Genomic DNA, 56838 nt, shown 5'->3' on the forward strand with positions numbered 1-56838 from the left:
TCATGCCCAAAGGTTACCGGTAGCAGGGGCGGAGGTTGGTCGGCAAAAAAATTGGTGGCGTTGGTCACGCAGTCTACATAGGGTACATAAGGTTTGATATCCAGCACCGGTGTACCGTCAATCATGTCGATGCCGGACAGCTCCAGCCAGCAGCGGTCGCCTTCGCAGTGAACCGCCTCCAGCTTTACCACCGATAAGCCGATTGGCGATGGACGAACCGGCGAGCGGGTGGCAAAAACCCCCATGCTGCGATTACCGCCCAAGCGCGGAGGACGCACTTTGGCGGACCAGGTTTTGCGCTGGTTGGCATGAAATACAAATTGCACCCAGATATGGCTGCAGGTTTCCAGTCCTTCCAGTGCTTCCGGCTGATTGTAAGGCGGCAAAAATTCCAATCGTGCGGTGGCATGCGCGGCCAGGCCCGGTTGCCGCGGGGTAGCAAATTTTTCATTGAAACAGCTGCGCAGAATGCCTATGGCGGGAAAACTGAATTCCATAAAACCGGGGCCCAAAAAGTGTAAAAAAGCACTTTTATACTGTTAAATTTATCGACACTAACGGCTTATCCTAAAAAATTGAAAAAGAGAATAGTTTTAGTGCGGGAATGTCGCTAAAATCATCAAAAGAGTGCGAAATGCGGCGGATTCAAAAACAATCGAACTGCTGTTTTTTTGTTCGACGCCTACTGTTATGTCGGCCAGATTTACATTAAAATGTGATCTGCTTCTCATGCGGTTTGTTAAGTGCATGGCCTAAAAGGAAAATTCGGCGCAGGTACAGTATTTGCTTTACTACAAGCGAATGAGCCGATTTTACGGCTCTCAAGGCTTTATTTCTACAGGAATGCCACTTATATGCGTATGCATGCAATCGCAAGAAATTTGAAAGTGTTAACGGGTGTTGTTTTGTTGGGTTTGACCAGCGTTGTATCCGCTACGCCGTTAAGTAACTACAACCTGATTGTGTTGGGCGATGTTAACGCCAACAGTCTCCATGTTTATGACCAGGCGTTTATCGGTGGCGACCTTAAAGGTGGCTGGTCCGAGTTTGGCAGTCGTATGGATAAATCTTCACGCGAGAACAGCGTTGAAGTAGCCGGTAAAATTACCTCCAATGGCGTTACCGTTCAGGCCGGTTATCTGGCGGCGGGCACTGCTTACAATGGCGGTATTAACTGTAATGGTAACGGCCTGAATCAGAACAAGGCTTGTAACACTACTGACAATACCCTGGCGGGCAAAACCCAGGCGTTGGCAAAAGAGTTGTATGCCGATAGCACGTTTTTCTCTTCCTTGCCGAGCAATGGCGATCTGTTTACTGCTGACCACAACAACAAGCGTTTCAGCTACACCGGTAGCGACAGTGTTGCGGTGTTCAATCTGGATGGCAGCCAACTGTTTGCTCAGAACAGCAACTGGTCATTGAATGCCGGTTCTGCTTCTACCGTTATTATTAACGTGGGTGGCAAGTCCATCTCCAATAATGGCGGTGTGAACTTTAACAATGGCTTCCAGGCATGGGCCAACAGCAACAATATTGGTGCCAGCAATATTCTCTGGAACTTCTATGAAGCGACCAGCATTAACTTTGGCTCAAGCCGCATCAATGGTTCGGTGTTGGCTCCTTATGCTGATGTAACCATGTGGAATGATTTTGACGGTGCTTTGGCTGCCAAGTCTTACTCAGGTTCAGGCCAGGTGCATAACCATTTGTTCAACTGGACGGCTGCACCGGTAAGTGAAGTTCCGGAGCCATCTGCGATGTTGTTGATGCTGATGGGCCTGGGTTTGTTAGGTCTTGCGCGGTTGCGTCGCAACTGAGTTTGCTTAAAGGTTTACACGTTTCATCATGTTGTTAAGGCGAGCCTGGCTCGCCTTTTTTATGGCCATAATTAACGGCCCGCCGTTAAAGCGATTGGGTCGTATCGTCTGCTTTCTGATGCAGAATTTTTTCAGCTTCTTCCTGTTGCTCGCTGTTGGCAGCATGTACTGCCACCACGAATTTACCTTCCTTTAATGCCTGGCGGGCATTCATCAAATACGCCTCATGATCCGGCCGCAAGGTTAATAGACCACCCAGCATCATGCCGCCTACCGCACCGAAAACCAGCAAAATAAGCGCGCTGGTGTAGGCATTGTTGGTGATAAATGCAATGCCGATTGCCATCAGCAGCGCAAACAGTAACAGCCCGGCTACTGCGCCGGCGGCACCCAACCAGATATGTGAGCGCACCAGGGTTTTCCAAATGCCTTTGTCTTCCGGCTCCAGGCCTTTGCCGGTATGAGGATCGTGCGGGTTGAGAATAAAGATCTGGGCATCGCGAACGCGGGTGTTTTGCCGCAACCGCTCGGCTGCATCCAGGGCTTCACTCTCGCTGGTAAAAACGGCTGCGATTTTATGATCGAAGCTTTCGCCACTGACAATATTGGCTGACATCATTCATCCTCCCGGATTATTGCTTTTATACAAGCCTGGCTTATTGCCACCGAAACCGTCATCCGGATTGCCAGTAGTGTGACCAATGCAACAGACCTGAGAGGCATAACCGGCAAGCAGGCGTTGCCGGGTTTTTATAAAACGCCCCCGGTTGCCGGGCATGTTGTTGAGCGAACACTGCTGGTAGTATCCGCGTTTACCTTTGCTGATGATGGATGCGCCTCTTGTCTTTATTTCGCTGGCCCTTTGCCACGGCACCTTCTGCCGTTGCACTTTCAATTCGCCTGACGCCACTTACGGCGCTGGCTGCCTTCGTGCTGGGCATTGTGATGGCGGCGGCCGGGCTGGCTTATTCTGCCGAGGGGCGCATCAACGTAATTTATGTGTGGTTATTGTGGGCCGGGCTGCCTTTACTGGGTTCGTTGCTTGCGGTGATTCCGGCCTTGACCGGGCGCCGTCGCCCCTGGCTGTTCCGCTGGCGTCAGCAACATGCACAATGGCACCCCTCCCTTGCAGAGCGCTTGTCGATGGCGTTGTTGTTGCAAGTCTGGTGGCTTATCGCTGCTCTGGGGCTGTTGTGCGGCTTCGGCTTTTTACTGCTATTTTCCGACCTGGCATTTGGCTGGCGCTCCACTTTGTTGCAGGGCCCCGAGCCGCTTTATCACCTGGCTCGCGGCCTTGCTCTTCCCTGGCGGGAACTCTGGCCTGCCGCCTTGCCCTCTATGGAGCTGGTAGAGGCAACCCGCTTTTACCGCATTCAGCCAGCGCCGGTTGATCCGCAATTAGCCGGTGGCTGGTGGTCATTTTTATTAGCCAGCATGCTGGTTTACAACCTGCTGCCACGGTCTCTGTTGGCGGGCATTCTAATATTGCGATTACAGTTGCTGAAGAGAAAAGTACCGGTGGTTAGCGGTAGTACGGCGGTAGTGGATCGTGGTGCCGAGCCGGTATTGCAAGCGCGTTCGTTACAGGATTGGCAGCAGGTGCCGGTGATCACCTGGGAGCTGGCGGATGCCGGTGTAGAGGCCGCGGCGTTGCGCCTGGGTAATAACGATTGGCAGCGTGACGAACAGCAATTTCGTGATTGGCTGAAAAGTCCGCAAGAACATCTGGTCTGGCAGGTTAATGCAGAGCGCTCGCCGGTGGCGGAATTGGCTGATCTCATCACCATGGCGCGCAGCGATGGCATTCGCCATCAGGCGTTGCGCGTTGTCAGCGGACCGCAAACAGATCCGCAGCGTCACATCGCCAGTTGGCAAATGTTTGCTGCCCGGCAGGGGCTGGTTTGGCTGGAGCAAGTAAGTTGATGGATAAAATCCCGCATTTGAGCGTGGTCGGTCACCCTAACAAAGGGAAATCATCGCTGGTGGCGACGCTGACGGAAAATGATAGCGTGCGCATCAGTGTTGAATCCGGCACGACCATTCAGGCTGACAGTTTCGAGTTTCAGGTAGAGGGCGCGGTGTATTTGCGCCTTACGGATACGCCCGGTTTTCAACGCTCCCGTCAGGTGCTGGCCTGGTTGCAATCCGCGCCGGACGCCGATGCCGATCGCCCGGCGCGGGTCAGAGCCTTTCTTGCCGAACCCGGCCATGCCGAGCGCTTCCCCGATGAAGTTGCCTTGCTCGCGCCTATCATGGCTGGCAGTGGCATCTTGTATGTAGTGGATGCCAGCCAGCCGGTCACCGCGGCCGATGAAGCAGAAATGACTATTCTGCAATGGACCGGACAACCGCGTATGGCGGTGATGAACCCGATGGGGGTGGCAACGCTGCAAAGTGTCTGGCAGCCACTGTTGAGTGGTTTTTTTCAGCAGGTTTTGTTGTTCAACCCGTTAACAGCAACACCGGCGCAGCGATTGGCTTTGTTGCGCTCGCTGGGCGATCTGGCGCCTGGCTGGCAAAAGCCGGTTGCTGCTTTATGCGAACGTCTGGTATTGCGCGATCACCAGCGCCTTGAAGCCATGGCGCACAGTCTGGCGCGTTACTGGATTGAACAAATGGCGCGTCGCGAGCCGCTGACATTGCTGGATCAGCAGGGCTTTAACCGTGCGGGCGACAAGTTGCGCCAGAAGCTGGACGATGCCGAAACCGCATTTTGTCGCGAACTGCTGGCATTGTGGGGGCATCGTCAGGCATCACTGGCGCGTGAGGTCGAATGGGAGTTGGGCGATGACAAACTCATGAATACCGAAACCTGGTATTTATGGGGGTTAAAGCAAAAGCAATTGGTGCTGGTAAGTGGTGCAGCCGGTGCCGCTACCGGGCTGGTGGTAGATTTGGGGGTGGGTGGCACATCCATGATGTTAGGCGCGGTATCCGGTGGTGTGCTGGGTTCGCTGGGTGGCTGGTGGGCATCGCAACAACTACCCGGCAAACGGCTTGGCTGGCTACCACTCACCCGGCAAAAGCAATTTGCCGGGCCGGTGCAGCACCCCAATTTTCCGTTGGTGGTGATGGCCCGGGCGCTGGCGTTTGCACGGCAATTGCAATGGCGAAGCCATGCCAGACGCGAACAGCTGGCGTTGCAATCCAGTGCCGCGCACTGGCGTCAATCCGAGCAGGTGAATTTGTTGCAATGGGCGGGGGCTATCCGCAAGGACCGGTGGAAACCGGCCCAACAGGATGCGCTGTCAGGCTGGATTGTCGAGAAGTTATCGGCCGCCGATGACAACAGCGGCGCCAACAATCAGGACTGATATTTCGGATAAAGCATTCTTACACCGTCGGCGGTGCCCAATAACAGCACATCGGCACCGCGGCGGGCGAACAGACCGTTGGTTACCACACCGGTAATCTGGTTGATGGCGGTTTCCAGCGCTTTCGGATCGATAATCGACATGTTGTGCACATCGAGAATCACGTTGCCGTTATCGGTAATCACGCCTTCGCGGTACACCGGATCACCGCCCAGCTTCACCAGTTCGCGGGCAACGTAAGAGCGTGCCATGGGAATCACTTCAACCGGCAGCGGGAACTGGCCGAGCACATCAACCCACTTGCTCTCGTCAGCAATACAAACAAACTCTTTTGCTGCGGCGACGACAATTTTTTCGCGGGTCAGCGCCGCGCCACCGCCTTTGATCAATTCAAGATGGTGGTTGCTCTCATCAGCACCATCCACATACACCACCAGTTGATCCACGCTATTCAGATCAAACACTTCAATACCGTGTTCTCTCAAACGGTCGGCAGAGGCGTCCGAGCTGGCTACCGCACCACCAAAAGACTCTTTGATATTGGCCAGGTAATCAATAAAAAAGTTGGCGGTTGAGCCGGTGCCTACGCCGATAATATCGTCGCCGTGCAGCTTGGGTTTGATGTATTCCACGGCCGCACGGGCAACCGCCTGTTTCAGTTCATCCTGGGTCATGTCGCATCTCCGCGGGGCAGCTGTAAATTGCGCGCATTATACGTTTTTTCCTTACGATGGATGCGGCCAGCCGGCAAATTGTTTACCATGTAAGCCAACTCAATGGAAATCCCCGGTTGCGCCGGAAAAGAGATCCGTCCGGATTATCTGCCCGGTCCAGCCTTCGGCTTTATCCTCCCCGTCCCCTGACCCGATGTTGCCGGTGCAAGCGGTGAGTTGCCTTTTCCTGTTTTTCGTCGATCTGACCAACAAGGTCCTGTATGCCAGAGTCTTATATCAAACGTATTCTCAATGCCCGTATCTATGATCTCGCGGTAGAAACGCCGCTGGATGATGCCCGCTCGCTATCGCAGCGGCTGGATAATCGGGTGCTGCTCAAACGTGAAGATTTGCAGCCGGTTTTCTCCTTCAAAATTCGCGGCGCTTACAACAAGCTGCAGCAACTGTCGGAAGAAGAGCGTGCCAAAGGCGTGATTGCGGCATCGGCAGGAAATCATGCGCAGGGTCTTGCGCTGGGGGCAAAACACCTCGGCATCAAAGCGACTATCGTCATGCCGCGCACCACGCCCAACATTAAAGTGGACGCGGTAAAAGCGCGCGGCGGCAAAGTTGTGTTGCACGGCGACAGCTATGACGAAGCCGCCGCCCACGCGCAAAAACTGGTGGAAGAAAAAGGGCTTACCTATATTCATCCGTTTGATGACCCGGATGTGATTGCCGGCCAGGGCACCATCGCGCTGGAAATTTTGCGTCAGTTTCCCGGCCACATTGATGCCATTTTTGTGCCGGTTGGCGGCGGTGGCATTTGTGCCGGTATCTCCGCTTACGTGAAATACGTGCGCCCGGAGATCAAGGTGATCGCGGTAGAGTCTGACGAGTCGGCCTGCCTTAAAGCCGCCATGGATAAAAACCGTCGCGTTACTCTGCCGCACGTGGGCATCTTTGCTGACGGCATTGCCGTGGCGCAAATCGGCCAGGAAACCTTCCGTGTCATTCGCAACAGCATTGACGATGTGCTGACCGTGAACACCGACGAAATCTGTGCGGCCATCAAGGATATCTTTGACGATACCCGTTCTATTGCCGAACCTGCCGGGGCTACGGCGCTGGCCGGTTTGAAAAAATACGTGGCGCAAACCGGTTGCAAAGGGCAAACCCTGATTGCGATCGACAGTGGTGCCAACACCAATTTTGATCGCCTGCGTTACATTTCCGAGCGCACCGAATTCGGCGAACAGCGCGAGGCTATTCTGGCGGTAACCATTCCGGAGCGTCCGGGTGCTTACAAGGAGTTCTGTCAGGCGCTCGGCAAACGCAATATCACCGAGTTCAACTACCGTTATGCCGATCAGCGCGCCGCCAAAATTTTTGTCGGTGTGCAAGTGGGTGTTGGTGGTGCTGATCGCCAGGAATTGCTCACCGACCTGCAGGAGAAAGGCTACGAAGTGGTCGACATGACCGAAAACGAGCTGGCCAAATTGCACATCCGTCATATGGTGGGCGGTCATGCACACAACGTTGAAGACGAAGTGGTTTATCGCTTTGAGTTCCCCGAGCGGCCAGGCGCCCTCTACACCTTTCTGACCCGTTTGGCGGGGCGCTGGAATATCTCCATGTTCCATTACCGCAATCACGGCTCTGCCGCCGGACGTGTTTTTGTCGGCATGCAGGTGCCCAAAGCGGAGCGCGCCCAAGTCAAACAATTCCTTGATGAGCTGGGTTACCCCTACAAAAACGAAACCGATAACGAAGCCTACCAATTCTTCCTCGGCTGATTCGGTTCTTCGGTAAAAACCCCCTGCTGCCGGGCGCGGCAGGGGATCTCTTTTCTGTTTTACCTTTCTTTACCCCCGTCATCTTCGCCGCATTTTGTTTGCCAAATCGTTTTGATACATAGCTTTTACGACCTTGCGTGGGTATTTCACGGGCGTCTGATGATGGCCGCCGCTGCAAAATAGCCATTTCAGGGGTTTGTTTTCCTGGAATCTCGTGTAAGCTGGACAACGTTGTCTTTGTTGTTGGCCTGCTCGTTGCGAATTTCGCTGTCGGGGGCCAGTATTGAGTTCATCCTATAAAAAGCGGGAGCATAAAAATGAAGTGGTCAGGCTTACCAGCAATCCTGATACTGGCACTGGCGGGCACAGCCCAGGCCATGAACCAGCAACAACTGGCTGCCTTCGCCAGCGAAGCCGAATTACGCTTTGGCATTGAGCAAAATTTTGGTGATGGCGGCGTTAAAGCCAAACTGATGTTAAACAACGCCTCCAATATCGCCTTGCCCGCCGGTGCTGCCGACTGGGCGGTATATTTTCACTCGGTGAGAAAGATCGCCAGTGATGAAGGCCAAAGCAAAGGTTTGCAGTTCCGCCATATTCAGGGCGACTTGTACTCGGTAACACCCACGGCACAATTTGCCGGTTTGAAAGCCGGTGAGCAACTCGAGGTGGTTTATTCCCCGTCCTCTGCCATGGTGAATTACAACGATTTTATGCCACGGGCATTTATTCGTTACGAAAAATTACAGCCTGCCATTTTTGCCAATACCGACACTGAGAACATCCGTGACTTTGTTGAGCCATTGGTGCGTACCAATCAGGTATTGCGCCACGACGAGCCGGATTTATTTACGCTGGCCACCTCGGCATCGCGCTACGAAGACAATCTCGATATCAACCGCATTGCGCGGTCATTAAATGACACCGCTGCGCCGATTATTCCTACCCCCAAACAAGTGACCTATCAAAAGTCACAAACCCGTATTGATGGCCAATGGAAAATTCATTTTGCCGGGCGGGTAAAAAACGAAGCGGAATATTTACAGCAACGTTTAACCGATGTGCTGGGGCAGTCACTCGCCTTGCAGGCCGGTGTGGTCGAGCGCAAGGCACGTAGTATTCAGGTGAGTGTGGGAAAACAACTGGGAAAAAACAAAGTCCCTGAAACGCCGGAAAGTTATGCGCTGGAAATTACGGCTGATCAGATAACGATTGTCGGTTCTGATAATGCCGGTGCTTTTTACGGTATTCAAAGTTTGCTCAGTTTATTGCCTGCCGAACCGGCCGGCAGCGTATCGGTGCCGCAGTTGTTAGCACTGGATAGCCCGCGTGCCGAATGGCGCGGCATGCACTATGACATGGGCAGAAATTTTCATGGCAAGGACGTTACCTTGCGTTTGATTGAGCAAATGTCGCGTTACAAATTGAACAAGTTGCACCTGCATTTAACAGAAGATGAAGGCTGGCGTTTGGAAATTCCGGGCTTGCCGGAATTGACTGATATAGGCGCTTTCCGCTGTTTTGATTTGAGTGAGCAACATTGTTTGTTGACGCAGCTCGGCACCGGCCCGTCCCGTGAGGGCTCAGGTAACGGCTTTTATTCGGTGGATGATTTCATCGAGATTCTGAAATTTGCCGCTGCACGTCATATCGAAGTTGTGCCCGAAATTGATATGCCAGGGCATGCGCGTGCCGCCGTAAAAGCGATGGAAGCTCGTTACAACCGCCTGATGAAAGAGGGCAAAAAAGCGGAAGCAGAACAATTTTTATTGTCAGACCCGGAAGACAAATCGGTTTATATGACGGTGCAAAATTACACCGATAATTCCATGAACGTCTGTATGGAATCTTCTTATGCGTTTGTTGATAAAGTGGTTTATGAGCTCCAGCAAATGTACCGCAAGGCGGGGCTCAAACTGAACATTTTTCATATGGGTGGCGACGAAGTTGGTGTGGGTTCATGGGAAAAATCACCGGCCTGTCAGCAATTTATTGCCAAAACTGATGGCATCAGTGGCGTTGCCGATCTCAAGCCCTGGTTTGTCAGTCGTGTTTCTGCACTGGCCAGCAAACGCGAATTGGCTCTCGCCGGTTGGGAAGATGGTTTGATGTATGATGCCAACAATACATTCAACCGCTCCCAATTTGCCAACGACCGGGTGCTGGCCAATGCCTGGGATAATATTTGGGAATGGGATGTGGCCGACCGTGCTTATCGTCTGGCAAACGCCGGTTACGAAGTTATTCTTTCCCATGCTACACATTTGTATTTTGATCACCCTTACGAAGTGAATCCGGAAGAGCGCGGTTATTATTGGGCGGCGCGTTTTACCGATGCGCAAAAAGTTTTCAATTACATGCCCGATCATGTGTATGCCAATGCGGATAAAACCCGCTCCGGTGCCGATATTGATAATCTCGAAAACTATCTGGGGCGCGAGTTGGTACCGCTGGAAAAACCGGAAAATATTCTCGGTATTCAAGGGCAGGTATGGACAGAAACCATCCGCACCTCTGAACAGTTGGAAGAAATGATTTACCCGCGTTTGATTCCACTCGGTGAGCGTGCCTGGCATAAAGCAGCCTGGGAATCGGACAAGCCGGATGCGGATGCGCGTCAACGGGAGTGGAGCCGTTTCGCCGCTGTACTGGCAGCTCGTGAATTGCCGCGCATGGTGCGTGCCGGTGTGCAAATTTACTTGCCGCCACCCGGTGCCATTCGTGATAACGGCAAATTACTGGCGAACACCGCTTTCCCCGGTATGGCGATCGAATACAGTGTGGATCAGGGTAAAACCTGGCGCGAGTGGCAGGAGACCAGCGTCGTTGAAGCCGGTGAAGTGCTGTTACGCTCCCGCGCTGGTAATCTTGTCAGCCGCCCCACCGCCAGCGAGTAACGCAGCATAAAAAGCCCGGCAGACGATAAAGGTCTGCCGGGCTTTTTTTATTTTTGCATCAGGAAAAATTGCGAATGCTTTTTTCTGATGAGAAATTTTTGTTTATCGGGCGGGGGTAATCAATTCTTTATCGGTCGCAATGGCGGAGAGAGGTACATCCCACTCTTCAACGCCCAGGGCATCCACTTCCTGGCAGTGATGCGCAAGGCCAATCAGATGAGGCTTGCGTACCGGCTGGTTAAGCTTGAAGGCAAAGGTGGTGTCATAAAATCCGCCGCCCATGCCCAGCCGATTACCCTGACGATCAAAACCGACCAGCGGCAGCAAGGCGATATCGAGCAGGTTGGCTGGCAGTTTGTGATTCTGAAAGGGATCAGGTTCGCCAATGCCGTAGCGGTTGGTTTTCAGTGGCGTATTTTCTGAAAAATGTACAAACCACATTTCGCGCGGGCGCGTCGGGTGCAGTACCGGTAAATAGCACTGCTTGTTCATCTTCCACAATTTGCTGGCAATGACGGCCGGGTTCAGCTCTGCATCGCCGGCAAGATAAATAGCAATGTGCTGGCTGCGCAGGAAAGATGGAAATTTCATCAGCTGGCGCAATACCGCAGCAGATGCCTGATGTTGTTCCGCTGGCGTCAGCGCTTTACGACGCTGGCGAAGTTGCTGGCGCAAATCATTGCGAGACAAGTCAGATGCTGGAAGTATCGCCGTCATGAAGGATTCGGAAAGAAGTGGGAAAAATAAAGAAGAGAAAAAATGCCCCGATGATGCCGCTGCCAAGCGGGCCTTGAACCGACAGGCTCAAGGTGGCGATACCAGTGGTTCTTCAGGCTTTCCGTCAGGCGGACATGCACACCAAACTCAACGAGGTATTGCCGGTTACACATTTATCGGCTCAAGGACTTTGTCGGCTGGCAAACATCCCAGGGCTGAACACAGTATAGCGCTATTTGGCGCAGGGTTCTCAATTAAAAATTTATCAAAGCCGAAAGAAACGTTATAAAAAAATATAAAACCGGTTGGAACTTGTGCATTCCGTTTAAAAACCGCCCGGAATGAAAATGAATTAATCAGCGGCTTTTAAAGCCTGCTCAAGTTTTTCATGCAGGCGGCGCAATTCATTTTCGTTGCTGGCCGCGGTGCTGCCCGTTTTGGCTTGCAGCAACTCGTGGCTCAAATTCAGCGCCGCCATTACCGCGATGCGCTCAAGGCCGATAACTGCACCGGTGTTCCGAATCGCTTTCATCCGCTCATCCAGAAGCTGGGCAGATTGTTGCAACGCCTGGCGCTCTTCGCGTGGGCAGGCTACCTGATATTCCTTGTCGAGGATTTTTACAAAAACGGTTTCATTGCTCATAGGTGCAGGGTTCCGGCTTACTCGGTATCGAGATTCTTCAGGTGCGAGATCATGGCCTCAACGCGACTGCGCGCCAGTTCATTTTTTTCAATCAGGCGTGTGCGTTCCTGTTGCCATTCGCCTTCGCGGGCTTTCAGTTCAGCATTTTCCTGTTGCAACTGGTGACAACGATGGATCAATTGGTCCATTTTGTTTTCAAGTGCGCGTAAAAGATCGTCAGACATGAGATTTATAGCCATGTGATAGAGCAGGGAGTACTATATTGTGACCTCCGCAGGGGGTCAATGTTTGTGCAAAATTATTCAGGTTGTTTCGAGAAAAACGTATCTATCTACTGGCTGTAAAAGCAGTTTTTATAATGTGGCTACAGACGAAAAGTTTCCAACCGGTGTTGCTGCGGTAATCGTGATAGCATTGCCGCAAACATTTTGTGAGGTTTCCATGCCCGATCAACCCCTTCCTTCTGTTTCCTTTGACGAATTATCCAACACCTTGTTGCCGCTCGGCACAGTGAACAGCCCTTCCGAGCTGCAAGGTCTGCTGTGCGGCAAGTTATGTGGCGGCGCCAACCTGACCGAAGTCAGCTGGCTGTTGGAAGCGGTTGAGTTTCTGGATTTTACCAGTGCACCGGATGAAAAAGTGCGCCATTTGCTGACCCGTTTGTTTCATGCAACACGGCTGCAGCTGCACAGCGAGTTCGGCTTGCGTTTGATGTTGCCTGATGATGAAAGCGACATGGTCGAGCGCATTGCTGCACTGGGGCAATGGTGTCACGGTTTTCTTACCGGCTTTGGTACTACCGGTGCGCGCAACGAACTGTCGGAAGACGCGCGGGATACCTTGCAGGATCTGGCCGCTATCGTGCATATCACCGCCGATGACGAAGAGGAAGACGAGCACGATTATATGGAGGTTACCGAATACGTCCGTATGGCGGCCACCTCACTGTTTTACGAATTCTCCCCCGAGCCGCTCCCGCCTCCTGCACAAAATTTGAACCCGCCGGTGCTTCATTAAGTTGATTTGACGGATTAGCCATGACCATTACCCGACAGGAATTTGCCCGCCGTCGCAAGACACTGATGTCCCAGATGGAGCCGAACAGTATCGCGATCATTCCGGCATCGGCCGAAAAAGTGCGCAGCCGCGATACCGATTACCCCTACCGTCAGGATAGCGATCTCTACTATCTGTCCGGTTTTACCGAGCCGCGTACGGTGCTGGTGCTGATTCCCGGACGGGAGCATGGCGAGTTCGTGATGTTTGTGCGCGACCGCGATCGCGAGCGGGAGATCTGGGATGGTTACCGCGCCGGGCCGGAAGGCGCCTGTGCCGAATACGAAGCCGACGACGCTTTTCCTATTGATGATATCGACGATATTTTGCCGGGCCTGATTGAAGGTCGCGAGCGCGTCTATTATGCCATGGGTAAAGACAACGAATTTGATCGCCAGGTGATGGATTGGGTTAATACCATCCGCGCCAAGGTACGCTCCGGTGCCACGCCGCCGGGCGAGTTTCTTGATCTCAATCATCTTTTACACGATATGCGCCTGTTTAAAAGCGCCGCCGAGTTGCGCGTAATGCGTGAGGCTGGAAATATCACCGCCCGTGCCCATGTGCGAGCCATGCAACTGTGCAAGCCCGGTTTAATGGAATATCAGCTCGAGGCAGAAATCATGCATGAATTCGGCATGAACGGTGCGCGAGCGCCTGCCTACAACACCATTGTGGGCGGTGGACGCAACGGCTGTATTCTTCATTATGTGGAAAACAATGCGGCCTTGAAAAACGGTGATCTGGTATTGATTGATGCCGGCTGCGAACTGGATTATTACGCCTCGGATATCACCCGCACCTTCCCGGTAAATGGCAAATTCAGCATCGAACAAAAAGCGCTCTATGAGCTGGTGCTGGCCGCTCAGGAAGCGGCAATTGCTGCGGTGAAACCCGGTAATCACTGGAACGATCCGCACAATGCGACGGTACAGGTTATCACTGCCGGGCTGGTATCGCTGGGCTTGTTAAGCGGTGATGTTAATGAATTGATCGCCAGGGAAGCCTATCGCGATTTCTACATGCACCGCGCCGGGCATTGGCTGGGCATGGATGTGCATGATGTTGGCGACTATAAAGTCGGCGGCGTCTGGCGGGTGCTGGAACCGGGCATGGTGCTGACCATTGAACCGGGTATTTATGTCTCGCCGGATAACGATAAGGTGGCCAAAAAATGGCGCGGTATCGGTATTCGTATTGAAGATAATGTGGTTGTCACCAAAGACGGCCACGAAGTGATTACCAGCGGCGTTCCCAAAACCGTTGCAGATATTGAAGCCGTAATGGCGCCCGCCTGAATGCTGTCGGCGGTTTGTGGTGGATGAATCTATGACACAAGCGCAGCTGGATGTTGATATCGCCATTGTTGGAGGCGGTCATGTCGGTGGCACCTTGGCCGCATTGCTGGCTGCCAGCCGTTGCGGTTGGCGGGTTGCCCTGATTGAAGCCGGTTCTCTCTGGCAGCAGGCGCAGCAGACCACAACGGATTCGGCTGCCGGAGGCGATGCCCGCTCTACCGCGCTGTCGTTCGGCACGGTAGATATTCTGCGGCAACTGCAACTCTGGCATTTGCTGGAATCTCACGCGACACCTATCCGCACCATTCACGTTTCTGACCGGGGTCGTTTTCCCGGCACTCGTTTAAGTGCCGAGGATCATCAGGTCGAGGCGCTGGGTTATGTGATCGAGAACCACACGCTCGGGCGTGTGCTGGCCGGTTTTCTGCTGGCGCAAACCCATATCACTCTGTTTGACGCTACCCGTGTGGCATCGGTAACGCCGGTTGCCGGCGGTATGTGCCTGCAACTTCAACAGCAGGAAAAAACCATCACCCTCACGGCGGCGTTAGCAGTGGTGGCGGATGGTGGTGACTCGCCGTTGCGGCGCTCGCTGGGCATTCAGGTGCAGCAGCAGGATTACGCGCAAACCGCCATTATTGCCAACGTCACCTTTACGCATCCGCATCAGGGCGTTGCCTGGGAGCGCTTTACCGACTTTGGTCCTATGGCGCTGTTGCCGTTGGACGGCGCGCGTGGCAAGCGGGCAGCGCTTATCTGGACGTTGCCAGCAGCGGATGCCGAGCTCTGGTTGAATGCGCCGGATGCAGATTTTCTGACGGCGTTACAACAACGTTTTGGTACCCGGGCCGGACGCTTTACTCACGTTGGTCGGCGGGTGGCCTTTCCTTTGCAATTGCGGATTGCTCAGGAGCAAATTCGCCAGGGGTTGGTGCTGGTCGGTAACGCCGCCCACTTTTTGCACCCGGTTGCCGGCCAGGGATTGAACCTGGCAGTACGCGACTGTGTGATGTTGACCGAGGTGTTGAAAGAAGCGCGGGAACGCCAGCAATCACCGGGCGATCTGGCGGTGCTCAGGCACTATTTGCAACGTCAGCAACAGGATCAGTCGATCACTATTGATGCCAGCGACAAACTGGTGAAATGGTTTTCTACCCGGCATCCCCTTTACGTTACCTTGCGGCATCTCGGCTTTTTAAGTTTGGCGGGTGTGCCGGGCCTTGAACAATATTTTGCTGCCCGGGCAATGGGTACCGCAGGGCGCGCACCGCGCTGGCAACGCATGGCAATACAGGAGGCAGCTGATGCAACCGACCTATGATGTGATCATTGCCGGTGCCGGTATGAACGGCGCCGCCATGGCTTGTGCGATTGCCAGGTTACCGGAAGCGGCATCGCTGCGTATTGCCGTTATTGACGCAGCGCCTGCGGCAGCCGATTACCAGGGCGATGTGTTTGATCCGCGAGTGGTTGCGCTCACGCCCCGCTCCGATCAACTGCTGAGCCTGCTTGATTGCTGGGACAATATTCTCAATGAGCGTGCCTGCGTATACACCGATATGGCGGTCTGGGATGGCGAAGGTAACGCCGGTATTCAGTTTGCTTGTGATGAAGTCCGCTTGCCTTACCTGGGGCATATTGTTGAAAACTCTGTGGTTGTGCGAGCGTTACATGCACAGATGCAGGCCTGCAGTAATATTGAATTTTTGCATCCGGTGCGTCTTGTTAGCCTGCAAAAAAGTGACCCGACCCGTGGTGAAGCATTTACTCGTATAACCTTGGATGATGGTCGTGAACTGGTTACCCGTTTGTTGATTGCCGCCGATGGTGCGCAATCCGGTGTGCGCGACATGGCCGGTTTTGCTACCCGCGAATGGGACTATCAACAGCAGGCCATTGTGACTACCGTTGCGGTCAGTCAATCGCATCAGTTCACCGCCTGGCAGCGTTTTACCAGTCGCGGTCCGCTGGCTTTTTTACCCTTGCGCAATGGCAATAACAGCCGCTACTGTTCCATTGTCTGGTCTGCTGACAGCGATTTGGCGACGGACCTGATGGCGCTTTCGGATGACGCTTTTTGCGCAGCACTGGGGCGTGCTTTTGAATACCGTTTGGGCGAGGTGCAATCGGTAGTCGAGCGTTATTGCATTCCACTGCGTCAGCGTCACGCGCAGCAATATTTTCAACCGGGCATCGTACTGATTGGCGATGCGGCACACAGTATTCACCCGCTGGCCGGGCAGGGCGTCAATCTCGGTTTTCAGGATGTGGTTGCGCTTGCCGCTGAAATTGAGCGCGCGCTGCAACGCGGTATTCCCCTGCAGGATCTTTCCATCTTGCGTCGTTATCAGCGGCAACGCCTTGCAGACAATCTCACCATGATGACAGCGATGGAAGGTTTCAAACGTTTGTTTGGTCAAAAATCACCGGGCGTTACCTGGTTGCGCAATACCGGTTTACGGATGTTCGCCACCGTGCCTTTGTTGAAAAAATTTATCGTGCGTCAGGTAACCGGTTAAGCGGGCCGACAGGAGCGTTGCGTGATTCTCAATGACGTGTTGCGGATCTACCCTTTTGAATGGCATTCAGTGGGTGTGGCATTGTTGTGTGGTTTTATTATCGGTTTTGAGCGGCAATTGCGCGGCAAACCGGTGGGCATTCGTACGGCATCACTAATTACGCTGGGAACCTATTTCTTTATCGCTACGTCAATGCATTTGCAAAATGACGTAACCGATCCTTCGCGAATTATCGGACAGGTTATTACCGGTATCGGTTTTCTCGGCGCCGGTGTGATGTTGTCCCGCGATGGTGTGGTGCTGGGTGTAACTTCGGCAGCCACCATCTGGGTGCTGGCGGCGATTGGTGTTTGTATCGCCACCGGGTTTCCGGCAACCGCCGTTAAAATTTCGCTGGTGATCGTGTTTGTACTTTTTGGTGTCGACTTGCTGGAAGATTATTCGCAAGCACTGACACGCGGTGTGCATCGCAAATATCAGGGATGGAAAGGGCGTGGTGGCAGTAACGGATCGGATGCCTGAAACCGGTGCACAAAGTTGCGCCTGATACTGATTGTTTTCTGTCGCTAGCGCGGGCGTCAACTTTTACAAAGCAGTGTCGATTTTTTTATCAATGACATCATCCGCAGGGTGTGTAAATAAGTAACATATTGTTGGAATAATATTATGGCTGGCTGGGTTCGCTTTCTGGAAATTTTTTTACTGCTGATACTGACGGTTTCTCTGACCGGCTTTTTGTCATTTGTAAATTTGTACGGCTTTTTTCTGGCGCTGGTAACGGCGGCAATTATTTATGGTGTCTATCGTCGGCAGCGTTGGGGATACTTCAGTGCAGCCGCCTGGGGGCTGGCGTGTTACCAGTTGGCGAAGCAAGGTTATGAGTTTGCCGAGGTGAAGCGTCAGGTCATGGTCAGCGGTATTCTGGTGATTATTATTGCTATTATTTTGCACGAAAAAATAGCCCGTAAATCACCTGAACACCCCAACAGCAACAGCGATAATCCCTGAAGCAGATAACTGCTCGCCATTCTGTTGAATAAAAGCAAAGATTATTTCCAAATTAGTCTGAATGCGCTTGAACTCGCCATGCCGAAGTGCTTTAATTTTGAACTGCTACAGTTTGAGTTCCGGCCAAAGATCAGGCTTGTAAAAGGATTACTCCATTTGCTTCTATCCTTGGTTCGCTGCCCTGAACTTAGCAATAGCTTTATTAATAAGCTATTCCACTCTGGCTTTTAATAAAGTCGGTTTTTAAGTTTGGTCAGCTCCGCTGACGTTTTTGATGCAAGTCGAGGAAAGTATGTCAGATCTGGTCTCCGGTGTTGTTAAATGGTTTAACGACGACAAGGGTTATGGTTTCATTGAGCGTGAAGGCGGTGCCGACGTGTTCGTTCACTTCCGCGCAATTAACGGCTCTGGCCGTAAAACCCTGAAAGAAGGTCAAAAAGTGACTTTCGAAGTTACTCAAGGTCAAAAAGGTCCGCAAGCGGAGAACGTAACCGCTCTGTAATAGAGTTGTTACCGAGACAGAAGAGGGGCTGATTGCCTTCTTCTGTTCCTTAGCCGTTTCGCGCAGTTGATTTTTTCATCTGCGCTATTTTATTTTTGCTCAATTTTGGGCACATCCTTTCAAATTTCTTCATGCCGGATCTGACAAGCCTCTTTTGGCTCTTTCTGCTTTTCTTTGTGGGCTTCTATATACGCCGGGCACTTATGGCCAGGGAAAGTGCGTTTATAGCCGCTCGTCGCCATTGCGAAACCATGGGCGTTCAACTGCTGGATCAAAGTGTCTATTTGCGACGCATCTGGTTCAAGCGTAATGACGCCGGGCGTTTGTGCTTATGGCGCGCCTTTTATTTTGACTTTACGGTTCGCGGCGATGACCGCTATTTGGGGCGAGTTATTCTGCTGGGCAAACAGGTAACGGCAGTACAGCTCGACCCGCACAAATTTCATTGAAAAGCGCACCTTGATGGTGCGTTTTTTTATGGGTCATAATTGGCGCTTTTTCGCCGACATCAGGCTATCGCCGCACACGTCATTCAGGCGTTGGGAGTTTTATGACAAATGAGATAAAGGGTTGGCGCACCCGCTCTTCAAATACCGTTTACGACAATCCGTGGATTCGCCTCACACACAATGAGGTGATCACTCCCGCAGGCACTGACGGCATCTACGGGGTTGTGCATTTTAAAAACACCGCCATCGGTGTATTGCCGCTCGATCAGGATAATTACACCTGGCTGGTAAAACAAAGCCGTTACTCGCTGGGCGTTTCTACCTGGGAAATTCCCGAGGGGGGTTGCCCGACCGGAGAAGAACCTCTGGCCGCGGCGCGGCGTGAACTGGAAGAAGAAACCGGTTGGCAAGCGCGTCAGTGGCAGGAGTTGCTGACCTTGCACTTGTCCAACTCGGTAACCGACGAAAAGGCCATCGTGTTTATTGCCCGCGATTTATATGCGGGTGAGCAGGCGCTTGAACCCACCGAAGATATCGAAGTAAAACGTTTGCCTTTCAGTGAAGCGCTGGCGATGGTGCTGTCCGGTGAAATTACCGATGCGATATCCGTGGCTGCTATTTTGCGCGCTGCTCTTGATCCGGATATCAATCCTGCCGGCCGGGTTTGATCAGGCTGCGCAACCAGTTCAGCCAGCCATTGTTGCCCAGCAGGTAGCGATCCAGCTCCTGCTGCTGATGAAAATAATGCTCGGCGTGTTCAAACAGTTTTTCCCGTTTCAGCATGCGGCGGTTCGGGTTGATGGCTTTGATCACTCGCGCCGGATTGCCTGCCGCGATCACATTGGCGGGGATATCCCGGGTGACGACCGCTCCGGCGCCAATCACGCTGTTCTCGCCAATACGCACGCCTTTAGTCACAATAACCCGCTCGCCCAGCCAGACGTTGTTTTCCAATACCACCGGTTTGCTGCAACGGAAAGGTCGTATCCGGTTGTAAATGCCATGCCAGTCGCTATCGCTGATGGAAACATTGGCCGCCAGCATGACGTTATCGCCAATATGAATGGCGCGGTTGGATGAGATGCGAACCCCGGGCGAGATCAGACAAAAATCACCGATACGTATTTCGCCGCTATGCTGTTTGTCGGGCCAGGTGGTGAGGCGAACCGCATTGTCCGGCGCGCAAATAATGTGTGCATATTTCCCCAGGTGAATATGTCGGCCAAAAATAACCAGATGGCGGGGATGGGCAACCTCCGGCGTTGAGCCGAGACTGTCGAATTGCGTCGCAACAAAGCGTTTTACATACCAGCGGGTCATGGCATCGCGCCAGCGTTTTACCCGATATGGCGTATTATTGCGCCGCATAGATTGGCTCCGTTGTGCAGTCGTTTATCGCAAAAGTGATTATTGTAGTCGTATGTTGATAACCGGCGTGCGGCTATTGCGCTAATCAGGACGTGGTTTTAAAAGAGGAAACACAGATAACAATGTTGCCCCTGGATATAGAATCGGTAAAAGGTTTTCTGGATAAAGAAGAAGGTGAGCGTCTCTATCAACATGCGTTGGAGGCGGCCTTGTTGGGGCCGGTGGTAGAAATCGGCAGTTATTGTGGCAAGTCTACTGTCTGGCTGGGCGCTGCCTGCCAGCAGCGCGATCAACTGCTTTACGCGATCGATCATCACCGCGGTTCGGAAGAGCACCAGCCGGGCGAAGAATGGCATGATGCGGCTTTGTATGATGCCGAGCTGGCGCGCATGGATTCTTTTCCGGCGTTTCGTAAAACCCTGTTTCGCGCCGGGCTTGAACAAACCGTGGTGCCGGTGGTGGCCTCATCTGCCCAGGCGGCGCGTCATTGGCAGGCGCCCGTTGGCATGGTGTTTATTGACGGCGGCCACAGCGCGCAAGCAGCCCTGACCGATTACCGTTGTTGGGCGGGTCATATCGCCAAAGGCGGGTTGCTGGCTATTCACGATGTGTTTCCTGACCCGGCCGAGGGCGGCAGGCCGCCTTTTGATATCTGGCAATTGGCGCAGGTGTCCGGTTTGTTCCGCCCTTTACCGCTGTTTAAAACCCTGGGTGTTTTGGTGCGGTTGTAGTCTGATTGTTTGAAACCGGTTACATTTTGCGGCATTATGTCGCCCGTTTTTTGTGCTGCCAGCGTTGCCATATGTCCATGCCGGACGGCTGGTAGTAATCGTCATTTTATTTGCGAGTTTTGCTATGTCCCAATCTCTTCAGGCTGCAGCGCAGCGGCTGGAACGCTGGATCAAAGAAGATGCCATTCCCCTGTGGCTGGAACGCGGTATTGATACGGAAACCGGCGTTAATATCGAGCGCCTGGATGTTACCGGTGCGGTTGATCGCGAAGCTGATATTCGGGTGCGCGTACAGGCGCGTCAGGCTTTCTTTTTCGCTCAGGCCTATGACCGGGGCTGGTGCCCGCAAGGTAAGGACGTCGCGCAAAAGATGTTGCAGTTTGTGCAGCAACACGCGGCTCACCCGACCGCTGGCGGTGGTTACACCCATTTAATGAATCCGCATTACGAAGTCATTGATAGCAAGCAGGATCTTTATGATCACGCGTTTTTTCTGCTGGCTAACGCCTGGAGTTACCGCGCTTTTGGCGATGCAGCGGCGCTGGCCGAAGCTGACCGCTTGATCGCTCACCTGGATAAAAAATTCGGCGCGGCCAATGGCGGCTGGCTGGAAGGTGACTACGCTTACGCCTGCCGTCGACAGAACCCGCACATGCATTTGTTCGAGGCATTCCTGGCGCTCTACGACGCTACCGGCAATGCCAAATACCTTGCGCGTACTGCCGAACTGTTTGCGCTTTTTCAAACCCGCTTCTTCGACGAAAGCAACGGCCTGTTGTTTGAATTTTTCAATGATGACTGGACTCGCCTTGCCGACGCGCGCGGCAGTTGGGTTGAGCCAGGCCACATGATGGAATGGGTATGGTTGCTGGATTGGTACAGCCGTCGCAGCGGTCGTCCGGTGCAGGCGTATCTGGATGCCTTGTATGCGCGGGGTCTTGCTATTGGCCAGGCGCCATCAGGGTTGTTGTATGACGTGGTGGCAGAAAATGGCGATGTGGTTGACACCGGCAAGCGTTGCTGGGGTATTACCGAGCTGATCAAAGCCAGCCTGGTGCAGATCCGCTCCGGCCATCCGCAGGCTGAGGCAATCGCCATCAAGGCGGTGGATGACCTGTTCACTTACTACCTGAGCGCATCTACCGCAGGTTCCTACGTGGATCGTCGTGGTGCTGACGATGAAGTGATTGTGGATGTAGCACCTGCCAGTACGCTCTATCATTTGATCGTGGTGGCGGTCGAGCTGCTGGATCATTGCGAAGGACGTGTGCAAGCACGCTAGTGTGTGGTGAAGTCAGGGATGAATCTGACAAGTTGATCCCCAAGGGGTGGCGTGGCATTATCTGGCGCCACTCCTGCTTCGGTGCACGAGTATAACGATAAACATCTGGCCTATCGGCGGCCACTCACCGAGTGTTCTTTATATGCAAAAATCTACTCACAAACTTTCCCTGGGGGAAAAACTGGGCTACGGCATGGGGGACGCAGCGGCAAACTTTGTTTGGCGAAGCCTGTTTTTCCTGCCGCTGTTTTATACCGATACCTTCGGGCTGGCTGCTACCCACGCAGCAATCCTGATTCTGGTGGTTCGTTTATCTGATGGTGTAACCGATATTATCGCCGGCTCCATTGCCGACCGAACCAATACCAAAGCCGGTAAATTTCGCCCCTGGATACTCTGGTCATCGCCCTTTTTAGGCTTGCTGCTGGTGTTGATTTATTACACGCCGGATCTCGGTTACACCGGCAAGCTGATTTATGCCTACGTCATCTATATCGCCCTCACCATTGCCTACACCGCCAACAACGTTCCTTATGGCGCGTTGATGGGCGTGATGACCGACAGCGTTAGCGAGCGGGCCAGTTTGTCCAGCTTCCGTTTTATCGGTGCTTTTAGTGGTGGCTTGTTGGTCATGACGACCATGCCATGGCTGGTCGGCTATTTTGGTCAGGGCAACCAGGCGCTGGGTTATCAATACACCATGCCTATTTTTGCGGTGCTGTTGGTGATTCTGATGGTCATCACTTACGCCACCACCAAAGAGCGCATCAAACCGCCTGTGACGAGTGATAAAACCTTCTGGCAGGAAACCAAAGAGCTTTGCTACAGCATGCCGGTGATTTTGATTCCGGTGGTGGGCGTGAGCCTGTTTGTGATCAGTCTGGCGCAAACAGAATGGCCGGTTCATTACAAATATCTGTGTGCCGCTGCCGCGCTGGCAAGTTTTGCTTTGACCGTATGGCTGCGCTCCCGGTTGATCAAGCGCCCGCGCGAACTGATGAACAGTGGCCAGAAAGACCTGTCTGACCTGCTCACCAACAAGCCCTGGTTGATCCTGCTGACGGTGGGCATCATGTTCGGTTTGTTCACCGTTATTCGCCCCAGTGCTGCCGGTTATTACTTCAAATATTTCCTCGGGCGTGATGACCTGCTGGGTTATTACTTCCTGATTACTTTGCTGGCATCGCTGGCGGCTGCCATTGCCACCAACTGGTTGTCGCAGCGTTTCAACAAGCGCACGCTGATGATTTGTGCGTTTATCTTTGGTGGTATTTTCAGCGGCGCTATCTATTTTGTGCAGCCCGAGCAGGTCACGCTGATGTTGGTGCTGGCGGCTATCGGTGAGTTTTTCGCCGGTATGATGCCGGTGCTTTTCTTCAGTATGCTGGGTGATACCGTTGATTACTCCGAGTGGAAAAACAACCGCCGTGCGACCGGGTTGATGTATTCATCAGGTACTTTTATCAACAAAACCGGCCATGGTTTTGCCGGTGCATTGGTGTTGGTGATTCTGGCTATGTACGGCTACGACCCAAAAATCGAAGCCACGGTAACCGCTTCCATTAGCGGTATGGTGTTGCTGATGAGCCTGATTCCGGTGGGTATTTGTGCGCTGGGTGCGCTCTTCTCCTTCTGGTATCCGCTGAACGACAAGCAGATGAAGCAGATTGAAAGTGATTTGATTCAGCGTCGTGGTGGAAGTCTTGAGTAAGTTCGGTTGAATAAACAAAAACGCCCGCAATTGCGGGCGTTTTTGTTGGTGTACTGACAACTTGAATAAAGTTACTTCTGATAAGGCGCCGGGCCGGTGCTTTTGCGGATAATAAACTCGGTAGGCAGTACGCACTCGGTCTGGCTCAAGGGCTCGCCCTCAATAATCCGTAACAACATATCCATCGCCATCTTGCCCATCTCCTCCGCCGGCTGGGAAATAGTCGTCAGACTCGGGTCGCAATACTTGGCGTAGGCAATATCGTCGAAACCGGTAACAGACATATCTTCCGGAACGCGAATCCCCTGGGACTTCAGCGTTTGCATCGCGCCAATCGCCATCTCATCGTTCATCGAAAAAATTGCCGTAGGGCGATTCTTCATATTGCAGAACTGAAACGCGCTATTAAGGCCAGACCACATGGTGAAGTCACCCTCGGCAATCAGGTCTTTGTCATAAGCAATACCGGCGCTGGCCAGTGCTTCTTTGTAACCTTCCAGCCGATCAATGGTGTGCGGGTTGTCTTTCAGGCCGGAAATCACGCCGATGCGGCGATGTCCCAACGAAATCAGATAATCCACCATGGTGCGGGCGGCAGCGCGGTTATCAATACGGATAGAGGGGCCGGTGGTCAGCTCGCAACCACAGGCATTGACGCAGGCAATGCCTGCCGGAATGGTGTTCTGGCTTTTTTCCGAGCTGGGACGCAGCTGAATAATGCCGTCTGCCAGGCGGGTTTCTACCCGGCGAATATACTCCTGCTCGCGCTCCGAGGTGCCCCGGGTATCGCCCAATAACACGGCGTAACCTTTTTGCTGGGCGCGGTCTTCCAGAGCACGAATAAACAAGGAATAGAACGGGTTGGCGATGTCCGGTACCAGCACAACAACGGCGTAGGAGCGGGTAGAGCGGAAATTTCGCGCCAGCATATTCGGGCGATAACCCACCTGTGCGATAGCGTCCTGCACTTTGCTGAGGCTTTCTTCAGAAACTTTTTCGGGGGCGCTCAGGGCACGGGAGACGGTGGCAACGGATACTCCGGCCAGCCGCGCAACATCTCGAATGTTGGACATAGGGTTACTCTGAATAACAGCTGCGTAGTAAACCCCTGGGATCGTCGGGTGGGCCGCAATGGCTATATCTGATGTCGAGTCAGCAGGGCCGATGGTGCGGCAGGGTGCCCGAGGGTAAAGCGATCACAGGAAACCAGGTATTCATCGGCGTATTTATAACGTTAATTTCGCCGTAGGGGGCAAAATCTACTACATGCGGCTATTTCTGACTAGCAAAAAAAGTTGTAACCGATTACATTATGCCGCCAGTCCAAATCCGGATGGTAGCCGCGTGGATGTTTGATGGCCGGGGATAGCCAATCACAAAAGTCGTATCAGCGCGGGAAATACATGGGTTCAGGCCTGCAGGCCTATCACTTAATAGCCCGTTCTATCTAATAACCGAGAATGTGAAGCTTTCCATGCAACTTTCGATCATCGATATTCTTATCGTTCTTGCCTATGTTGTGGGCACTCTGGGGCTGGGTTTTTGGGTTTCCAAAAAAGCCTCTAAAAATATGCGCAGCTACTTTCTGGGCGGTAATACCCTGTCCTGGCGCATGCTGGGCTTGTCCAACGCCTCCGGCATGTTCGACATCAGCGGTACCATGTGGCTGGTGTATCTGCTGTTTGTGTACGGGTTGAGCAGTATTTATATCCCCTGGCTGTGGCCGGTATTCAACCAGATTTTCATGATGGTATTCCTCTCTGCCTGGTTGCGCCGTTCCGGCGTGCTTACCGGTGCCGAGTTTATTACCTTCCGTTTTGGTAACAGTACCGGTGCCAAACTCTCCCACCTGGTGGTCGTGGTATTTGCCCTGATTAACGTGGTGGCATTTATCGCTTACGGCTTTATTGGTATCGGTAAATTTGCGGCGGTTTTCCTGCCCTGGCAGTTCTCTGCCGACCCCTACTGGAACGATGTTGCCTACGCGCTCATCATCACTGCCATCACCACCTTGTATGTGGTGAAGGGCGGCATGATGTCGGTGGTGTTTACCGAGGTATTCCAGTTTGTGGTGATGACGCTGGCTTCGATTGCGGTGGGCGTCATCGCCATGCAACAGGTATCGCCAGAGTTGCTGGCTCGCATCCTGCCTGATGGCTGGACCAGCGTTGCCATCAATTGGCAGCTGAATATTGATTGGGCAGAGCGCCTGCCTGCCGCCAACGAAAAAATTCTGCAAGATGGTTACAACATGTTCACCATCTTCTTCATGCTGGTGTTACTGAAAGGCGTACTGGTGTCGCTGGCTGGCCCGGCGCCCAACTACGACATGCAGCGTGTGCTTTCCACCAAGTCGCCGTCTGAAGCGTCGAAAATGAGCTGGTTTGTGAACGTGGTGTTGTTTATTCCGCGTTACATGATGATTGCTGGTTTAACCATTCTGGCGATCGCTTTCTTTACCGATGAATTGCGTGCGATGGGCCCGGCGGTAGACTTTGAACAAGTACTGCCGATGGCATTGAAGGAATTTATTCCGGTGGGGTTGAAAGGTTTGCTGATCGCCGGTTTGCTGGCAGCTTTTATGGGTACCTTTGCCGCTACCGTGAATGCGGCGCCCGCCTATGTGGTTAACGATATTTACAAGCGCTATATCAACCCCAATGCCGAACCGAAAAAATATGTACAACTGAGCTATTTGTTCTCGGTTATTTTTGTGATTCTCGGTGTGCTGGTTGGCTTGTTCATCCCCTCACTCAACAACGCTATCCAATGGATTGTGGCCGCCCTTTATGGTGGTTACACCGCCTCCAACATGTTGAAGTGGTTGTGGTGGCGTTTTAATGGCATGGGATATTTCTGGGGCATGGTAGTTGGTATTGTCCTGGCGATCGCCTTGGCGTTTACCGATTACAACCCGCTGTACTCGTTCCCGTTCCTGTTCCTCGCTTGCTTTACTACCTGCGTGACCGTGTCCCTGCTGACCAAAGCCGACGATATGGAAGTGCTGAAAGCGTTTTACATTAAGGTTCGTCCGTGGGGATGGTGGGCGCCGGTGCGCGAAGCCGCACAGCAGCAGTACCCGCAAGTACAAAAGAACCCGCATTTTGCCCGCGATATGTTTAACGTGGCGGTAGGTATTGTGTGGCAGACCAGCATGGTCGCTATCCCGATTTTCCTGGTGATCAAACACTGGCAGGAAATGTTTGTGGGTATTGCGGTGCTGGCGGTTACCAGCCTGCTGTTATGGAAATTCTGGTGGAAAAATCTTGAAGATTACCAGGCCGATACACCCAGTGAGTTTTTACCGAAGCCGATAAGCGCCGCGGAAAAATCCTGAGCAAAGCGGGCACCCTGACCGGTGCCCCAATACCGCCGTGGTGCGGTATTTTTTTAGCGTGATGTGTAACCGATTGCACCAGCGGCGGTTATACAGATAAGAGAAACAAGCTGCGTACACATGCCTTTAAGTGGTGCATAGGTTTCGCGAATATGACAAACAGAGGACTTTATGAGCTCTTTTAACGATAAGGTGAAGGCACTGCTGGCTGATCACGAAACACTGATCACCAAAGCCAATACACCACAAACCATCGGCAATGGTATTTACACAGTTTACGAAAACCCCATCCTGACCGCAGCGCATGCTCCTATTTTCTGGCGCTATGACCTGAATGAAAAAACCAATCCGTTTTTGCAGGAGCGTCTGGGTGTTAATGCGGCATTCAACTCCGGCGCCCTCTACTGGCAGGGTAAATACCTGCTGGCAGTACGCGTTGAAGGTGTCGATCGCAAATCCTTCTTCGCCATCGCAGAAAGTGCCAACGGTATTGATAACTTCCGCTTCTGGGATTTCCCGATCACCCTGCCGGAAACCGAACGTCCGGACACCAACGTGTACGACATGCGTTTAACCGCGCACGAAGATGGTTACATCTACGGTTTGTTCTGCACCGAGCGTAAAGACGAAACCTCCACGGATATTTCTGCGGCAGAAGCCCAGTGCGGTATTGCCCGCACCAAAGATCTGATCACCTGGGAGCGCTTGCCGGATTTGATTACTCACTCCGGTCAACAGCGTAACGTGGTATTGCACCCGGAATTTATTGACGGCAAATACGGTTTGTTCACTCGTCCGCAAGATGGCTTCATCAGCGTTGGTGCTGGTGGTGGTATTGGCTGGGGTCTGGTCGATGACATGACCAACGCCGAAGTGAAATCCGAAGTGATTGTTGATGGCAAGGTTTACCACACCATCAAAGAAGTGAAAAATGGTCAGGGCCCGGCGCCTATCAAAACTGAAAAAGGCTGGCTGAACCTGGCGCACGGTGTGCGTAATACCGCCGCCGGTTTGCGTTATGTGTTGTACATGTTCATGACCGAGCTGGAGCGTCCGTGGGTTGTTTCACACCGCCCGGGTGGTCACTTCATTGCACCGCACGGTGCCGAGCGTGTCGGTGACGTTTCCAACGTAGCTTTCTCCAACGGCTGGATTGTTAACGAGAAAAACGAAGTGTTTGTTTATTACGCTTCTTCCGATACCCGTATGCATGTAGCCACCTCTACCGTTGATCAATTGGTAGATTACTGCATCAATACACCGGAAGACGGTTTGCGTTCTGCTGCATCGGTTGAAACCCGTAACAAGTTGATTGCTGCCAACCTCGACGTTCTGAAAAATCTCGCGTAAGGGTGATGACTGTGACCAATTTTTCTCTCGAAAAATTTTCCCGGGAGTGCGACCAGGAATTGGTCGCCATCGCTGACTGGTGGGTTGCCAATTCCCAGGATCTGCTGAATGGCGGGTTCTGGGGTGAAGTGGGCGAAGACAATGTGCCGGTACCGGAAGCCACCAAAGGCATCGTACTGAATACCCGTATTCTGTGGTTCTTCAGTGAAGTTGCCCGTGTAGTTCCGAACCCCTTGTATCGTCAGCTGGCGGATCGCTCTTATCAGTACCTGACCGATTATTTTTTCGACAAGGAACACGGCGGTGTTTTTTGGGAGCTGGATGCCAAAGGCAGACCGCTGAATACCAAAAAGCAGGTGTACGCCCAGGCGTTTGCCATCTATGCGCTGGTGGCTTATTACCAACTCACCGATAACTCGGCGGCCTTGCAACAAGCGCTGTCCTGTTTCGAGTTGCTGGAGCGCAATACCATTGATCGCGAGCGCGAAGGTTATTTTGAAGCCTTCACCCGCGAGTGGGGCAAAATTGAAGACGTTCGCCTGAGCGATAAAGATCTCAACTACCCCAAAAGCATGAATACCCATTTGCACGTACTGGAAGCCTACACCTCGTTAAACAAGGTGCATCCGGTCGCCGCGGTATCAGCAGCCTTGCGTTACAACATTCACTGTTTTGATAAATACATTATCAACCGTGAAAATTACCACATGCGTATGTTCCTCGATGTGGACTGGAAAGATTTCTCTCCGGCCTTCACCTACGGGCACGATATTGAGACCGCATGGTTATTGGTAAAAGCGCTGGATTCATTGAATGACAAGGCGGTAACAGAACGTTTATTACCGGATGTGATTCGCATTGCCGAAACCTGTCTGGATGAAGCTATCGGCGAGCATGGCCAGGTTATTGATGCCTATGATTTTGCCACGGCCCAACAACTGCCCGAAATTATCTGGTGGGTGCAGGCTGAAGCCATGGTCGGGTTTTTGAAAACCGCACAGCTGTCGGGTGATCAACGTTTCACCGAAGCCGCGCTGAAGGTTTGGGAGTTTATTAAAAAATACCAGATCGATCATGAGCAAGGCGAATGGCTGTGGGCTTCACGGCTGGATGATTTGCACGGTGAGCGTCATTACAAAATGGGCTTCTGGAAAGGACCCTACCATAATGGCCGAGCCATGATGGAAGTGAAAGCGATCCTGCAAAAAATGCAGTAGTACCCTATTTAAAACCCCACCGCTGGATGCTGGCGATGGGGTTTTAATGTTGTTCGTACCATACATAAAATAACATCGGATTCTACGCAGTTTGTGAATCAATCAAGGCGGGATGCGATTCCTGTCTCATAAGTCCGGTTGTGTTATAAAGAGCCCCGACCACCCGGTCAGCAGATTTTTTTAACCTACTGATGCCTGCGAGTATCACCAAATAAGTGAGAAAACTATGAAACCAACCTTCGGATTGCCCTGGATTATGGCGGCGCTTTTGCTCGCCCTGGGCGGTTGTGGAAAATCTTCTGCGCCCGCTACTGCACCGGAAGAAAAACCTGCTGACGTTGTTCAGGTCGCTGAAGCAGTCAACGAATTTGTAACCGTTGATGGCAGAACCTTTTCCCGTCAGGGTAAAACCTATTATGTCGTCGGAACCAATATGTGGTTCGGCGGTTACCTTGGCTCTGAAGGCGCGGTAGGTGATCGCGAGCGTTTGATTCGTGAACTGGATTTATTGCAGCGCACCGGCATTAATAATTTGCGGGTACTGGCCGCATCGGAACAAAGTGAATTGATGCGCGCTGTGCGCCCGGCCATTGTGACCGCGCCCGGCGAGTACAGTGAAGAGTTATGGGCAGGTCTGGATTTCCTGCTCGACGAAATGGCAAAACGTGATATGACCGCCGTTTTGTATTTCAACAACTTCTGGCAGTGGTCAGGCGGTATGTCGCAGTACGTATCCTGGTTTGAAGGCACGCCGGTATTTGATCCGGACGTAACCAACGAGTGGAATGCGTTCATGCAGAACTCTGCAAAATTCTACCGTATGGAAGAAGCGCAAACCTTGTACCGCGATATCATCAAACGTGTAGTAACGCGTAAGAACACCATCAATGGCAAGTTGTACAACGAAGACCCGACCATTATGTCCTGGCAGTTGGCCAATGAGCCGCGCCCGGGTAGCGATGAAGATGGCCGTATCAACTTCCCGGCTTTTAAAGAGTGGGTTCACGAAACGTCAAAATACATTCGCGAGCTGGCACCGAAGCAATTGATCAGCACCGGTAACGAAGGCTCCATGGGCACCATCCGCGACATGGCTTTGTTTATTGAATCGCATCAAAGCGAGTATGTGGATTACCTGACTTTCCATATGTGGTTGAAAAACTGGGGCTGGTTCGATGCAACCAAACCGGAAGAAACCTATGAGTCGGCACTGCAACAGGCGAAAAAATACATCAATGAACACGTTGATGTTGCCAACCAGATGAACAAGCCGATTGTACTGGAAGAGTTTGGTGCAGAGCGTGATGGCGGTTCTTTTGAGGTGAGCGCTACCACCGTGTACCGCGATCGTTTTTACGAAGAATTTTTTGATTTGATTCATTCGCATTCTGCATCAGGTGATGCGTTGGCCGGTTCCAACTTCTGGGCGTGGGGCGGTTTTGGTCGCACCCAAAATGCTGACTTTATGTGGCAGGAAGGCGATGACTTTGTGGGTGACCCACCACAGGAACCACAAGGTTTGAATGCGGTATTCGATACCGATGCGTCAACCCTGGATGTGATTAAAAAGCACGCTGACAAAATGTCGCAGCTGGTTAAGTAAGTCCTGTGTAAAAAACCGTAACTTTTGTTGCGGTTTTTTTTCAGAAAAAATAATTTATCAGATTATTCATATATTTAAACCACAATAACTAACCACTAACGATCGAGGACATCTGATTATGCGTTTCGCATTCATTAAAACTGCACTGGGTGTTGCAGCTGTTGGCGGCATACTTGCCGCAGCAACGCCAGCATTGGCTCAATTTAAAACCGTTTCGGAAATGCCACCGAAAAAAGAATTGTCATTAACCCCGGCGCTCGGCTGGAACAGCTGGAACACCTTTGGTTGTGATGTTAGCGACAGTCTTATCCGTGAAATGGCCGATGCGATGGTTTCTTCCGGTATGAAAGATGCCGGTTATGAATACGTTAATATCGACGATTGCTGGCACGGCGGTCGTGATGAGCAGGGCAATATTCAGGTTGACCCGCAAAAATTTCCGCATGGCATGAAAGCGCTGGCGGACTATGTTCACTCCAAAGGCTTGAAAATCGGCATTTACTCCGATGCCGGTAATAAAACCTGCGCCGGTTATCCGGGCAGCCGCGGTTATGAATATCAGGATGCGTTGCAGTATCAGGCGTGGGGTATTGATTACCTGAAATACGACTGGTGTAACACCGAAAACTTAAATCCGATTGGTGCTTACACCACCATGGGCGAGGCGCTGGCGCAATTGGATCGTCCAATTCTGTTCAGTTTGTGTGAGTGGGGCGACAACCAGCCGTGGGAATGGGGAAAGGAGATTGGTCACTCCTGGCGCACCACTGGCGACATTTATAACTGTTGGGATTGCGAGCACAACCACGGTTCCTGGTCGTCACTGGGTGTGTTGCCGATTCTCGACAAACAAATGAAGCTGCGTAAATATGCCGGTCCAGGTCATTGGAACGATATGGATATGATGGAAATTGGTAACGGTATGACCGAAGCCCAGGACCGTTCGCATTTCACCTTGTGGGCCGTGCTGAATTCACCGCTGATTGCCGGTAACGATTTGCGCACCATGTCCAAAACGACCCGTGACATTCTGACCAACCGTGAAATTATTGCGGTCAACCAGGACAAGCTGGGCATTCAGGCAATGCGCATGCTGGCCACCGAACGCTTGAACGTATTCGCCAAGCCGCTGGAAAATGGTGAGTGGGCGTTTGTGTTCCTCAACCGTAGTCACAGCACGCTGGATCTGAATCACGATTGGGAATATTACCCGCTGAAAGACGACGAGTTTGGCAAGCGTATCGACTTTGATCAGGAAAAGTTTACCTGGCGCGATCTGTGGAAAGGTAACAAAGGCGATACTCTGAACCCGTTGAAGGTGAAAATTCCACCGCACGATGTTGTAGTACTGCGTTTGACCCCGAAAGCATAATGTTTTGTTGAGAACGAAAAATCCGGTGTGCTGACGCACGCCGGATTTTTTTTGCTTTTAATGGGATAGCAAGTGCCGGTTAATCGGCAGCGCAATTTCTACCCGCAATCCGCCCAACGGGCTTTCATCCAGTGACAGTGTGCCCTGGCAACCTTCAATCAGCTTGCGCACAATATCCAGCCCCAAACCGTGACCATCGGTATTCTCGTCCAGCCGTGTGCCGCGTTGCAGAACCTGTGATCGGCTTTCGCTATCAATGCCCGGCCCGTCGTCATCCAGCTGAACATAAAAAACGCCGTCCCGTTTGCGGATATCCAGCGCTACGGTTGAGTTGGCCCATTTACAGGCGTTGTCGAGAATATTGCCCAGCAGTTCCAGCATATCTTCCCTGTCCCAGGGTAAACGCAAATGGGCATCGGTTGCCCAGCGCATGGTCAGGGTGTTGTTATGAATCAAGGCCAGCGTAGAAAAAAGATCCGGTAATTCTTTTTCACAATCGAATTGCGCGCCCGGCAGGGCGGTGCCTGAAAAGCGTGCCCGGCTTAATTCCTGCTGCACCCGCTGTTGAATGGCATTGGCTTGGGCTGTCAGTTTTTCTGCCAGTTGCGGATGGGCTTGTATTTCCGGGCGGTGTAACAAACTGAAGATAACGGCCAGGGGCGTTTTCAAGGCGTGGCTGAGGTTGCCGATGGCGTGGCGCGAGCGCTCGAGGGTTTTTTCGGTGTGGTGCAGGAGATTATTAATTTGCGTCGCCAGCGGTAATAATTCTTCCGGCACATCGGTGTCCAGCGTGCTGCGTTCGCCTGCATGGAGCTGGGCAATTTGTTGCCGGATTTTTTCAAGCGGGGAGAGCGCCTTGCGGACTATCCAGCGCTGGATGAGCAAAATAATAATTAACGCCAGCACACCGAAGGCGGCGGCAATAATTTTTACTTTATTGAAATGCTGCAAAATCGGCGTGTAATCGCGGGCGACGGTAATGGTAATGGGTTTGCGAAATTTTTCGTAATGGCCAATAAAAATCAGCAGCTCCTGGGCTTGCGGGCCTCCATGCAAGGTGGCGAGCAAACCGCTGTTGGTGGTCGTTGCCGGTAGGGTGCCATCCCAGAGTGATCGCGACCGCCACTGCTGGCCTTCAATATCCATTTGAAAATACTGCCCGGAAAACGGCCGGCGGTAATGGATGGGTTGACGGTTGATATCCGGTTCTATGTTCTCACCGTTGCGGGTCAGCGTGGTCAGCAGCAAGGTTGCCTCCTGCTGCAAGGTCGCTTCAAAATAGCGACGCAGGCCGTTATCAACCAGCCATAAAGCAGTTTGTACTAAAAGAATACCGGCAATCAGCAGGCTGGTGACGAGGCCAAGGTTCAGCCGTTGCTGAATGGATTTCATAATTTATTCGCCGGTAAAAATATACCCCTGGCCGCGACGCGTTTCGATAATGCTTTTTCCCAATTTGCGACGCAGATGATTGATGTGTACTTCCAGAACATTCGAGTCCCTCTCGGTTTCTGCATCGTAAAGATGTTCCATTAATTGGCTTTTGGACAGCAGCTTGCCAGGTTGCAACATAAAGCAGCGCAACAAACTGAATTCGGCGGCGGTGAGCGACCAGCTTTGGTTGTCCCGTGTTGCCGTTTGGTCATTCTCTTGCAGGGTTAATTGACCCACAGACAGTGCCGGTTGATTGCTGCTGCCGTGCGCGCGGCGTAATAGCGCCTGAATACGCAGGTTCAATTCTTCCGGGTGAAAAGGTTTGGTCAGGTAATCGTCGGCGCCGGCTTTCAGACCATCAATACGTTCTGACCAGTGATCGCGGGCGGTAAGAATTAGCACCGGTGTGCCCAGTTTTTGTTTTCGCCAATCGTGCAAAATTTCCAGCCCGTTTTTTCCGGGCAGGCCAAGGTCGAGAATAATGATGTCGTAATTGCCATGCAGGCCTTCATGAAGAACATCCCGACCATCAGCCCGCCAGTCGGTGGCGTAGCCCAGTCGGGAAAAGTTATCGATCAGTTCTTCGGCCAGCAGTACATTATCTTCTGCCAGTAACACGCGCATTAATCGTCTTCCTCGTCCTTTAATATGCGCCCGCTGTGCGCATCAATTTCTATATCGCGCACGACTCCCTGCGGTGTCAGCAATTCAATCTCGTAAATGTACTCCCCGTCATCTTCTTCCAGTTCGGCTTCCAGTAAACGTGAACCGGGATAACGGGTCTGGGCAATTTCCAGCAATTTTTCCAGCGGCATAATGGCACCTTGCTGACGAAGGCGCAGCGCTTCGTCCTGATTCAGGTCGCGCGCTGCCATCGGCAGGCTGCCGGTCAGCAAGGTGGTAACTATTAATACGCTGATAAAAGGGTTTTTCATGGCAAGGGCCGGATTAATCGTCCTGTCTGTTTTTCAGGATGGCGCCAGTTGCCGCATCCAGTTCCAGATCCCACTCTACACCCTGTTGATCGCGCAGTTCCAGTTGATAAATGTACTGGCCGCGTTCATGTTCCAGTTCGCTGTCGTGAATGGTCGCGCCCGGATGTTGCTCAAGCGCAATGGCATTCAATTTTTGCAGTGACTGGATGGTGCCGTTTTCTTGCAGGGTTTGAATCTGGTCAAGCGGCACATTGTCGTCGGCCATTGCAAAAGGAGCTGCAGACAAAACCAGCGCGGTAACCAAAGCAGTAGTAAATTTTTTCATAGTCGTTCTCCGAAAAATGTAAGTGTTGGTGAAGCTTTCATTAACCACTCTAGCCTGGCAGTCTTAATTCAACCTTAATTTTCATTTTCCGCTGGCGGTTGTTAAAACCGGTTGGCTTTTCATGCTGTGAAGTTGCGCAGGCAATCACAATTTTCCGGCCATAGCGGCAGGCAAAGTGGGCAACAAGGTGGCTTGGATGGCGTTATCAGGCAACGCTTCAGGAATCGTGCGGCCGGTATATAAAAGGAATATCAAAGGAATCTGGCGGGATAGTCTTTTCCTTTGCTGGCGTAATGTTATATTATAACTAAATCGGATTTTAGTTGATTGAAGCCTGGTGCTTCTGGCCGGCTCAATCCCGTTTGCCGGGTTGAGCGGATGGTGTTTATTGGATTTGAGGAGGTTGTGTGAAGAAAACCCTGTTTGCAGTGACACTGGCGATGGTGTCTCAGGTGATTATGGCGGCTGAGGTTGGCGGTCTGGTGAAAGATGATCAGGGGCGTGCCGTCACCGGCGCGGTGATTGATATTGTTGGCTCCAACACCAGCGTTCGTGCCGATGGGCAAGGACGTTTCACCGTCAACAACCCCACCGGGAGGGCGCTGGAACTCCATGTCCGGGCGCCAGGCCATATGCACCGGGTGTTTCATATAGATGACCAGCGCAGCGATTTGCAGTTGGTGTTAACGCCGACGGTGGTGGAAGTGATCAACGTGGTCGGTTTGCCCTGGCACGCCTCCAACGTGGAATCTGCCCAGCCGGTCAGTGTCCTGGGCGATGAAGAACTGCGCCGCCGTCAGTCTTCCACGCTGGGCGATACCTTGCAGCATCAGGTGGGTGTGCACTCCAATTATTACGGCCCGGTGGCCAGCAGCCCGATCATTCGTGGCCTTGATGGCCCGCGTGTGCTGATTACGCAAAACGGTCTGGACGCGGGCGATGCCTCCCGCGTCGGGCCTGACCATGCGGTGGCTACCGAAGCCTCGACCGCGCGGCAGATCGAAATTTTACGCGGCCCTTCCACGCTGTTTTATGGCAGCGGCGCCATTGGCGGCGTGGTTAATATCGTCGATGACCGGGTGCCGCAATCCAATGAAACCGAGGGCGAATGGCGTGTTGAACACAACTCGGTAGCGGACGATAAACTGGTTTCCGGCAGCATCACCACCGGTACCGGCAATGTAGCCGTGCATGCAGACGGTTTCTGGCGCGATGCCAACGATTACAAAATTCCCGGCCCGGCCGCTGCTGGTGAAGCCGGTGGCAGCACGCGCTTGCCAAGCTCTGCTAATGACTCCCAGGGATTCAACCTCGGCGGCAGTTATTTGCTGGATAACGGCTTTGTCGGTTTATCGGTGGGCCGGTTGGAGCGCACTTACGGTATTCCGGGCCACTCGCACGGTATTGAAGATGTGCCGGTTCACGCCGAGCTGGAACAGGATCGTATTCAATTCATCAGCGAGCTGGCTCTCGACCATGCAATTATCAGCGGTATCAATACCCGTTTTGGCTACACCAACTATCGCCACGATGAAATAGAAGAAGATCAGATTGCCACCACCTTCACCAACGAAAGTTATGAAGGCCGCGTGGATATTTTTCATCACCCGCTGGCGGATTGGCGCGGGGCGTTAACGGTCCATTACAAGCGCAGCGATTTTTCTGCTACCGGTATGGAAGCCTTTACGCCGCCAAGCCTGACAGAAACCTGGGCGCTGGCATTAATCGAAGAGCGTCATTTTGGCCCGGTGTTATTGCAGCTGGGTGCGCGTATTGAACAAACCGATATCACCGCCGATAACTTTGTGGCCAACCTGTCGCGCTACGATGACAGTTTGTTGTCTGTGTATTCCGTTGATCACAGCTCCAATCCGTTCAGTGTGTCGGGCGGTGTGGTGTGGGACTTTACGCAGGGCTATAACCTGGGCGTTTCATTTACGCACGCCCAACGCACACCGTCTGCTGCAGAATTACTGTCGTACGGCCCGCACATTGGTTCCGGTTTATTTGAAAGCGGCGCCTTGCTGGACATCAAGCCGACTGCCGATGGCGGTTACGAAGTCGATTTGCACCGGGGTGATGTCAAACTGGAAAAATCCAGCAACCTGGATATTTCGCTGCGTAAATTCGATGGCAAATTCGGTTTTATTACCAATATTTTCTACAACCGGATCGACAATTATTACTACCTGAACGATACCGGCTTTAATGAATCCATCGCTCATGAGCACGGTGATCATTATCACTACATGGATTTGCCGCTCTACGCTTATCAGGCGCAGGACGCAGATTTGTATGGCTTTGAAGGCGAGTTTATCTGGCAGGCTACCGATGCGCTAAAACTCACCGTGATGACCGACTACATCCGCGCGCAATTGCGTGATGGTGGCGACTTGCCGCGCATTCCACCGCTGCGTATTGGTGGTCGTGTGCAATATGAAATTGCCGACTTTGATATTGAGTTAAGTGCATCGCGCTATTTAAGACAGGACCGCGTGGCCGCGCTGGAAGATGAAACTTCGGGTTACACCCTGGTGGATCTGCAAGTGAACTACGACATCAACCGCTGGTTGCCCGGCACCTCTATTTATTTGAAAGGACAAAACCTTACCGACGAATATGCCCGCGTACATGCGTCTTTCCTGAAAGACAAAGCGCCATTGCCAGCTCGTTCTGTTGCGGTGGGCATTAGCGGTAAATTCTAAACACCGGGTTGGTTTCAGCGTTGCTCATTAACTCGCGGCTGCCCGTTAAACATAACGCAGCAGCCGTAACAATAATTTCAACAATCAAAAAAATTGCTTTAAACATACAAGAGGTAAAACATGGAATATTTATCAAAGGTTCGTGCGGGAAAATATCTACTCCCCGTTGTACTTGCCGGTTTACTCAGTGCCTGTGGCGGCAGCGACACCAAAATTGTTGAGAAAGATCCTATCCCCAATCCTACCCCGACGCCAACACCGGTAGAAGACGGTGAAAGCGGCCAGCGCTTGCTGATTACCAAACCGGGCCATCATGATCATGTGCTGGTTTACGATTTGGAAAGCCGCGAAGAAATCGCCAACCTGCACGTTGACGGCACCATCAGCGGTCTGCACGCCAGCCCGTCTTATCGCTACGCAGTTGCCGTGCAAGGCGTTGCCGGTACGGTGAACTTTATTGACAGCGGTGTAGAGTGGGAAGACCACGGCGATCACGGTCATCTGCATTTGTCCGAGCCTAAAGTATTGGATCTGGCGTTGTCCGGAACCAAACCGGCGCACGTCACCAAACACGGCGACCAGACCGTTATTTTCTTTGACGGTGTAGACGGTGCCCCGGCAGAAGTTCGTATCCTGACCGAAAGCGGTTTGGCAGACGGCAGCGTGTTGGCAAGCTACGTGGACGATACCTATCAACACGGCGCAGCACAGGCGTGGGGTGATTATCTGGTAACGACCGTGCGTGATGTCACTGTTGCATCACCGGGTGCGGTAAAAGCGCTTGAGCGTCATGGCGATCATTTCCATGATCTGCAACGTTTTGATGAGCCGCAATATGCATGTCCGCGTTTGCACGGCAGTGCGCAAAATATCGGTTATATCGCGTTCGGTTGTGGTGATGGGGTATTGCTTCTTGAGCCGCATGGCGATCATTTCCATGCGCACAAAGTAGCCAGTGATGTTCGCATCAGCAGTGTGTTCGGTCATCCGGGTAGCGTTGCTTTTGTGGGCGCGGGCCGTAACAGTAATGATGACCCGGTGGCGTTGTTTGTGGTAAATCCGGCTACTGAAACTATCAGTCGTCTTGCTTACACGAAAACGCCGCGTGCTTACAGTTTTGCTGAAGACGGCGATGTGTTTGTGGTGCTGGATACCGAGGGTGGTTTGACTGCCTGGGATACGCATACCTGGCAAGCAAAAGGCGCGCGTTTGCAGGTGACTGCGGCGGCTGAGGCGACCGGTGAAGTATTTCGTTTAACGGCATCTGCGGATGGTGAGAAGTTGTATGTTGCCGATGTGGGCGCGAAGAAAATTCTGGTGGTAAATGTTGACCACTGGCACACCGAAGCCGACGAAACCATTACGCTTGATTTTGCGCCGGGTGCAATCCTGTGGCTGGGTACCGATGAAGAAGACGATGGTCATCATCATTAATTAATGTGATTTTTTGAAATGGATTTTTAGAACAAAGCCCACTGCTATTCGGTGGGCTTTTTTGTGTAAAAATTCCCTGATTCCCTGATTCCCTGATTCCCTGATTCCCTGATTCCCTGATTCCCTGATTCCCTGATTCCCTGATTCCCTGATTCCCTGATTCCCTGATTCCCTGATTCCCTGATTGGTGCTCATCTGTCCGTTTGCCATTAGATTGTTTTTTCCAAAAGCGCTGAATACTTCCGTGTAGCTCCATCGAGTCATCCCTGACTCGACGGTTTTGGAAAAAACAATCTAACGTCAAACTCGCACCATACCGGTATTAAGTTTGTTCGCACTATGAGGCCTCGATGAGAATTGTTGCCCCAAACCCTAAGTTGAGAATGCAATGTTGCCAGTTAACTCGGCTGATCGGAGAATGAATTTTCTGATTATCAAGACATGCACAATGCAGTTTGGCGTCGGGACTTCTATTCCAAAACCGTCGAGTCAGGGATGACTTGATGGCGCTGCATGGGTGGAGTGCGCAACAAGCAAAACATGTTTTGCGCGCACGGAACGACAATCATCTGCGATGATTGTCCGGCTCCGCTTGCGGATATTCATGCGCTTTTGGAATAGAAGTCCCGATGACAAACGAACGGAATGACATCGTTTTAAAATTCGTAAACTAACCTGGTGCTTTAACGCTTTTCCTTCGAAGCCGCTTCCTGCATCACTTTTTTAAAGAATGCCCCTTGTTCTGACGGCGTAAAATTCCAGTCATTAATCATAGTAGGCGACCACTGCGGGTCGAATACCCACGCAGTCCATGACAGTCCGTGCTGATTAATGTAATTGATAATGCGTGGCCCATAGCTGCCATCATCCTTAACCGGTACGTGGGCACCATAACCGTCCGGTTGTACCCAACCCAGCTCGGTTAAAATTAACGGATACTGTTTGCTGGCAAAACCCCACACATCATCCCACAACGCATAAAAATTCTTATCGTCAGCCACGTCCGGTTTGGCTTTTTGTGGATAAGGGTGAGACGCATAAGCAATGCCTTTGCGGTCAACCGGTGCTTTTAATAACGGGGTCAGGTCGTAAGCCCAATTGAAACCGGCCACCAGTGGAATCACTTTTTTATCAATTGCATAAATAATATCGATCATCTGTTCATTCAGCGCTTTCCATTCCGCCCATTCCTTATCGCCCCAGGGATCTTGCAAGGTAGTCGGTTCGTTGAACAGTTCGTACACCGCCGTGGTGGGCACGTTCTGGTAGCGCCAGGCGATGTCGTGCCAGAAACGGAAGGTTTCCTGAATGTCGGTGTAGTACATCGGGTGCTGGTAATTGCCGCTGGCGAGGAAACCGATGGAGTGCCAGTCAATGATTAAATAAATATCCAGTGCGTTGGCCCAGATAACGGCTTCATCAATCAGCTTTAAGTAAGCATCGCTGCCGCGTTCGCGCCAGGCGCGGGGGTGAATGGGCAGGCGGATGGTATTAACACCCCAGTCTTTCAATTCCTGAAACAGGCTTTGTTTCCACTGGCCTTCTTTTACCAGTTTGTCGGGGTCGGCGACGCTGACGCCACGAAAGGTGAAGGTCTTGCCTTGTTCATCGACAAAGCGGTTGCCCTTAACGCTGATAAAAGATTGTTTGTGGTTGAGCTGGCTGGCGTCAAAACGGCCAATTTGCTGGTATTCGGCGCGGTTGCTGGTAACCGGATCTTCTGCCTGAGCGGATGCTTGCAGGCTGCCCAGTAGCAGTAGTGCGGTGATCAGCCATTGCCAGGGCCTGGAGATTAACGTCATGATGCTGTCCTCTTGCTATTATGATGATTAGGCGATGCCGACTGAGTGTAAATTTACCGCTGCGGGGGTGCATCCGCTCTTACACTATTTAACGTCAAAGGGATGTCTGATAAAAAAGAGCATGCGCTGTGGCTGGGCCATGGCGCTGGCTAATAACCGCTAAAGGAGGTTTTTATGGATCTTAACAAGCTGGAAAAACTGCACGAGCTGCGCGAAAAAGGCGCCATTTCCGAGGAGGAGTTTGTGCAGGCGAAAGCCAAATTGCTGAATGACCAATCCGTGTTTGATGGTGTGACCAACAATCTCGACAGCAGAAATTATTCCATGCTGATGCACTTTGCGCAGTTGCTGTGCTTTGTGTTGCCGGTGTTTGGTTGGGCGGTGCCGCTGGCGATGTGGTTGATCAAAAAAGATGACGACTATGTGGATCAGCAAGGCCGCATCGTGTGTAACTGGATTCTCAGCTCATTGCTTTATACCCTTATCGGTATTGTGCTGGCGTTTGTGCTGATCGGCTTCGTGTGGTTGTTTGTGCTGTTTATTCTGTCGATTATTTTTATCATCATGGGCGGCATCCGTGCCAAGGATGGGGAAATACGCAATTACCCCATGTCGATTTCGTTTCTTACTGTGCGCCCGATTCCGGCATTACCGCGTCCCGGTAATCCTTAATCGGCTTTACGCTGTTCCAGCTTTTCTGCCATTTGACCGAGCTCTGCGCGCAGTGCGCGTACCTCGGCCAGCAATAACGCCTGCTGTTCCTGTTCTGTTTTCGGTTCTTCCTCTGGCGCGGGTTTGTTGCTGGCTTCCAGTTCGGTTTGCATGGCAGAGACCACCACGCCAATAAATAAATTCAGCGCGGTAAAGGTGCTGATCAGGATAAACGGGATGAAGAACAGCCAAGCGTAAGGGAAAACTTCCATCATCGGGCGCAAGGTGCCGGATGACCAGCTATCCAGCGTCATGATCTGGAACAGCGAGTAGACCGAGTCAATCAAGGTGCCAAACCATTGCGGGAAGGCTTCACCGAACAGCTTGGTGGCCATGACTGCGCTCACGTAAAAAATCAGCCCCAGCAGCATGACGATGGAGCCCATGCCTGGCAGGGCGCTGAGCAGTGCGCCCACCACCCGCTTTAACGACGGCACCACGGTGATCAGGCGCAGTACCCGCAAAATTCGCAAGGCTCGCAATACGGTGAGCGGGCCGGATGCCGGAATCAGGGCGATGGCGACGACGATAAAATCAAACACGTTCCAGGCATCGCGGAAAAATTTCCAGCCCCGTACATACAACTTGGCGACCAGCTCGGTACAGAACACCGTCAGTGCGGCCATATCCAGCCAGTAAAGCCAGATCCCGAAATTCGCGGCGATCGTCTTGTCGGTTTCCAGCCCCAGGGTTAAGGCATTCAGCAAAATCACCGCGAGCACAATGCGTTCGGTGCGGGGGTGGTTTAACACAGTCTCAAGCCAGGCCTTCATGGGAAGCTCCGATCGTTCAAGCGATAGTTCATGTGATTGTTTTCATGCGATAGCTTTCATACGAAAGCGCAGCGATAACGGCGGCGGATTCTAGCGGATTTATCCGGCAATCAGTGTGTTGGTGTGCCAAAAAATGGTGTCGGGTAAAGGCGGGTGGCGGGGATTTTCAGGTGCGGGTGGTGGATGGCGATCAGGCGAGGGTTGTTTAACCGCGAGCGATTTTTGCGGTACCCGATACAAAACAGCCATCGACCGGGGCGGTGATGGCTGTTGGCAGCGCAGAGAGCAACTCAGCGATGGTCTTTTTGGAACAGACGCTGCTTTTCGCGTTGCCAGTCGCGGTCTTTTTCGGCCTCGCGCTTGTCGTGTTCCTGCTTGCCCTTGGCCAGAGCAATTTCGCATTTGACCAGATGCTCTTTCCAGTACAGGCCGGTAGCCACCACGGTATAACCTTTTTGCTCCGAGGCTTCCTGCAGGCGCGTCAGCTCGCGCTGTTTCAGTAACAGCTTGCGGGTGCGAGTCGGGTCGGTCACAAAGTGGGTAGAGGCCGATTGCAGCGGTGAGATCTGTGAACCGAGCAACCAGGCTTCGCCATTTTTGAAGATCACATAGCTGTCTACCAGCTGTACCTTGCCCGCGCGCAAACTTTTTACTTCCCACCCTTGCAGCACCATGCCCGCCTCGAAACGATCGTGCAATTCGTAGTCAAAACGGGCGCGCTTGTTTTGTGCAATGGTGTTTCCGGAATTTTTTTGCTGTTTTTTGGCCATAGCGTGCAATCGGGGTAAAAAGAATAGGACGGCTATTATATCGACAAAAGCGCGGGGTTGTGTTGAATCAGTGACTTATACTGGCATGGCAATATCGTTACAATTCACGTTTGTTTATTTTTGTGGTGCGGAGTAAAAGAACCGATGCATCTTGTGCAGCGCTCGGCGCTGGTCAATTATTCGGCCAGCCAAATGTTTGATCTGGTCAATGACATTGAAGCTTATCCCCAATATATGGATGGTTGTGTCGGCGCGCGCATTTTGCGCCGGGGCGATGATTGGCTGGAAGCGCGGCTGGATCTGGGGATTGGTGGCTTCAGCCAGAGTTTTGTTACCCGCAACCAGTTGATCCCGCCGCACCGGATGACGCTGGCCCTGGTAGATGGCCCGTTTTCCCATTTCGACGGTGGCTGGACGTTTACGCCGCTCAGTGAGGATGCCTGCAAAGTGAATCTTGAGCTGCGTTTTGATCTGAAAAGCCGCTTGCTGGGGTTGGCGGCGGGTAAATTGCTGGAAACCGTAACGGGTAAACAGGTTGATGCACTCTGCGCCCGCGCCCGGGTGGTTTATGGCTGATTTTGATCTTATTGCCGTCGAGGTTGCCTATGCGCTGCCACACCGGCAAAAAATTATACCGCTGCTGGTGAAGCCCGGCACCACCGCGCTGGAAGCTGTGGTGCAGTCGGGTATTACTGCTGCGTTTCCCGAGATCAATCCCGACGCTGCCAAAATGGGTATTTTTGGCCAGAGCCTCGGGGTTAAAGGTCTTGCTGCTCCGAATGCCTATCAATTGAATGCCGGTGACCGGGTAGAGATTTACCGTCCGCTTACCGCCGATCCTATGGAAACCCGCCGTCGCCGTGCAGAAAAAGCACGAGACGACAATATTTCACCCGCTGCCGATTCTTCCCTCTAAAAACCCCCCTTGTTTTCCATTTTTTACTATATTTTTCGGAGTGCACCGCTGGTGTGCTATGCCGCGCCGGAATTTTGTAAAGAGGGAAACTTCCTGTTGTATTGCTGACTCAACCTTAAAGAGACACCAAATAAGTACATTATTTGATCGTTCTTTTCAGGTCACACAGGGGTTAATGATTGATGACGAGGTGAATATCATGACATTGCAACGTATTTTGTATCTGGAAAATGATCCAGCCGTGAGGGGCATAACCGCGATGATTCTCGAATCGCTGAACGGTTTAACGCTGGAAACCTGCGATTCGCTGATGGATCTGGCGCGCAAGGTAAAATCTTTTCGCCCCGACGTGATCCTGCTGGACAGCTTGCTGCCAGGCATGGAGAGCGTAGAAACGCTGGTGGATTTGTGCGATATCGATGCGGAGGATGGCACACCGCTGATTATTGTTGCGGCCACCGAGCGCTGTGGCGACTCAGACCATTGGCAGCATATTGGCGCTCAGGGGGTAATCCCCAAACCTTTTGACCCGTTTACCCTGGCAGAGAGCTTGCGGACCGTGTGCCATGGGGTCAGCTGTGGTTCATCCACAAGTCTTCGAGCCGTTTGAAGCCCCAGGTTTCGGGGTTCTCACGGGAGATGATTTTGTCATTGACCAGCGTCCGCGACAAATCCAGCGTCTCCCGTGCAATGGGAATATTGGAGCCGGTGGAAAAAAACACCATCACTTTCGGGGTGAGTAGCGACTGCGGATGCTGCTCTATAACCACCGCGAGGCGACCGCTGGCCAGACGTACCAGCGAGCCGGTTGGGTAAATGCCAATCGTTTTTACAAAGGCCTGAAACAGGCTTTTATCCAGGTGACCATTGCACCATTCAGCCATCTTGCGGATGGCTTCTGCCGGTTGCCATCCCTTCTTGTAAGCCCGATCCGACGTTATTGCATCGTAAATATCGCAAATAGCGCCCATTCTTGCGTACAAGGTGATTTGCTCACCACGCAGCCCTTTCGGGTAGCCGGTGCCATCAATTCTTTCATGGTGGTGCAGGCACACATCCAGCACCAGATTGGTAACCTGCCGGCTTTCCTTCAGCAGTTTGGTGCCGATCGCCGGGTGCTTTTTGATAATGTCGAATTCTTCATCGGTGAGTTTGCCGGGCTTGTTAAGAATACTCAGCGGAATGCCTACCTTGCCAAGGTCATGAAACAACCCGGCAATGCCCAATTGGTGCACCAGCTCAGGCTCCAGATGTAACTGCCGGGCCAGCGCCATCATCAGTGCGCACACAGCTACCGAATGCAACCAGGTGTAATCATCGGCACTTTTTAAACGCACCAGGCTGATAAACGCATGGGGGTGGCGGCTGATGGAGGCGGCAATATCTTCTACCAGCGCCTGGGCTTCGGCGGTTTCAATGGTTTTACCCATCCGCACATCGTCAAAAAGGTGGGCAATTGCCTCTTTGGCGCGGGCTTTAATGCGCATCGCGCGTTCCGATTCATCAGCAAGGGAGAGTGGCGGTGGCGGGGTGACAGTTTCTTTGGCGGGTGGGGCGGCGGGCGTGTCTTCGACGGTTTCAATCGCGACATCGAGTCCCTTATCGGTATCGATGATGATTTCCTGCACGCCACCGTCGCAGAGACGCTGCAGCAGCTCAGGGCTGTCGAGAAGAAAGCGGGTTTTCCAGAAGGAGTGCTCCAGCCACGAGCCACACAGCTCATGAACGAACATGCCCACTCTGGCTTCCTGCAGCGCAATACGTTTTAACATGTCCCAACAGCTTCCCGACGACCACAAACAACAGGCAATCGCCATTCTTAGAGTTATGCAGCCAAATACCGGCTTGATGACCATGCCGGAGCCGCTGCTCTACTATAACAGCGGGTTTCCGGAACGGGTATAACAGGATCTTTCAACACAGTAGCGGGAGGTCGGTGATGGCAGCCAACCCGCGAAGGTGTTGGCTGCCACTCGGATTACTCGACGTCGGGTACCGGAATTTCTTCGGTATTGGTGGGTAATGGCGAGTCCTGACCCTGGCCGCTGTCACTGAGAGGTTTCGGTGCCGGCACATGGTCGCCTTCCCAGCGAACCAGTTTGTCGCCTTCAAACCAGGTGGTGAAGAGATATTTGCTTAAAGTGCCATCAGAGCCGCGGCGCAAGCTATAGTAATAATCCCAGCGATCATCATTGAAGGTGTCTGGCAGCAAGGTATTACCCAGTACAAAGCGCACCTGACGTTTGGTTTGGCCCAACTGCAGTTGTGAGACCATCTCCTCGGTAATGATGTGACCTTGTTGGATATTAATTTTGTGGACGCCCGGAAACCGGAAATTGGAACAACCGGCAAGACTGGCAACGAGAATGCTGACCAGCAAATAACGACTGGCTAATTTCATATTAGGGCTTCCACTTGGCAAAAGAATGGCGATAATACCCGATCAACGGGAATACTGAGAAGGTTTTGGGGGAAATATGGCAGATGAGAACCAGGAACTGCGTAAGGTGGGTTTGAAAGTAACCTTGCCGCGCGTCAAGATTTTGCAAATGCTGGAATCCGCTGAGCAACATCACATGAGCGCAGAAGACGTTTACAAAGCGCTGATGGAACAGGGCGATGATGTCGGATTGGCTACGGTTTACCGGGTGTTGACCCAGTTTGAAACCGCCGGTCTGGTGGTTCGTCATAATTTCGATGGTGGTCACTCTGTATTTGAAATTGCCCGTGGTGATCACCACGACCATATGGTGTGCGTAGACACTGGCGAAGTCATAGAGTTTCACAATGATGAAATTGAACAGCTGCAAAAGAAAATTGCAGAAGACCATGGTTATCAATTAACCGGTCACAGCCTGGTGCTTTACGTGCGTCCTCGCGGTAAATAACACCTCGCAGTACAAAAAAACCGCCCCTCTCACGACGGGCGGTTTTTTTGTTTCTGTGTTTTGCCGGTTTGCAGTTCTTTGCGCTTTTCGGCCGGTCGCTTAAGGTTCGATAGAGACGAACAGGCTGTACAGACCGCGTTTGTCGAAGGTGGCGATATCGTACAGATAAGCACTGCTGTTCTGGCCGATGTTGATCTGATTACGGCCCGGGTCGGTAATCACGATGCTTTTCACTACTTTGCCATCCAGATCCTTGAGGCGAATTTCGTAACCGCCAATTTCATCGCTCGCCAGGAAGTCACCATTCTCACGTGCATCCGGTTGATTCCAGCTCAGGGTCAGCTGTTGGGTGCTGTCGATTTTTGCAGCCAGTGTATCCAGTTGGGTGCACACACCACTTTGAGTACAGCCTGACAATTTGTACTGGTAAGCCTTATCGCTGATCACCTGGTAATCGGTGAAGCTGCGATCAGTTGCGGCGATATCAGCGATACGAACACCATCGCGGTACAGCTGGTAGTAAGCGACGTTGGCCGGTACTTGTACATTGCTCCAGGACAATTCAATACGGTCTTCAAAGGCGTCGTAAACAGCGTTTGGAGCCGGTGCAACTGCGGGTGGTTCGGCAACGACCGGCGGCTTGCTGGCAGCGCTTGAACTGGAGCTGGAACTTGAACTGCTGCTGCCGGAAGTTTCTGCGTAGAAAGCATCCAGTGTACGGCTTGCTACCGGGTAACCAATGGCTTCAATTTCGAACAGAGAGAAGCCGTAACGGGTGAAGCGTGTGATGCACAGGATACGCAGGTAACGGCCGCCGTGGTTGATAGACACTTCATCTACACCGCCATCGCTGTTTTGTTCGTGGTGAGCGTCTTTCCAGATTTGACCGTCACGTGAAAACTGAATGCGATATTGTTTTGCGTAAGAATTTTGCCAATGCAATTTAACTTTCTGAATACGGTGAGTAGTGCCCATGTCTACCACAATCCACTGATTATCGGCAAAGCTGCTGGCCCAGCGAGACTTGGCATCACCGTCCACCGCGAAGCTGCCTTGCAGTGTTGCATTTTCATTGCTTGAGGTAGTGACCGGTGCATTCAAGGCGCGGTTAGCGGCTACTTGTGGCAAATCTCCGTAGACCGCAAATTCAAACAGGGAAAAACCGTAGCGGGTAAAACGCTTCAAACCCATCATGCGCACGTAGCGACCTTCGCCAGCCACTGTTAAATCTTCAACACCTCCGGTGCCGTTTTGCTGGCTGTGGATGGTGGTCCAGTTGATGTTATCTACCGAGGTTTGAATCAGGTATTCGCGGCCATAAGAATTTTGCCATTGCAATTTAATACCGGAGATCAGGTAGGTTGCACCCAGGTCAACGGCAATCCATTGATTGTCAGCGAAAGAGCTTGACCAGCGGCTGGTGGCATTGCCATCAAAAGCACTGCTGGCTGACAAAGCCGCGGTTTCATTACTGGAAGAGAAAGCCGGTTTGTTCAGGGCAATATTTTCCTCTGCGATTACCGCGTGTGCTTGCAGCGCCAGCGCACAAAGGCAGAGTTTCAGAATACTGGAAGTTACAAATTTACCCGGCATGATGCGAGCAAAAAAATGGGTGACCAGGTCAGACAAAGATACAGCGCAAGCGGATGAATTCATTAAAGCGCGCATATAAAGCCTCGAAGAAAAAATCAAACCAGTGGAAGCACGTTGTATTTCGTTCTGTCATGCCGGGTGCATGAAGGCGGTGATTTTTTCTCTTCTGCTTTGCAGCGTTGCTGATCGTTAACTGGCGACATTCCTGTTGAAAACGTGATAAAAAAATCTTCAACCCTTGCCAGAACTTCCCGCATGAAAAAACCGTGTTGGCCGTCATGTAGGGCGGATTATGGGAAAGGATTTTTTATCGTCAATCGGGGGTGTTTTTCAAAAAAAGCAGTGATCAAAAAATTCTGCTTTGACAAAATTAATGGATTGTGGTGAGTGGTTTTGGTGGGTTGAAAGGGAATTTTTTATGCGATTTTTTTGCTTATTTTTTTTAAAAAAACTATCCCGGAATAAGGGAGGCGTTATCACGACAAATTGTCGCCAATTCGATGAAAAAACAAACGCTTTGGACGATAAGGGCGACTCGAGCGGAAAAAGGGCAGTTTTGGCTTAAAAACGTTATATATCCATTGGTGATTATAAGGAAAATGGAAATAACCATTACCGGATATAACACGGCCTCTTTTTTATAAGCGATTTTTTATAAGAAATAGTTAGAAGCGAGGTGGGGTTATATGAAAATAACTTTATTAGATCATTTTTGTCAAAAATGGCCACAACTAGACCAAAATAATCCAAAAAGGCTATAAAAAAGTTGGCGGTCTTGTCGCCATTTTCTTCTTTCAGGGCGTTTCGGCGAGATGCTGAAATAAAATGAAGTTTCCAATCACAATAAGAATGACGCCTCCGATCACCTCGGCGCGCTGGCCTACGAGTTGTCCCAGCACCCGCCCGAGCATCACACCCAGAGTCACCATCAACAGCGTGGCACAACCAATGGCCACCGCAGCGACCAGGATATTCACATCGACAAAGGCGAAACTGACACCCACCGCCATGGCATCAATGCTGGTGGCAAAGGCAGCCAGTGACAACATGGGTAAGGTTGGTGGTGTGAGGGACGGTTGTTCATCCTTATCGGCACGGCACCCGGCATAGACCATGCGCAGGCCGAGAATCATCAGCAAACCGAAAGCAATCCAGTGATCCCATTCCGAAATGGCGCGCGAAGCTACAGAACCCAATAACCAGCCTATGACCGGCGTGAGTGCTTCAATAGCGCCAAAAATCAGCCCGATGCGGATAGCTTGCGGAAGTGTAGGGCGAGCCATGGCTACGCCTTTGCTAATCGCCACGGCAAAGGCATCGGTGGACATGGCAAAGGCAATCAGCAGGATGGAAAAGAGGTTCATGAGCGTGTCCGGGTCAGGCATCTACCACGACGCCTTCATGCGCCTGACCTCACTGCATGAATACGTCTATGGTCTCGCCAGCCGGAACGGCAGTACGCGCCACGGCCATGAGGGCCGAGAATGTTGACGCGCACACTTTCTCTATAAGAAGGAAAGCAGACTACTCCCCAAAGGGATGCAAATGATACGAAGTCGGCGCGGTAACTGCCAGCACCCGTGAGCAAAAAGTCAGAGAAGAGAAATCCGTGTTATGAGGGATAAGCCAATTTGTCGGACTATTGCATGGGCGGGCTAACGATTATTTACCTTTTTTCCGCAGATTCAGCTTGTCTACCTTCGAATTATTCGTATATTGTAATACAATATTATCGATCAATAATCATAAAGATTCAGGATTGGCCTTCTATGCTCGCTTCATATTCCAGGTTCTTATCGCGGTTTTCACTGGCCGGTCTGTTGATGACCAGCCTGGCTGCCAGTGCCGGCAACCCTTTATTTAAAGATGTATTGACGGCTGACCCGGCGGCGATGGTTCATGACGGTACCGTCTATTTATACACCGGCCACGACGAAGCGAAAGACAACACCACCTTTTATGAAATGCACAAATGGCTGGTGTTTTCCTCTACCGACATGGTGACCTGGAAAGAGCATGGCCCGAAACTGCACGTTAAAGATTTTGCCTGGGCCAAAGGTGACGCCTGGGCCGCGCATGTGGTGGAGAAAGGCGGCAAATTTTACTGGTATGTGACGGTGCGTCACGCCACCATCAATGGTTTCTCTATTGGTGTGGCGGTGGCCGACAGCCCGCTGGGGCCTTTCAAGGATGCGCTGGGCAAGGCGTTGATCACCAACGACATGACCACCAAAACGGAAATTGATTGGGACGACCTGGACCCGGCCGCTTTTGTCGATGATGACGGCCAGGCCTATTTGTTCTGGGGTAATACCCGTCCTTATTACGCCAAACTGAAAGACAATATGATTGAGCTGGACGGCCCGATTATCGATATCGAAGGCTTGCCCAACTTCACGGAAGCTATTTATGTGCACAAGCACGGCGACTGGTACTACCTGACTTACGCCTCCGGCTTCCCGGAAAAAATTTCTTACGCGATGAGTAAAAGCGTGACCGGCCCCTGGCAGCCCAAGGGCATCCTGAACGAGCTGGCGGGTAACTCCAATACCAACCACCAGTCGGTTATTGAGTTTAAAGGTCGTTCTTTCTTTATTTATCACAATGGTTCGCATATTCCGGACGGTGGCAGTTTCCGTCGTTCGGTGAACATTGATGAGCTGTTCTACAACCCGGATGGCACCATCCAGCGCGTGATCATGACTACCGAAGGTATTACCGAGCCGGTGCGTTGATTGCCTGAATTGGTTTTTCGTTTTACCCGTTAGTGTTTTGTTAGTTGGTGTTTTGTAGTCGGAATATTTCCGCTACATGTCCGCTTCGCGGCCAGTGTTTTGCACTGGCCGCTTTTTTATGGGCGAACAATCGTGCGGTAATGTTTTCAATAGATGAACAACGGCTGCTAATGGGTTAGCTTCACGGGGTGAGGGATAATGACCGCGCCTGCAGAGAGGGAAAGACGCAGGATAATTTGATGTTGGTCGATGTGAACAGATTGACAAGTCTGCTTACACTTGAATAATATTATCATACAATATAATCACGCTGCTGAGCTTGCAGGCCATTACCTCATTCAGGCCTGACACGCAGTGAGTAACTTCTTCTAACGGTGAATATATGACGTCCTACGCCCTGGGTCTGGATTACGGTTCAGATTCTGTTCGAGCTCTCCTTGTTGATGCCCTGACCGGTGCCGAAGTGGCCACCAATGTGGTCTATTACCCGCGTTGGAAAAAAGGCCTGTTCTGCGTGCCGGCCAAAGACCAGTTTCGTCAGCATCCTCTGGACTATCTCGAAAGCCTCACTGCTGTGGTGCAGGGGCTGTGGGCTACTGCGCCTGCCGGTGCCGCCAGCAAGATTGTCGGTGTCAGTTTTGACACCACCGGTTCCACCCCGGTTGCGGTAGATAAAGACGGTGTAGCGCTGGCCTTGAAGCCGGAATTTGCCGACAACCCCAATGCGATGTTTGTGTTGTGGAAAGACCACACCGCCATCCGCGAAGCCCAGGAAATTACCGCCGCCGCTAACCAGGCTTCGACCAATTACCTGAAATACGAAGGCGGTATTTATTCGTCTGAATGGTACTGGGCGAAAGCGCTGCATGTATTGCGTGCTGACGAAGCGGTACGCAAGGCGGCCTGGTACTGGGTTGAACACGCAGACTGGATGTCGGCGGTACTGACCGATACCACCCACCCTGAAAAATTGCGCATGGGTCGCTGCGCTACCGGCCATAAAGTCATGTGGCATGAAAGCTGGAACGGCTATCCGCCCAATGCATTTTTTACGTCTATTGATCCGCTGCTCGACGGCTTGCGTGATCGCTTGCCTGCGGAAACCTTTACTTCGGATCAATCTGCCGGTGCCTTGACCGCAGAGTGGGCAGAAAAACTTGGTTTACCGGTCGGTATTCCGGTGGGTTTCAGTGCTTTCGATTGCCACATGGGCGCTGTTGCCGCCAATGTAAAAGAAGGCGTGCTGACCAAAATCATGGGCACGTCTACCTGTGACATTACCGTGGCCAGTTACGAAGCCATTGGTGACAAATGTATTCGCGGGATCTGTGGTCAGGTAGACGGCTCGGTAATGCCGGGTTTGATTGGCCTTGAAGCCGGGCAATCTGCGTTTGGCGATCTCTATGCCTGGTTCCGTAATCTGGTGAACTGGCCGGTGCAGAACCTGCTGCAAACATCCACGCTGCTGGACGACAACACCCGCGAACAATTAATTCGCGAACTGGAAGATAAAACCCTCGCGGCGTTGGGCAATGCTGCCAGCAAGCTGGCTCCGGGTGCTACCGGCATCACCGCGCTGGATTGGGTAAACGGCCGCCGCACACCGGATGCCGACCAGACTGTCAGCATGGCCATTACCGGCTTGAAAATGGGCAGCCATGCACCGGAAATATTCCGCGCCCTGGTCGAAGCGACTGCCTTTGGCGCGCGCGCCATTATTGAGCGCTTTAAAGAAGAAGGCGTAGCGATTGATTCCGTGGTGGTCATCGGTGGCATCTCCAAAAAATCCGACTTTGTTATGCAAGTGTGTGCGGATGTCTGGAACTGCAAAATTGATGTTCTGGAAAGTGAACAAAGCTGTGCGCTGGGCGCGGCGATTTTTGCAGCCACTATTGGTGGCGTGTACCCCGATGTTGCCAGCGCGCAAAAAGTGATGGCCTCACCGGTGAGCAAAAGCTATTTGCCAAACGCCGATGCAGCCGTTGTTTATGACCGCTTGTATCAAAATTATTTAGCGTTGGGCGCTTACGTCAACGGAGACGCCAAATGAGTTATGTTGAGCTGAAACGTGAAGTTTACGAAGCCAATATGGAATTACAGCACCGCAATCTGGTGCTGTATACCTGGGGCAACGTATCGCAAATTGATCGGGCTCGCGGTGTGGTTGCGATTAAACCCAGTGGCGTGGCTTACGAAAAATTAAAGCCCGAGGATATTGTTATTGTTGATCTCGACAACAATATTATCGAGGGCTCCATGCGCCCCTCGTCGGATACCAAAACCCATACCTGGTTGTACCGCCATTTTGATTCCATTGGCGGTGTTACGCACACCCATTCAACCTACGCGACGGCCTGGGCACAAACACAACAGGCGATTCCCTGTTATGGCACCACCCATGCCGATTACGCCTACGGTGAAATTCCCTGTACCGCGGTGATGAGCGATGAGCAAATCGAACGCGATTACGAAGAGGAAACCGGTGCGCAAATTACCGATTGTTTCAAAGACAAGAATCCGCAAGAAGTCCCCATGGTTATTGTCGCGGGTCACGCGCCTTTCACCTGGGGGAAAAATGCATCGGACTCGGTTTACCACGCCGTTATTCTGGAAGAAATTGCACGCATGGCGTATTTGACTCGCACCCTGCGTCAGGATATCGGTCCTTTAAAGCAGGAAATTGTTGATAAACATTACCTGCGTAAACACGGCAAAAACGCCTATTACGGGCAAAGTAAATAGGCGGCGGTCATTGCTATGGCAGCCGGCTATTGCAAATTCGATAACGCACAGAATTGAACCTTCGAGGTACAGCAAGCATGAAAGTATACGGTGAAAAAGCAGTCTGGTTTGTAACAGGTTCCCAGGAATTGTACGGCCCCGAAGTCTTGAAGCAGGTGGCGGCCAACAGTGAAAAGATTGCTGCCGGTTTGCAAGCCTCGGAGAAAATTTCCATTAACGTGGTGGTGAAGTCCACCGTTAAATCGGCGAAAGAAATTCTGGATGTTTGTCTGGCTGCCAACAGCGATGACAACTGTGTGGGTCTGGTTTTCTGGATGCACACCTTCTCGCCAGCGAAAATGTGGATTGCCGGCCTCAAGGCATTGAACAAGCCTTACATGCATTTGCACACCCAGTTCAATGCCGAGTTGCCCTGGTCCAGCATTGACATGAACTTTATGAACCTCAACCAGAGTGCTCACGGTGACCGCGAGTTTGGTTACATCGGCACCCGTATGCGTCAGGACCGTAAAGTCATCGTAGGCCATTGGGAAAACCCGGCTATTCAGCAGCAAATTGACAGCTGGTGCCGTGTGGCCATGGGCTGGCATGAATCACGTAATCTGCGTGTGGCTCGCTTTGGTGACAACATGCGTTATGTAGCCGTGACCGAAGGCGATAAAGTGTCTGCACAAATTCAATTCGGTTTTGAAGTGCACGGTTTTGGCCTGGGTGACTTGACCGCCGTAGTCGACACCATTACTGACGAACAAATTGCTGCGCAAATTGATGTGTACCGCAAGGAATACGATATTGCCGACAGCTTACTGAACGATGAACACCAATTTGCCATGTTAAAAAATGAAGCGCGCCTGGAGCTGGGCATGCTGAAATTTTTGCAAGAAGGCAACTTCGGTGCGTTTACCAACACCTTTGAAAACCTCACCGGTTTGACCAACCTGCCAGGTTTGGCAACCCAGCGTTTGATGCAGCAGGGTTACGGTTACGGTGGTGAAGGCGATTGGAAAACCTCTGCACTGACGCGTATTTTCAAAGTGATTGCCAAAGGCCGTGAAGGCGGTACTTCCTTTATGGAAGATTACACCTATCACTTCGGTGCCAACGCCAATCAGGTGCTGGGCGCCCACATGCTGGAAATTTGCCCGACCATTGCTGACAGCAAGCCGAAAGTGGAAGTGCATCTGCACACCATCGGTTGCCGTTGTGATGTGGCCCGTTTGATTTTTACCGGCAAATCCGGCCCGGCTATTAATATTTCTGCTGTCGATCTGGGCACCCGTTTCCGTTTGCTGATTAACGAAGTGGATACCGAAACTCCACCGCAAGAACTGCCTCGCTTGCCAGTTGCCAAAGCCTTGTGGACGCCGCGTCCGAGCCTTGAAGTGGCAGCCGCTTCCTGGATTCTGGGTGGTGGTGCGCACCACACCGTTTATTCGCAAGCAATTTCCACTCAGGAAGCGATTGATTTCGCCGAGATGGCCGGTGTTGAAGCTTTTGTTATTGATGCGGACACCAGCGTGCGCTCTGCCAAAAACGAACTGCGCCAGAACGCGGCTTATTACCACCTGACCAACGGTTTGTAATCGATGTTTTTTTAATACATCGTTTTATCACAACGTGAGTTTGGCGTCAGGAGCTTCGTTCCAAAACTGTCGAGTCATGGATGACTCGTCAGAGCTACATGGATGTATTTATGCGTTTTTGGAACGAAGCTACTGATGACGAACGGACAAAGTGGCACTTGCGGACGTATGAGTGTTACTTGAACAAAGGTTGCACTGTGTCGGCGAGAAGTTCTTCAGTGTTGGTTCTTATAAAACAAAGATTCTATTGAGTCATTTCTGCTTTATGTTTTAATCAGCCTTTTTCGGCAAAAGGCAGAAGTAGTTATGTACGACCAATACGAAGCGCTGATTTTTGATATGGACGGAACCCTGGTTGACAGTGGTCAACTGCATGAATTTGCATGGACAGCAACCTTGACCCGTTACGAATTACCGATTGACCGCGCTTACATGCGCTCACTGGCCGGCGTACCCACCAAAGGCACATTGGAACTGGTGATGCAGCGTTTCGACTGCTTGCCCTGTGCAAGCCTCGATGAAATGAACGATTTCAAGGAAAACTGGGTGCACGAAAATATGCACCGGTTTGTGCGCCCCACAGCGCTGGCCGAGGTAGTAAAGCAATATCACGGTAAACGCCCAATGGCCGTTGGCACCGGCGCTTACACGGAAGAAGCCACGCGTATTTTAACTCTGTGCGGGCTGGCTTCTTACATGGACGTTATTGTGGGTGCTGATCAGGTGAAAAATCCCAAACCGGCCCCGGATACCTTTTTATATTGTGCGCAGCGTATGGGAGCCAACCCGGCGCGCTGTATTGTTTTTGAAGATGCGCCCCTTGGCCTGTTGGCGGCGGAACGTGCCGGC

General features: G+C 52.1%; 54 protein-coding genes, 1 other RNA gene and 1 riboswitch (2 of these 56 only partly in view). Of the genes, 35 read left to right on the top strand and 20 right to left on the bottom strand.

The window, feature by feature from the left end:
* Window positions 1-497, bottom strand: partial view of a tRNA (N6-threonylcarbamoyladenosine(37)-N6)-methyltransferase TrmO gene (gene tsaA / locus C4F51_RS02870; RefSeq protein WP_193906994.1) — the 5' portion only. The gene continues 220 nt to the left of window position 1, outside the view; 497 of the gene's 717 nt are visible here — the first part of the coding sequence; the start codon lies at window positions 495-497; its stop codon lies off the left edge, out of view.
* Window positions 498-854: 357 nt separating this feature from the next.
* Here tsaA and C4F51_RS02875 point away from each other — a divergent pair, with 357 nt between their 5' ends.
* Window positions 855-1820, top strand: coding sequence for a choice-of-anchor A family protein (locus C4F51_RS02875; RefSeq protein ID WP_193912300.1), 966 nt, complete (start codon window positions 855-857; stop codon window positions 1818-1820).
* Window positions 1821-1905: 85 nt separating this feature from the next.
* Here the strand turns inward: C4F51_RS02875 and C4F51_RS02880 are convergent, their stop codons facing one another.
* Window positions 1906-2439 (bottom strand): YrzE family protein, encoded by a 534-nt coding sequence (locus C4F51_RS02880; RefSeq protein ID WP_193906995.1) that lies wholly within the window; start codon window positions 2437-2439, stop codon window positions 1906-1908.
* 221 nt (window positions 2440-2660) lie between these two features.
* Between C4F51_RS02880 and C4F51_RS02885 the strand changes: the two genes are divergently transcribed.
* Both C4F51_RS02885 and C4F51_RS02890 read left to right on the top strand, forming a co-directional pair.
* Window positions 2661-3743 (top strand): DUF2868 domain-containing protein, encoded by a 1083-nt coding sequence (locus tag C4F51_RS02885; protein ID WP_193906996.1) that lies wholly within the window; start codon window positions 2661-2663, stop codon window positions 3741-3743.
* Complete coding sequence (locus C4F51_RS02890) at window positions 3743-5134, top strand: DUF3482 domain-containing protein (RefSeq protein WP_193906997.1); 1392 nt, start codon at window positions 3743-3745, stop codon at window positions 5132-5134. The genes C4F51_RS02885 and C4F51_RS02890 overlap by 1 nt, the downstream gene beginning before the upstream one ends.
* Here C4F51_RS02890 and rpiA read toward each other — a convergent pair.
* On the bottom strand, window positions 5125-5808 hold the full coding sequence (gene rpiA, locus C4F51_RS02895; RefSeq protein ID WP_193906999.1) for a ribose-5-phosphate isomerase RpiA: 684 nt from the start codon (window positions 5806-5808) through the stop codon (window positions 5125-5127). The genes C4F51_RS02890 and rpiA overlap by 10 nt on opposite strands.
* 260 nt (window positions 5809-6068) lie before the next feature.
* Between rpiA and ilvA the strand changes: the two genes are divergently transcribed.
* Both ilvA and C4F51_RS02905 read left to right on the top strand, forming a co-directional pair.
* Complete coding sequence (gene ilvA / locus C4F51_RS02900) at window positions 6069-7583, top strand: threonine ammonia-lyase, biosynthetic (protein ID WP_193907001.1); 1515 nt, start codon at window positions 6069-6071, stop codon at window positions 7581-7583.
* A 317-nt stretch (window positions 7584-7900) separates the two neighbouring features.
* Window positions 7901-10480 (top strand): family 20 glycosylhydrolase, encoded by a 2580-nt coding sequence (locus C4F51_RS02905; protein WP_193907003.1) that lies wholly within the window; start codon window positions 7901-7903, stop codon window positions 10478-10480.
* Between the two features lie 102 nt (window positions 10481-10582).
* On the opposite strand, the gene C4F51_RS02910 is transcribed toward C4F51_RS02905, so the two are convergent.
* From C4F51_RS02910 to C4F51_RS02925, 4 genes are all read right to left on the bottom strand, one after another.
* Window positions 10583-11197: a 5-formyltetrahydrofolate cyclo-ligase gene (locus C4F51_RS02910; RefSeq protein ID WP_193907005.1), complete on the bottom strand. Its 615-nt coding sequence runs from the start codon at window positions 11195-11197 to the stop codon at window positions 10583-10585.
* A gap of 40 nt (window positions 11198-11237) precedes the next feature.
* Window positions 11238-11416: non-coding RNA, 6S RNA (ssrS, locus tag C4F51_RS02915), on the bottom strand.
* Window positions 11417-11549: 133 nt separating this feature from the next.
* Window positions 11550-11840: a cell division protein ZapA gene (locus C4F51_RS02920; RefSeq protein ID WP_193907007.1), complete on the bottom strand. Its 291-nt coding sequence runs from the start codon at window positions 11838-11840 to the stop codon at window positions 11550-11552.
* Window positions 11841-11857: 17 nt separating this feature from the next.
* Window positions 11858-12064, bottom strand: coding sequence for a TIGR02449 family protein (locus C4F51_RS02925; RefSeq protein WP_193907008.1), 207 nt, complete (start codon window positions 12062-12064; stop codon window positions 11858-11860).
* A gap of 136 nt (window positions 12065-12200) precedes the next feature.
* Here C4F51_RS02925 and C4F51_RS02930 point away from each other — a divergent pair, with 136 nt between their 5' ends.
* The 9 genes from C4F51_RS02930 to C4F51_RS02970 all read left to right on the top strand — a co-directional run bounded on the left by C4F51_RS02930 (window position 12201) and on the right by C4F51_RS02970 (window position 19340).
* The gene (locus C4F51_RS02930) at window positions 12201-12857 is read left to right on the top strand and encodes a UPF0149 family protein (protein WP_328701295.1); all 657 of its coding nucleotides are present in this window, start codon (window positions 12201-12203) and stop codon (window positions 12855-12857) included.
* A gap of 20 nt (window positions 12858-12877) precedes the next feature.
* Window positions 12878-14194 (top strand): Xaa-Pro aminopeptidase, encoded by a 1317-nt coding sequence (gene pepP / locus C4F51_RS02935; protein WP_193907009.1) that lies wholly within the window; start codon window positions 12878-12880, stop codon window positions 14192-14194.
* A 31-nt stretch (window positions 14195-14225) separates the two neighbouring features.
* Window positions 14226-15515 carry a 2-octaprenyl-6-methoxyphenyl hydroxylase gene (ubiH, locus tag C4F51_RS02940; RefSeq protein ID WP_193907010.1) on the top strand — a complete coding sequence of 430 codons (1290 nt, stop codon included), beginning with the start codon at window positions 14226-14228 and terminating at the stop codon, window positions 15513-15515.
* Window positions 15499-16713 (top strand): UbiH/UbiF/VisC/COQ6 family ubiquinone biosynthesis hydroxylase, encoded by a 1215-nt coding sequence (locus C4F51_RS02945; RefSeq protein WP_193907011.1) that lies wholly within the window; start codon window positions 15499-15501, stop codon window positions 16711-16713. Before ubiH ends, C4F51_RS02945 begins: the two co-directional genes overlap by 17 nt.
* A 21-nt stretch (window positions 16714-16734) precedes the next feature.
* Window positions 16735-17235 carry an MgtC/SapB family protein gene (locus tag C4F51_RS02950; protein ID WP_193907012.1) on the top strand — a complete coding sequence of 167 codons (501 nt, stop codon included), beginning with the start codon at window positions 16735-16737 and terminating at the stop codon, window positions 17233-17235.
* A 144-nt stretch (window positions 17236-17379) separates the two neighbouring features.
* Window positions 17380-17721, top strand: coding sequence for a hypothetical protein (locus C4F51_RS02955; RefSeq protein ID WP_193907014.1), 342 nt, complete (start codon window positions 17380-17382; stop codon window positions 17719-17721).
* 292 nt (window positions 17722-18013) lie between these two features.
* Window positions 18014-18223, top strand: coding sequence for a cold-shock protein (locus C4F51_RS02960; RefSeq protein ID WP_328701297.1), 210 nt, complete (start codon window positions 18014-18016; stop codon window positions 18221-18223).
* Window positions 18224-18354: 131 nt separating this feature from the next.
* Window positions 18355-18672, top strand: coding sequence for a DUF3301 domain-containing protein (locus C4F51_RS02965; RefSeq protein WP_193907016.1), 318 nt, complete (start codon window positions 18355-18357; stop codon window positions 18670-18672).
* 101 nt (window positions 18673-18773) lie between these two features.
* Window positions 18774-19340 carry an NUDIX domain-containing protein gene (locus tag C4F51_RS02970; RefSeq protein ID WP_193907018.1) on the top strand — a complete coding sequence of 189 codons (567 nt, stop codon included), beginning with the start codon at window positions 18774-18776 and terminating at the stop codon, window positions 19338-19340.
* Here the strand turns inward: C4F51_RS02970 and C4F51_RS02975 are convergent.
* On the bottom strand, window positions 19318-20040 hold the full coding sequence (locus tag C4F51_RS02975) for an acyltransferase (protein ID WP_193907019.1): 723 nt from the start codon (window positions 20038-20040) through the stop codon (window positions 19318-19320). The genes C4F51_RS02970 and C4F51_RS02975 overlap by 23 nt on opposite strands.
* 122 nt (window positions 20041-20162) lie before the next feature.
* Here C4F51_RS02975 and C4F51_RS02980 point away from each other — a divergent pair, with 122 nt between their 5' ends.
* From C4F51_RS02980 to C4F51_RS02990, 3 genes are all read left to right on the top strand, one after another.
* Complete coding sequence (locus C4F51_RS02980) at window positions 20163-20771, top strand: class I SAM-dependent methyltransferase (protein WP_193907020.1); 609 nt, start codon at window positions 20163-20165, stop codon at window positions 20769-20771.
* Window positions 20772-20895: 124 nt separating this feature from the next.
* Entirely contained in the window at window positions 20896-22053 is a 1158-nt protein-coding gene (locus tag C4F51_RS02985) for an AGE family epimerase/isomerase (RefSeq protein WP_193907021.1), read from the top strand.
* A 142-nt stretch (window positions 22054-22195) separates the two neighbouring features.
* A complete protein-coding gene (locus C4F51_RS02990) occupies window positions 22196-23764 on the top strand; it encodes an MFS transporter (protein ID WP_193907022.1) in 1569 nt (522 codons plus the stop codon).
* Window positions 23765-23835: 71 nt separating this feature from the next.
* On the opposite strand, the gene C4F51_RS02995 is transcribed toward C4F51_RS02990, so the two are convergent.
* Window positions 23836-24837: a LacI family DNA-binding transcriptional regulator gene (locus C4F51_RS02995; protein ID WP_193907023.1), complete on the bottom strand. Its 1002-nt coding sequence runs from the start codon at window positions 24835-24837 to the stop codon at window positions 23836-23838.
* 401 nt (window positions 24838-25238) lie between these two features.
* Here C4F51_RS02995 and C4F51_RS03000 point away from each other — a divergent pair, with 401 nt between their 5' ends.
* The 5 genes from C4F51_RS03000 to C4F51_RS03020 all read left to right on the top strand — a co-directional run bounded on the left by C4F51_RS03000 (window position 25239) and on the right by C4F51_RS03020 (window position 32643).
* Window positions 25239-27101 (top strand): sodium:solute symporter family protein, encoded by a 1863-nt coding sequence (locus C4F51_RS03000; RefSeq protein ID WP_193907024.1) that lies wholly within the window; start codon window positions 25239-25241, stop codon window positions 27099-27101.
* Window positions 27102-27272: 171 nt separating this feature from the next.
* Entirely contained in the window at window positions 27273-28451 is a 1179-nt protein-coding gene (gene mgp130, locus C4F51_RS03005; RefSeq protein WP_193907025.1) for a 4-O-beta-d-mannosyl-d-glucose phosphorylase Mgp130, read from the top strand.
* A gap of 11 nt (window positions 28452-28462) precedes the next feature.
* Window positions 28463-29668 (top strand): cellobiose 2-epimerase EpiA, encoded by a 1206-nt coding sequence (gene epiA, locus C4F51_RS03010; protein WP_407926917.1) that lies wholly within the window; start codon window positions 28463-28465, stop codon window positions 29666-29668.
* Window positions 29669-29894: 226 nt separating this feature from the next.
* Window positions 29895-31271: a glycoside hydrolase 5 family protein gene (locus C4F51_RS03015; protein ID WP_235992264.1), complete on the top strand. Its 1377-nt coding sequence runs from the start codon at window positions 29895-29897 to the stop codon at window positions 31269-31271.
* Window positions 31272-31389: 118 nt separating this feature from the next.
* Entirely contained in the window at window positions 31390-32643 is a 1254-nt protein-coding gene (locus C4F51_RS03020) for a glycoside hydrolase family 27 protein (RefSeq protein WP_193907028.1), read from the top strand.
* A 57-nt stretch (window positions 32644-32700) separates the two neighbouring features.
* On the opposite strand, the gene C4F51_RS03025 is transcribed toward C4F51_RS03020, so the two are convergent.
* Genes C4F51_RS03025 through C4F51_RS03040 form a run of 4 tightly spaced genes read right to left on the bottom strand, consistent with a single transcriptional unit; the run spans window position 32701 to window position 35337 of the window.
* Complete coding sequence (locus tag C4F51_RS03025) at window positions 32701-34035, bottom strand: sensor histidine kinase (protein ID WP_193907030.1); 1335 nt, start codon at window positions 34033-34035, stop codon at window positions 32701-32703.
* 3 nt (window positions 34036-34038) lie between these two features.
* A complete protein-coding gene (locus C4F51_RS03030) occupies window positions 34039-34701 on the bottom strand; it encodes a response regulator transcription factor (RefSeq protein ID WP_193907032.1) in 663 nt (220 codons plus the stop codon).
* Entirely contained in the window at window positions 34701-35012 is a 312-nt protein-coding gene (locus C4F51_RS03035) for a PepSY domain-containing protein (RefSeq protein ID WP_193907033.1), read from the bottom strand. Before C4F51_RS03035 ends, C4F51_RS03030 begins: the two co-directional genes overlap by 1 nt.
* 13 nt (window positions 35013-35025) lie before the next feature.
* Window positions 35026-35337, bottom strand: a complete 312-nt coding sequence (locus tag C4F51_RS03040) for a PepSY domain-containing protein (RefSeq protein WP_193907035.1) — start codon at window positions 35335-35337, stop codon at window positions 35026-35028.
* 407 nt (window positions 35338-35744) lie between these two features.
* Between C4F51_RS03040 and C4F51_RS03045 the strand changes: the two genes are divergently transcribed.
* Both C4F51_RS03045 and C4F51_RS03050 read left to right on the top strand, forming a co-directional pair.
* Window positions 35745-38042, top strand: coding sequence for a TonB-dependent receptor (locus C4F51_RS03045; protein ID WP_328701298.1), 2298 nt, complete (start codon window positions 35745-35747; stop codon window positions 38040-38042).
* A gap of 120 nt (window positions 38043-38162) precedes the next feature.
* Complete coding sequence (locus C4F51_RS03050; RefSeq protein ID WP_193907037.1) at window positions 38163-39476, top strand: hypothetical protein; 1314 nt, start codon at window positions 38163-38165, stop codon at window positions 39474-39476.
* Between the two features lie 683 nt (window positions 39477-40159).
* Here C4F51_RS03050 and C4F51_RS03055 read toward each other — a convergent pair.
* Window positions 40160-41278 (bottom strand): glycoside hydrolase family 5 protein, encoded by a 1119-nt coding sequence (locus C4F51_RS03055; RefSeq protein ID WP_193907039.1) that lies wholly within the window; start codon window positions 41276-41278, stop codon window positions 40160-40162.
* 174 nt (window positions 41279-41452) lie between these two features.
* Between C4F51_RS03055 and C4F51_RS03060 the strand changes: the two genes are divergently transcribed.
* Complete coding sequence (locus tag C4F51_RS03060) at window positions 41453-41950, top strand: DUF4870 domain-containing protein (protein ID WP_193907041.1); 498 nt, start codon at window positions 41453-41455, stop codon at window positions 41948-41950.
* On the opposite strand, the gene C4F51_RS03065 is transcribed toward C4F51_RS03060, so the two are convergent.
* Both C4F51_RS03065 and smpB read right to left on the bottom strand, forming a co-directional pair.
* Window positions 41947-42762, bottom strand: coding sequence for an ion transporter (locus tag C4F51_RS03065; RefSeq protein WP_193907043.1), 816 nt, complete (start codon window positions 42760-42762; stop codon window positions 41947-41949). The two genes, C4F51_RS03060 and C4F51_RS03065, sit on opposite strands and share 4 nt — an antisense overlap.
* Before the next feature lie 290 nt (window positions 42763-43052).
* Window positions 43053-43532, bottom strand: a complete 480-nt coding sequence (gene smpB / locus C4F51_RS03070) for an SsrA-binding protein SmpB (RefSeq protein WP_193907048.1) — start codon at window positions 43530-43532, stop codon at window positions 43053-43055.
* A gap of 144 nt (window positions 43533-43676) precedes the next feature.
* Between smpB and C4F51_RS03075 the strand changes: the two genes are divergently transcribed.
* From C4F51_RS03075 to C4F51_RS03085, 3 genes are all read left to right on the top strand, one after another.
* The gene (locus tag C4F51_RS03075; protein WP_193907049.1) at window positions 43677-44108 is read left to right on the top strand and encodes a type II toxin-antitoxin system RatA family toxin; all 432 of its coding nucleotides are present in this window, start codon (window positions 43677-43679) and stop codon (window positions 44106-44108) included.
* Window positions 44101-44448: an RnfH family protein gene (locus tag C4F51_RS03080; protein WP_193907050.1), complete on the top strand. Its 348-nt coding sequence runs from the start codon at window positions 44101-44103 to the stop codon at window positions 44446-44448. Before C4F51_RS03075 ends, C4F51_RS03080 begins: the two co-directional genes overlap by 8 nt.
* A 199-nt stretch (window positions 44449-44647) precedes the next feature.
* A complete protein-coding gene (locus tag C4F51_RS03085) occupies window positions 44648-45058 on the top strand; it encodes a response regulator (RefSeq protein ID WP_193907051.1) in 411 nt (136 codons plus the stop codon).
* On the opposite strand, the gene C4F51_RS03090 is transcribed toward C4F51_RS03085, so the two are convergent.
* Complete coding sequence (locus C4F51_RS03090; RefSeq protein WP_193907052.1) at window positions 45021-46220, bottom strand: HD-GYP domain-containing protein; 1200 nt, start codon at window positions 46218-46220, stop codon at window positions 45021-45023. The genes C4F51_RS03085 and C4F51_RS03090 overlap by 38 nt on opposite strands.
* Between C4F51_RS03090 and C4F51_RS18240 the strand changes: the two genes are divergently transcribed.
* The gene (locus C4F51_RS18240) at window positions 46219-46353 is read left to right on the top strand and encodes a hypothetical protein (protein ID WP_268905016.1); all 135 of its coding nucleotides are present in this window, start codon (window positions 46219-46221) and stop codon (window positions 46351-46353) included. The genes C4F51_RS03090 and C4F51_RS18240 overlap by 2 nt on opposite strands.
* 73 nt (window positions 46354-46426) lie before the next feature.
* Here the strand turns inward: C4F51_RS18240 and C4F51_RS03095 are convergent, their stop codons facing one another.
* Window positions 46427-46849, bottom strand: a complete 423-nt coding sequence (locus C4F51_RS03095; RefSeq protein WP_193907054.1) for an outer membrane protein assembly factor BamE — start codon at window positions 46847-46849, stop codon at window positions 46427-46429.
* Window positions 46850-46925: 76 nt separating this feature from the next.
* Here C4F51_RS03095 and fur point away from each other — a divergent pair, with 76 nt between their 5' ends.
* Window positions 46926-47336 carry a ferric iron uptake transcriptional regulator gene (gene fur, locus C4F51_RS03100; RefSeq protein ID WP_193907056.1) on the top strand — a complete coding sequence of 137 codons (411 nt, stop codon included), beginning with the start codon at window positions 46926-46928 and terminating at the stop codon, window positions 47334-47336.
* Window positions 47337-47435: 99 nt separating this feature from the next.
* Here the strand turns inward: fur and C4F51_RS03105 are convergent, their stop codons facing one another.
* Both C4F51_RS03105 and C4F51_RS03110 read right to left on the bottom strand, forming a co-directional pair.
* Window positions 47436-48992, bottom strand: a complete 1557-nt coding sequence (locus tag C4F51_RS03105; RefSeq protein WP_193907058.1) for a discoidin domain-containing protein — start codon at window positions 48990-48992, stop codon at window positions 47436-47438.
* A 731-nt stretch (window positions 48993-49723) separates the two neighbouring features.
* A complete protein-coding gene (locus C4F51_RS03110) occupies window positions 49724-50293 on the bottom strand; it encodes a manganese efflux pump MntP (RefSeq protein WP_193907060.1) in 570 nt (189 codons plus the stop codon).
* 2 nt (window positions 50294-50295) lie between these two features.
* Window positions 50296-50468: riboswitch (yybP-ykoY riboswitch) on the bottom strand.
* A gap of 230 nt (window positions 50469-50698) precedes the next feature.
* Here C4F51_RS03110 and C4F51_RS03115 point away from each other — a divergent pair.
* From C4F51_RS03115 to C4F51_RS03135, 5 genes are all read left to right on the top strand, one after another.
* A complete protein-coding gene (locus C4F51_RS03115) occupies window positions 50699-51664 on the top strand; it encodes a glycoside hydrolase family 43 protein (protein WP_193907062.1) in 966 nt (321 codons plus the stop codon).
* A 382-nt stretch (window positions 51665-52046) separates the two neighbouring features.
* A complete protein-coding gene (locus C4F51_RS03120; RefSeq protein WP_193907064.1) occupies window positions 52047-53714 on the top strand; it encodes a ribulokinase in 1668 nt (555 codons plus the stop codon).
* On the top strand, window positions 53711-54406 hold the full coding sequence (locus tag C4F51_RS03125; protein ID WP_193907066.1) for an L-ribulose-5-phosphate 4-epimerase: 696 nt from the start codon (window positions 53711-53713) through the stop codon (window positions 54404-54406). Before C4F51_RS03120 ends, C4F51_RS03125 begins: the two co-directional genes overlap by 4 nt.
* Before the next feature lie 77 nt (window positions 54407-54483).
* Window positions 54484-55989 carry an L-arabinose isomerase gene (araA, locus tag C4F51_RS03130; protein ID WP_193907069.1) on the top strand — a complete coding sequence of 502 codons (1506 nt, stop codon included), beginning with the start codon at window positions 54484-54486 and terminating at the stop codon, window positions 55987-55989.
* 306 nt (window positions 55990-56295) lie between these two features.
* Window positions 56296-56838, top strand: the 5' portion of a protein-coding gene (locus tag C4F51_RS03135; RefSeq protein WP_193907071.1) for a beta-phosphoglucomutase family hydrolase. The gene runs 57 nt beyond the window's last position; the window shows 543 of its 600 coding nt (coding positions 1-543); the start codon lies at window positions 56296-56298; the stop codon falls past the right edge of the window.

It is taken from the genome of Cellvibrio polysaccharolyticus (assembly GCF_015182315.1).
Classification (GTDB): Bacteria; Pseudomonadota; Gammaproteobacteria; order Pseudomonadales; family Cellvibrionaceae; genus Cellvibrio; species Cellvibrio polysaccharolyticus.

Excerpts from the sequence above, each read along its gene's own strand:
- C4F51_RS02910 (WP_193907005.1), bottom strand. The coding sequence starts at position 11,197 with ATGACGGCGATACTTCCAGCATCTGACTTGTCTCGCAATGATTTGCGC.
- smpB (WP_193907048.1), bottom strand. The coding sequence starts at position 43,532 with ATGGCCAAAAAACAGCAAAAAAATTCCGGAAACACCATTGCACAAAAC.
- C4F51_RS02925 (WP_193907008.1), bottom strand. The coding sequence starts at position 12,064 with ATGTCTGACGATCTTTTACGCGCACTTGAAAACAAAATGGACCAATTG.
- C4F51_RS02955 (WP_193907014.1), top strand. The coding sequence starts at position 17,380 with ATGGCTGGCTGGGTTCGCTTTCTGGAAATTTTTTTACTGCTGATACTG.
- C4F51_RS03080 (WP_193907050.1), top strand. The coding sequence starts at position 44,101 with ATGGCTGATTTTGATCTTATTGCCGTCGAGGTTGCCTATGCGCTGCCA.
- C4F51_RS03120 (WP_193907064.1), top strand. The coding sequence starts at position 52,047 with ATGACGTCCTACGCCCTGGGTCTGGATTACGGTTCAGATTCTGTTCGA.
- C4F51_RS03065 (WP_193907043.1), bottom strand. The coding sequence starts at position 42,762 with ATGAAGGCCTGGCTTGAGACTGTGTTAAACCACCCCCGCACCGAACGC.
- C4F51_RS02975 (WP_193907019.1), bottom strand. The coding sequence starts at position 20,040 with ATGCGGCGCAATAATACGCCATATCGGGTAAAACGCTGGCGCGATGCC.
- fur (WP_193907056.1), top strand. The coding sequence starts at position 46,926 with ATGGCAGATGAGAACCAGGAACTGCGTAAGGTGGGTTTGAAAGTAACC.
- mgp130 (WP_193907025.1), top strand. The coding sequence starts at position 27,273 with ATGAGCTCTTTTAACGATAAGGTGAAGGCACTGCTGGCTGATCACGAA.
- C4F51_RS02980 (WP_193907020.1), top strand. The coding sequence starts at position 20,163 with ATGTTGCCCCTGGATATAGAATCGGTAAAAGGTTTTCTGGATAAAGAA.
- C4F51_RS02995 (WP_193907023.1), bottom strand. The coding sequence starts at position 24,837 with ATGTCCAACATTCGAGATGTTGCGCGGCTGGCCGGAGTATCCGTTGCC.
- C4F51_RS02985 (WP_193907021.1), top strand. The coding sequence starts at position 20,896 with ATGTCCCAATCTCTTCAGGCTGCAGCGCAGCGGCTGGAACGCTGGATC.
- ubiH (WP_193907010.1), top strand. The coding sequence starts at position 14,226 with ATGACACAAGCGCAGCTGGATGTTGATATCGCCATTGTTGGAGGCGGT.
- C4F51_RS03015 (WP_235992264.1), top strand. The coding sequence starts at position 29,895 with ATGAAACCAACCTTCGGATTGCCCTGGATTATGGCGGCGCTTTTGCTC.
- C4F51_RS02920 (WP_193907007.1), bottom strand. The coding sequence starts at position 11,840 with ATGAGCAATGAAACCGTTTTTGTAAAAATCCTCGACAAGGAATATCAG.
- C4F51_RS03055 (WP_193907039.1), bottom strand. The coding sequence starts at position 41,278 with ATGACGTTAATCTCCAGGCCCTGGCAATGGCTGATCACCGCACTACTG.
- C4F51_RS03035 (WP_193907033.1), bottom strand. The coding sequence starts at position 35,012 with ATGAAAAACCCTTTTATCAGCGTATTAATAGTTACCACCTTGCTGACC.
- C4F51_RS02945 (WP_193907011.1), top strand. The coding sequence starts at position 15,499 with ATGCAACCGACCTATGATGTGATCATTGCCGGTGCCGGTATGAACGGC.
- C4F51_RS03075 (WP_193907049.1), top strand. The coding sequence starts at position 43,677 with ATGCATCTTGTGCAGCGCTCGGCGCTGGTCAATTATTCGGCCAGCCAA.
- C4F51_RS03105 (WP_193907058.1), bottom strand. The coding sequence starts at position 48,992 with ATGAATTCATCCGCTTGCGCTGTATCTTTGTCTGACCTGGTCACCCAT.
- C4F51_RS02965 (WP_193907016.1), top strand. The coding sequence starts at position 18,355 with ATGCCGGATCTGACAAGCCTCTTTTGGCTCTTTCTGCTTTTCTTTGTG.
- C4F51_RS02905 (WP_193907003.1), top strand. The coding sequence starts at position 7,901 with ATGAAGTGGTCAGGCTTACCAGCAATCCTGATACTGGCACTGGCGGGC.
- C4F51_RS03095 (WP_193907054.1), bottom strand. The coding sequence starts at position 46,849 with ATGAAATTAGCCAGTCGTTATTTGCTGGTCAGCATTCTCGTTGCCAGT.
- ilvA (WP_193907001.1), top strand. The coding sequence starts at position 6,069 with ATGCCAGAGTCTTATATCAAACGTATTCTCAATGCCCGTATCTATGAT.
- C4F51_RS03090 (WP_193907052.1), bottom strand. The coding sequence starts at position 46,220 with ATGTTAAAACGTATTGCGCTGCAGGAAGCCAGAGTGGGCATGTTCGTT.
- pepP (WP_193907009.1), top strand. The coding sequence starts at position 12,878 with ATGACCATTACCCGACAGGAATTTGCCCGCCGTCGCAAGACACTGATG.
- C4F51_RS03050 (WP_193907037.1), top strand. The coding sequence starts at position 38,163 with ATGGAATATTTATCAAAGGTTCGTGCGGGAAAATATCTACTCCCCGTT.
- C4F51_RS02970 (WP_193907018.1), top strand. The coding sequence starts at position 18,774 with ATGACAAATGAGATAAAGGGTTGGCGCACCCGCTCTTCAAATACCGTT.
- C4F51_RS03030 (WP_193907032.1), bottom strand. The coding sequence starts at position 34,701 with ATGCGCGTGTTACTGGCAGAAGATAATGTACTGCTGGCCGAAGAACTG.
- C4F51_RS02990 (WP_193907022.1), top strand. The coding sequence starts at position 22,196 with ATGCAAAAATCTACTCACAAACTTTCCCTGGGGGAAAAACTGGGCTAC.
- C4F51_RS03025 (WP_193907030.1), bottom strand. The coding sequence starts at position 34,035 with ATGAAATCCATTCAGCAACGGCTGAACCTTGGCCTCGTCACCAGCCTG.
- C4F51_RS02875 (WP_193912300.1), top strand. The coding sequence starts at position 855 with ATGCGTATGCATGCAATCGCAAGAAATTTGAAAGTGTTAACGGGTGTT.
- C4F51_RS02880 (WP_193906995.1), bottom strand. The coding sequence starts at position 2,439 with ATGATGTCAGCCAATATTGTCAGTGGCGAAAGCTTCGATCATAAAATC.
- C4F51_RS18240 (WP_268905016.1), top strand. The coding sequence starts at position 46,219 with ATGTCCCAACAGCTTCCCGACGACCACAAACAACAGGCAATCGCCATT.
- C4F51_RS03125 (WP_193907066.1), top strand. The coding sequence starts at position 53,711 with ATGAGTTATGTTGAGCTGAAACGTGAAGTTTACGAAGCCAATATGGAA.
- C4F51_RS03110 (WP_193907060.1), bottom strand. The coding sequence starts at position 50,293 with ATGAACCTCTTTTCCATCCTGCTGATTGCCTTTGCCATGTCCACCGAT.
- C4F51_RS03085 (WP_193907051.1), top strand. The coding sequence starts at position 44,648 with ATGACATTGCAACGTATTTTGTATCTGGAAAATGATCCAGCCGTGAGG.
- C4F51_RS03000 (WP_193907024.1), top strand. The coding sequence starts at position 25,239 with ATGCAACTTTCGATCATCGATATTCTTATCGTTCTTGCCTATGTTGTG.
- rpiA (WP_193906999.1), bottom strand. The coding sequence starts at position 5,808 with ATGACCCAGGATGAACTGAAACAGGCGGTTGCCCGTGCGGCCGTGGAA.
- araA (WP_193907069.1), top strand. The coding sequence starts at position 54,484 with ATGAAAGTATACGGTGAAAAAGCAGTCTGGTTTGTAACAGGTTCCCAG.
- C4F51_RS02890 (WP_193906997.1), top strand. The coding sequence starts at position 3,743 with ATGGATAAAATCCCGCATTTGAGCGTGGTCGGTCACCCTAACAAAGGG.
- C4F51_RS03020 (WP_193907028.1), top strand. The coding sequence starts at position 31,390 with ATGCGTTTCGCATTCATTAAAACTGCACTGGGTGTTGCAGCTGTTGGC.
- C4F51_RS03040 (WP_193907035.1), bottom strand. The coding sequence starts at position 35,337 with ATGAAAAAATTTACTACTGCTTTGGTTACCGCGCTGGTTTTGTCTGCA.
- C4F51_RS02960 (WP_328701297.1), top strand. The coding sequence starts at position 18,014 with ATGTCAGATCTGGTCTCCGGTGTTGTTAAATGGTTTAACGACGACAAG.
- C4F51_RS03060 (WP_193907041.1), top strand. The coding sequence starts at position 41,453 with ATGGATCTTAACAAGCTGGAAAAACTGCACGAGCTGCGCGAAAAAGGC.
- C4F51_RS03115 (WP_193907062.1), top strand. The coding sequence starts at position 50,699 with ATGCTCGCTTCATATTCCAGGTTCTTATCGCGGTTTTCACTGGCCGGT.